A 50,192-nucleotide genomic window follows, 5' to 3' on the forward strand; every position below is an offset into this window, starting at 1 on the left:
CCGATCTGTCTGAAAAAGTGTGTCACTTCGGACGGAAACTGACACACTTTTCAGACCCACCCCCACCCCCCCCAGGCCGGGAGGCTTCTCTGGTTTCGGAACCGGCTCCCGGCTCCCGACCCCACCAGCCCACCAGCCCATCGGCCTCACCGGGCGGCCTACCTACGTACGAGTGCTAGGGGTCGTGTCCGCAAAGTCCCTCCCCCAGAGGGGGTGCCCCCCCCCAACTCCGCGATGCCCGGCACGCACTCGCCCAGCCTTCGGCCGGGGGGGGGGATCCCCAGAGCACGTACCGGAGGCCGTGGAGCCCGCTCTCCGGGCGGACGACGGGACTTTGCGGACACGACCTAGCCCCATCACCGTTCATGGGGTTGATCCCAGCGAGTCCTGGCGCCACCCACCCACCCACCGACCAAGCCAGCCTCTTCCGGGGCGGGGCCAATGCCCACTCCCGATCGGCCCCGTCCGGGCCGTCAGACGGGGTCAGAACTCGTGCGAAAGCCGAGCCAGTTCTCGTAGGTGAAATCAGCCCCCCGCGACCTTGTTCCTCGGGTCTGTCCAACTCAGGGTTGGCCGCTAAGCCGACGCGGCGTGCTGGCGAGGCGCGGACGCGCATCCTCTCCGCCGGGTACGTACGCAGCCCACGTGAAGGGCTGACATACCCGGGCCCCCCATTCCTCCGGGCCGCTCGCTCGCTTCTAAGACGGGCTGGAGCGGACCTAGTCAAGGGTGGAGCGCAGCGGAATCGGCGAAGCCGACGCGACCGTAGGGAGCGCCCTTTACTTGGTCCGTTCCGGCCCGACACTGACAAGAAGCGAGTGGCCAACCAGCACCATCAAAACTCCGCCGGCACGAACTCCGGTGTCAGTGCACATCCCCCATAAGCTCCCGCACCTTCTTCCGGTACATCCACACCGCCGCACCCGCGAGCACCGCGAGAACAGCCTGCAACGCGACAATGCCCGTCTTGTTCAGGTCCACTCCGGCGATCGACAGCAGACCCGTCGTCGCGTCGCCCGCCGTGACCGCGAGGAACCAGACGCCCATCATCTGGGAGGCGTACTTGGCCGGAGCCATCTTCGTGGTGACCGACAGGCCGACGGGGGAGAGGGTCAACTCGCCGACGGTCTGGACGAAGTAGATCGCGACGAGCCACATCGCCGCCGCCTTGTGACCGCCGTCGGCGATCGCGAGCGGGGCCAGGAAGAGGAAGAAGGACGCGCCGATCAGGATCAGGCCCATCGCGAACTTCGTCGCCGTGCTCGGCTCCTTGCCGCGGCGGGCCAGGGCCAGCCAGGCCCAGGCGAAGACGGGGGCGAGGGCCATGATGAGGACGGGGTTGACCGACTGGTACCAGGAGACCGGGAAGTCCCAGCCGAAGACGGTGTTCTTCGCGGAGGAGTCGGCGAACAGGGACACCGTCGAGCCGCCCTGGTCGTAGATCATCCAGAACACGGCCGCGGCGACGAAGAACCAGATGTACGCGGACATCTTCGACTGGTCGGCGCGGTCGAGGGTCTTGTCGCGCTTGATGCGGGCGATGACGAGCACCGGGATGACCAGGCCGGCGACGGTGATCGGGACCAGCAGCCAGTTCAGCGTGTAGTGGCCGGAGATGCCGACGACCGCGTAGAAGACGATCGCTACGGCGGCCCAGAGGCCCGACTTGCGGAGCGTGGCCGCCTTCTCCTCGGCGGACAGCGGCGTGGGGACGACGTCCGAGCGGGAGCTGAGGTGGCGGGTGCCGAGCAGGTACTGGGCGAGGCCCAGCGCCATGCCGACCGCGGCGAGCGCGAAGCCGAGGTGCCAGTTGACGTTCTCGCCGACGGTGCCGATGACCAGTGGTGCGGCGAACGCGCCGACGTTGATGCCGATGTAGAAGAGGGTGAAACCGCCGTCGCGGCGCGGGTCGTCGGGGCCCTCGTAGAGGTGGCCGACCATCGTGGAGATGTTGGCCTTGAGGAGACCCGAGCCGATCGCGACCAGGCCGAGGCCCGCGAAGAACGTGCCCGAGGAGGGGAGCGCGAGCGTGAGGTGGCCGAGCATGATGATCACGCCGGCGACCGCGACGGTCCTGCGGGGGCCGAGGACGCGGTCCGCGAACCAGCCGCCGGGCAGGGCGAGCAGGTACACGAGGGACAGGTACACCGAGTAGATCGCGGTAGCGGTGGCCGCACTCAGGTGGAGGCCGCCGGGGGCGACCAGGTACAGGGGGAGCAGGGCCCTCATGCCGTAGTAGGAGAAGCGTTCCCACATCTCGGTCATGAAGAGCGTGGCCAGTCCGCGGGGGTGGCCGAAGAAGGTCTTCTCGGAACCGGGGGTGCCCGGAGTCACCGAGTCCTTCGTCAGGCTGGACGCCATGGTCGATCCTTGCTGGTCGGGCCTTGTCGGCCGGGGGCCGCACACAAAAAAGACCTTCAGCAGTAAATGCTCGCCAAAGGTCCCCAGTGTCACTACGGGCGGTCAGGTCACCATACGGCAGGACACTGCCGGATATGGAAGGACTTGAGACGCGGATCACAGGGAGAAGTGGAACCGCGGGCGCCGATTCGAAGGCGGATATCAGGATGGCACCCCACAGGCACAGGTTCCGACCACATTCTTCACCGGAGCGCACCCGTCTTGCCCCAAGGTAAGAATCACTCGTGGCGATCACACCCCGACCGCTGTCCGAGGCGGACTACCATCACCTCATGACCCGTGTACTGCTCGCCGAGGACGACGCGTCCATCTCGGAGCCGCTGGCCCGCGCTTTGCGACGGGAAGGTTACGAGGTCGAGGTGCGCGAGGACGGACCTACAGCCCTCGATGCCGGCATCCAGGGCGGCATCGACCTGTGTGTCCTGGACCTGGGCCTGCCCGGCATGGACGGCCTGGAAGTGGCCCGCCGACTGCGCGCCGAGGGCCACACCGTCCCCATCCTCATCCTGACCGCGCGCGCCGACGAGGTGGACACCGTCGTAGGCCTCGACGCGGGCGCCGACGACTACGTGACCAAACCCTTCCGGCTCGCCGAACTGCTCGCCCGTGTCCGGGCCCTGCTGCGGCGCGGTGCCGCCGAGCCCGCGCAGCCGCCCGCCACGCACGGCGTCCGGATCGACGTCGAGTCGCACCGCGCGTGGATGGGCGACGAGGAACTCCAGCTCACCGCCAAGGAGTTCGACCTGCTGCGCGTTCTTGTGCGGGACGCCGGGCGGGTGGTGACCCGGGACCAGTTGATGCGCGAGGTCTGGGACACGACCTGGTGGTCGTCCACCAAGACCCTCGACATGCACATCTCCTGGCTGCGCAAGAAGCTCGGCGACGACGCGGCCAACCCCCGGTACATCGCCACGGTGCGGGGTGTCGGGTTCCGGTTCGAGAAGAGCTAGCACCCCGTGCGTCGTCGGCTCATCCAGTCCACGCTCGCCGTGGTGCTCGTGGTCATCGCCGTGTTCGGTGTGTCCCTTGTCATCGTCGAGACGCGCACGATCAGCAACAGCGCCCAGGAACGGGTGGATTCCGAGGCGCTGAGGCTCGCGAGCATCGTGGACAGCCGGATCCTCGGCGCGGAGATCGTCGACTCGGAGGTGCTGCGCACCCAGGTCACGGAGGATCGCTACGCCGTGATCCGCATCCCGGGCGACCCGGTGATCGAGGTCGGCACCAAGCCGACCGGCGACGTCATCCGCTCCACCGCCAAGGGCGAGGAGGGCGAGACGGTCACCGTGATGGAGCCGCGCTCGACCGTGACCCGCGAGGTCGGGCGGACATTGCTCATCATCGGTGCCGTGGCGCTGCTCGCCGTGGTGGCCGCCGTACTGCTCGCGGTACGGCAGGCCAACCGGCTCGCCTCGCCGCTCACCGACCTCGCGGAGACCGCCGAGCGGCTGGGATCAGGTGACCCGCGGCCTCGGCACAAGCGCTACAGCGTTCCCGAACTGGACCGGGTCGCCGATGTCCTGGACTCCTCCGCCGAGCGCATCGCCCGCATGCTCACCGCCGAGCGCAGGCTCGCCGCCGACGCCTCGCACCAGCTGCGTACGCCGTTGACCGCGCTGTCCATGCGGCTGGAGGAGATCACCCTCACGGACGACCCGGACACGGTGAAGGAGGAGGCGACGATCGCGCTCACGCAGGTCGAGCGGCTCACCGACGTCGTGGAGCGGCTGCTGACCAACGCGCGCGACCCCCGTACCGGCTCCGCCGTCTCCTTCGACCTCGACGAGGTCATCCAGCAGCAGCTCGCCGAGTGGCGGCCCGCCTACCGCAGCTCCGGCCGCGCGATCGTCAGCTCCGGCAAGCGGCATTTGCAGGCCGTCGGCACTCCGGGGGCCGTAGCCCAGGTGCTGGCCGCGTTGATCGAGAACTCGCTCATGCATGGTGGGGGCACGGTCGCCCTGCGCACCCGTGTCACCGGCAACCAGGCCGTCGTGGAGGTCACGGACGAGGGTCCGGGGGTTCCGACCGATCTCGGTGCGCGGATCTTCGAGCGGACGATCAGCGGCCGTAACTCCACGGGGATCGGTCTGGCCGTGGCCCGGGATCTCGCGGAGGCGGACGGCGGCCGGCTGGAGATGTTGCAGCTTCAGCCGCCGGTGTTCGGGCTGTTCCTCTCGCGTACGCCGCCGACGAAGCGGCTGCCCGTGGAGGACGAGGAGCCCACGGTCCGCTGAGAGCGGCGACGGGCGGGATGGTTGTTCAGCTCACGTGCTGCTTGGGGCGGGGCAGCGGCTGCGACGGCTTAGGGAAAGCGTCGGTCTCCACGACCGGTTCCTCGGCGGGCAGCGCCTTGAACACCCAGGTGCGGTACGACCAGAAGCGGAACAGCGTGGCGATGCCGATGCCGAGCACCTTGAAGACGTTGCGCTGTAGCGAGCTGTCCCAGCCGAAGCCGTAGATCGCCGCGAACAGGACGCCGTTCTCGATCACCAGGCCGACCAGGCTGAACGCCAGGAACAGGGTGAGTTCCTTGGTGCGGGCGCTCTTGTCGCGGTCACGGTAGGTGAAGTAGCGGAAGCCGATGTAGTTGCACCCGATGGCGACGACCGTCGCGATCACATTGGCGCGCACGGCCTGGAGGCTGGTCAGGTGCCACAGCAGGTTGGAGACCGCGAAGTTCACCACGGTGCCCACCACGCCCACCGCGCCGAACTTGGCGACCTCGCGCGCGAGCCGTTTGAAAGGCCCTTCGGAACCACGTTCCATGGGTGTGCAGGCCCCTGTCATCTCGGATGTCATCGCGGATTCGTCGACCCAGCCATGCTAACCATCGCATTCCTCCGCCGCCCGTGAAGCGGCTCACAGGTCGGGAAGAGACCCGGAAAAGAACGGTAAGAGGTACGGCAAGAGGTACGGAAATCGGGCGCCGCGGCGTGACCGATACCCTGGGGGAGTGACGTTCCCGGTAGTCGGCATGGTCGGCGGGGGGCAGCTCGCTCGTATGACACACGAGGCGGGCATCCCGCTCGGCATCAGATTCAAGCTCCTCAGTGACACCCCTCAGGATTCCGCGGCGCAGGTCGTCGGCGATGTCGTCATCGGCGACTACCGCGACCTCGACACGCTGCGTGACTTCGCGCGGGGCTGCGATGTGATCACCTTCGATCACGAACACGTACCCACCGAGCATCTGCGCGCCCTGGAGGCGGACGGCATCCCCGTGCGCCCGGGTCCGGACGCGCTCGTGCACGCCCAGGACAAGGGCGTGATGCGCGCGAAGCTCGTCGCGATCGGTGTGCCGTGCCCGCGGCACCGGATCGTCGCCGATCCGGCCGACGTGGTCGCCTTCGCGGCGGAGGGGGACGGTTTCCCGGTCGTCCTCAAGACCGTGCGCGGCGGCTACGACGGCAAGGGCGTGTGGGTCGTCGACGGCCCGGAGGAGGCCGCCGAGCCCTTCCGGGCCGGGGTCCCCGTGCTCGCGGAGGAGAAGGTCGACTTCGTGCGGGAGCTGGCGGCGAACGTCGTCCGCTCCCCGCACGGCCAGGCCGTCGCCTACCCGGTCGTGGAGTCCCAGCAGGTCAACGGCGTCTGCGACACCGTCATCGCACCCGCCCCCGACCTCGACGAGTCCCTCGCGCTGGAGGCCGAGGCGATGGCCCTGCGCATCGCCAAGGAACTCGGAGTCGTCGGCCACCTCGCCGTCGAGCTGTTCCAGACCGCCGACGGCCGCATCCTCGTCAACGAACTCGCCATGCGCCCGCACAACTCCGGTCACTGGACCCAGGACGGCGCGGTCACCAGCCAGTTCGCCAACCACGTCCGCGCGGTCCTCGACCTCCCGCTGGGCGATCCACGTGCCCGCGCCCCCTGGACCGTCATGTGCAACGTCCTGGGCGGCGACTACCCGGACATGTACTCCGCGTACCTGCACTGCATGGCCCGCGACCCCCAGCTGAAGATCCACATGTACGGCAAGGACGTGAAGCCCGGCCGCAAGGTGGGCCACGTCAACACCTACGGCACCGACCTGGCCGACGTCCTGGACCGCGCGCGCCACGCAGCCGGCTATCTGAGAGGCACGATCACCGAATGAGCTCCGTCACAGGACCCGTCGTAGGAATCGTCATGGGGTCGGACTCCGACTGGCCCGTCATGGAGGCCGCCGCGAAGGCCCTCGACGAGTTCGAGATCGGGTACGAGGTCGATGTCCTCTCCGCGCACCGCATGCCGCGCGAGATGATCACCTACGGCGAGCAGGCCGACGGCCGCGGGATCAAGGTGATCATCGCGGGCGCGGGCGGCGCCGCCCACCTCCCGGGCATGCTCGCCTCGGTGACCCCGCTGCCGGTGATCGGCGTCCCCGTGCCGCTGAAGTACCTGGACGGCATGGACTCGCTGCTGTCCATCGTGCAGATGCCGGCCGGTGTTCCCGTCGCCACCGTCTCGGTCGCCGGCGCGCGCAACGCGGGGCTGCTCGCGGCCCGCATCCTGGCCACCCACGACGAGGAACTCCTCGTCCGGATGCGGGAGTTCCAGCAGGACCTGAACGACCAGGCCACCGAGAAGGGCAAGCGGCTGCGCGCCAAGGTCGACAGCGGGAGCGGCGGCAGCGGCTTCGGCTTCGGGAAGTGACCGGGATGACGGGGACGACCGGGACGACCGGGATGACTGGGGCGACGTCACTGGACCAAGCCCGGGAGCTGCTGCGCGAGTTCCCTGTCGTCGACGGGCACAACGACCTGCCCTGGGCGCTGCGCAAGCAGGTCGGCTACGACCTCGACGCCCGCGACATCGCCGTACACCAGAACGCGCATCTGCACACCGACCTCCCGCGGCTGCGCGAGGGCGGGGTCGGGGCGCAGTACTGGTCGGTGTACGTGCAGTCGGATCTGCCCGATCCGGTGCCGATGACGCTGGAACAGATCGACTGCGTACGGCAGTTGCTGGCCCGGTATCCGCGGGACCTGGTGTCCGCGCTGACCGCCGCGGACATGGAAGCGGCACGCGCGGAGGGTCGTATCGCCTCGCTCATGGGCGCGGAGGGCGGGCACTCGATCGCCGACTCCCTCGGCACGCTGCGGGGGTTGTACGCCCTCGGGGTGCGCTACATGACGCTCACCCACAACGACAACGTGGCGTGGGCGGACTCGGCGACGGACGAGGTGGGGGTCGGCGGACTGTCGGCGTTCGGCCGGGAGGTCGTGCGGGAGATGAACCGCGAGGGGATGCTCGTCGACCTCTCGCACGTGGCCGCTACGACCATGCGCGACGCGCTGGACGCGACGAGCGCGCCGGTGATCTTCTCGCACTCGTCGGCGCGAGCCGTCTGTGATCATCCGCGCAACATCCCGGACGACGTGCTGGAGCGGCTGCCCGGCAACGGCGGTATGGCGATGGTGACGTTCGTGCCGAAGTTCGTGCTCCAGGCGGCTGTCGACTGGACGGCCGCCGCCGACGACAACATGCGGGCGCACGGGCTGCACCACCTGGAGACCACCGCCGAGGCGATGAAGGTGCACCGCGCGTTCGAGGAGCTCCACCCGCGTCCGGTCGCCACCGTCGCCACGGTCGCCGACCACCTCGACCACATGCGCGAGGTCGCGGGCGTCGACCACCTCGGCATCGGCGGCGACTACGACGGGACGGCCTTCACCCCCGACGGGCTGAACGACGTCTCCGGCTACCCGAACCTGATCGCCGAGCTGCTGGACCGCGGCTGGTCCAGGACCGACCTGGCCAAGCTGACCTGGCAGAACGCGGTACGGGTGCTGGGCGCGGCGGAGGACGTGGCGCGGGATCTTCAGGCGACGCGGGGGCCGTCGAACGCGACGATCGAGTCGCTGGACGGCTGAGGAACGGGCGGCCGGTACGGCGCGGGAGTGCCCACTTCCGCGCCGTACCCCGAACGCCCCGCCCACCAGGAAGCCCCCTCGTCGGCGTGCGACGGTGACCGTACTGCCGTAACGACGTACGGAGCCCGCCATGGCCGACCTCCAGGACCAACTGCACGCGACGACCGAGGTCGGCGAGTTCGACGACTTGGTCCACGAGCCCTTTCCCGCCGGGCCGTTCCCGCCGGACACCCCGGAGCCGTACGACCCCGTCTCCGACCCGGCCGCCGCCCCGCTGGAGCGCGCGCGGGCCATCCTCGCCGCGCACCCGGTCGCCGACGGCTACAGCGGGCTGCCGTGGGCGCTGCGGCATCTGCCGTGGTTCGACCTGGAGCTGGGGGAGAGTTCCGTGGACACCGATGTGCCGCGGCTGCGGGAGGGGCATGTCGGCGCGCTGTTCTGGTCGCTGCACCTGCCCGAGGGACTGGCCGGGGACCGGGCGGTCGGCGCGACCCTGGAGCAGCTCGATCTCGTGAACACCGTGGTCCGCGCCCACCCGGAGGGGCTCCGGCTGGCGTACACCGCGGGGCAGACCACCGACGTGCGCAACTGCGGCCGGGTCGCCGTGCTGCTGGGCCCCGCCGGAGCGCCCGCGCTCGGCGACTCGCTGGGCATCCTGCGGTCGCTGCACGCGCTGGGGCTGCGGGTGCTCACGCTGTCCGGGGTGTCCTGGGCGAGCGAGGCGGGGCTGACGCGGTTCGGCGAGGAGGTCGTCCGCGAGATGAACCGGCTCGGGGTGCTCGCCGACCTCTCCGGCGCCTCCGAGGAGACGATCCGGCGCGCGCTCGCGGCCTCGAAGGCGCCGGTGCTGTTCACCCGTTCCGCCGCCCGCACCCTGCGCCCCCACCCGGCCAACCTCCCCGACGAACTGCTCGCCGCGGTCGGCGCCGCCAAGGGGCTGTGCATGGTGCCGCTCACCGCCGAGCAGACCGGCCCGTCCGTCCGGGACGTCGCCGACCACCTCGACCACGTCCGCCGGGTCGCGGGCCCGGAGTCCGTCGCCCTGTCCGGCACCTACGACGCCGGCACCGCCCACCCGCAGGACCTCGCCGACGCCTCCTGCTACCCGCACCTCTTCGCCGAACTCCTGCACCGCGGCTGGTCCGAGCCCGACCTCGCGCTGCTCAGCTGGGGCAACGTCCAACGCGCCCTGCGCAGCGCCGACTTCACGGCCCGCGCCGCCCAGCAGCGCCGCGAGCCGTCGACGGCGAAGATCGCCGAGCTGGACGGGTAGCCCTACGGTCAGTGGTCGATCCGGCAGAGGCAGAAGGGGTGCCCCGCCGGATCGGCGTAGACCCGGAAGTCCTCCTCGTCCACCTTCCGCAACAGCCGCGCCCCGAGCGTCAGTACGGCGGTCTCCGCCGCGTCGACCGACTCCCACGTCGACCCGGCGTCGAAGTCGAGGTGGAACTGCTGCGGCCGGTCCGCGCGCGGCCACTCGGGTGCGACGTACTCCGTCACCCGCTGGAAGGCGATCCGCGGGCCGTCCGGGATGTCGAGGACGACCCACTCGTCGTCGGTGGCGCGGGGCGTGCCGCCGAGGACGCCGGCGTAGAAGCCCGCGAGCGCGAGCGGGTCCGGGCAGTCGATCACGGTGGAACGGAAACATACGGCAGTCACGATGACCTCCTGGGTCAGCAGGCGCAGAGGCAGAACGGGTGCCCCGCCGGGTCGGCGTACACCCGCCAGGCGCGCGAGCGGTCGTCGGTGTCCAGCGGTGTCGCGCCCAGTGCCAGGACGTCCTTCTCGGCCGCGTCCAGGTCCTCCACGGTCAGGTCCAGGTGGAACTGCTGGGAGTCGCCGGGCGCGGGCCACTTCGGCGGTACGTGGCCCGGTGCCTCCTGGAACGCCAGTGTCTGGCCGCCGGGCACGTTCAGGTCGACCCAGTCGCCGCCGTCCTCCGCTTCGACGGTGCCGCCCAGGACGTCGGCGTAGAACGTGGCGAGTGCGTGCGGGTCGGGACAGTCCAGGACGACGGTACCCAGCTTGGCGATGGCCATGACGGACTCCTTCGGTTACCTGTATGGGGCGTCAGCCAGTAACGGTTACCTCATGCTCCCGTATTGGAGGTAACGTCGCAAGCATGAGTGAGAGAGTTCCCGCGCCCGGCGACCTGGCCCTGATCGAGGCGCTGGTGAACACGCTGGACATCGAGGCGGGCACCGACGCACTCGACACGGAGGACGGCCGGGCCCCCTTCGGACTCACCGCGCGTGACACGGAGACGGCACGTGAACTCCGCGAGTCCCTGCGCGCCGCCCTGCTCGCCCACGCGGGCCACCCCGCGCACCAGGACGTGACCCCGCTCGGCGAACTCCTCGCGCGCGCACCGCTGTTGATCGCGCTCGACGACCGTGACGGCTCCGCCCGGCTCGCCCCCGCCGACCCGGAACCCCTGCTCTCGCGCGTCGCGGCGGCGATCGCCCGGTCCCTCGTCGCGGGCACCTGGTCCCGCCTCAAGGCCTGCGAGGCACCGACCTGCCACTGGGCGTACTACGACCGCAGCCCGGCGGGCCGGGGCCGCTGGTGTTCGATGGCGGTGTGCGGGGCGCGCGCGAAGATGCGGCGTTACCGGGCCAAGTAGCCCTCGCCGGGGGTGACTTGAGCGGTCCGGGCGCCGAGTACAGCCCAGTGGTGCAGAATGCAGCCAGACACCGGTCCGGCCGACTGAGCCTCGGCCGGACCGGTGTCGCCCGCGCTCTCGCCGTCCTACGCGGTGGGACGGCCCATCGCGCGGAACGTCCAGCCGGCCTTCCGCCACAGCTGCGGGTCGAGCGCGTTGCGCCCGTCCAGGACCACCCGGGCGCGTACGGCCTCGCCGAGCGCCGCCGGGTCCAGCTCCCGGAACTCCCGCCACTCCGTCAGGTGCAGGACGACATCGGCGCCCCGTACGGCCTCCACGGCGGTGTCGGCGTAGCCGAGCGTCGGGAACAGCCGTAGCGCGTTGTCCATGCCCTTGGGGTCGTAGACCGTGACCTGGCCGCCCTGGAGGTGGATCTGGCCGGCGACGTTCAGTGCGGGGGAGTCGCGGACGTCGTCCGAGTCGGGCTTGAAGGTCGCGCCGAGCACGGCGACCCGCTTGCCCAGGAAGGACCCGCCGCCGAGCGCCTCGCGGGTCATCTCCACCATCTGGCCGCGCCGCCGCATGTTGATGGAGTCGATCTCGCGCAGGAAGGTCAGGGCCTGGTCGGCCCCCAGTTCACCGGCGCGCGCCATGAACGCCCGGATGTCCTTGGGCAGACAGCCGCCGCCGAAGCCGATCCCGGCCCGCAGGAACTTCTTCCCGATCCGCTCGTCGTGCCCGATCGCCTCGGCCAGCTTCACGACATCGCCGTCGGCGGCCTCGCAGACCTCGGCCATCGCGTTGATGAAGGAGATCTTGGTGGCGAGGAAGGAGTTCGCGGCCGTCTTCACCAGCTCGGCGGTCGGGAAGTCGGTCACCACGAACGGCGCCCCGGCCCCGACGGGCACCGCGTACACCTCGCGCAGCAGCTTCTCGGCCCGTTCGCCGCGCACGCCGACCACGATCCGGTCCGGGCGCAGGGTGTCCTCGACGGCGAAGCCCTCCCGCAGGAACTCCGGGTTCCAGGCCAGCTCGGCGTCCGTGCCGGCGGGCGCGTGCTCGGCGAGGTAGGCGGCCAGCCGGTCCGCCGAGCCGACCGGCACGGTGGACTTGCCGACGACGAGCGCGGGGCCGGTGAGATGCGGCGCGAGCGAGGCGACGGCGGCATCGACGTAACTCATGTCGCAGGCGTACTCGCCGTGCTTCTGCGGGGTGTTCACACACACGAAGTGGACATCGCCGAACGCGGCGACCTCCGCCCAGTCCATGGTGAAACGCAGCCGCCCGCTCGATCCCTCGATCCCGGCGACGTGCTTGCGCAGCAGCTCCTCAAGCCCCGGTTCGTACATCGGGACCTCACCCCGCTGGAGCATCGCGATCTTCTCGGGCACGACGTCCAGACCCAGCACCTCGAAGCCCAGCTCGGCCATGGCCGCGGCGTGCGTGGCGCCGAGATAGCCGGTGCCGATCACGGTGATCTTGAGGGCCATGAATGCTCCAGAAGGTGTACGCGGGCGATGCGCGCCCGAGCATAGTCGGCGGTCCTGACGGGCAACTTTCCCCCTGTCGCCAAGCTCACGTATCCCTCCCGTGGGCGGGCCCCTAAAATTTGGGTTACTTAACGGTAATTAGCACTGTGATCACAGCGTCCTTGGAGCGTGAGAGACCTTGGCCGGATCGGCTGACTTCGACCTGTACCGCCCGTCAGAGGAGCACGACATGCTCCGCGACGCGATCCGCTCACTGGCCGAGGCGAAGATCGCGCCGTACGCCGCAGCGGTGGACGAGGAGTCCCGCTTCCCGCAGGAGGCGCTCGACGCCCTCGTCGCGAACGACCTGCACGCCGTCCACGTGCCCGAGGAGTACGGCGGCACCGGCGCGGACGCCCTGGCCACGGTCATCGTGATCGAGGAGGTGGCCCGCGTGTGCGCGTCCTCCTCCCTCATCCCGGCGGTGAACAAGCTGGGCTCGCTCCCGGTGATCCTCTCCGGCTCCGAGGACCTGAAGAAGCGGTACATGACCCCGCTCGCCAAGGGCGACGCGATGTTCTCGTACGCCCTCTCCGAGCCGGACGCGGGCTCGGACGCGGCCGGCATGAAGACGAAGGCGGTCCGCGACGGCGACCACTACATCCTGAACGGCGTGAAGCGCTGGATCACCAACGCGGGCGTCTCCGAGTACTACACGGTGATGGCGGTGACGGACCCCGAGAAGCGCTCCAAGGGCATCAGCGCGTTCGTGGTCGAGAAGTCCGACGAGGGCGTCTCCTTCGGCGCCCCGGAGAAGAAGCTCGGCATCAAGGGCTCCCCGACCCGCGAGGTCTACCTCGACAACGTCCGCATCCCCGCCGACCGCATGATCGGCCCCGAGGGCACCGGCTTCGCCACCGCGATGAAGACCCTGGACCACACCCGCATCACCATCGCGGCCCAGGCCCTCGGCATCGCCCAGGGCGCCCTCGACTACGCCAAGGGCTACGTCAAGGAGCGCAAGCAGTTCGGCAAGCCGATCGCCGACTTCCAGGGCATCCAGTTCATGCTCGCCGACATGGCCATGAAGATCGAGGCGGCCCGCGCCCTGACCTACCAGGCGGCTGCCGCCTCGGAGCGCGGCGACAAGAACCTCACGTTCCAGGGCGCGGCGGCCAAGTGCTTCGCCTCGGACGTGGCGATGGAGGTCACCGTCGACGCGGTCCAGCTCCTCGGCGGCTACGGCTACACCCGTGACTACCCGGTCGAGCGCATGATGCGTGACGCGAAGATCACGCAGATTTATGAAGGTACGAATCAGGTCCAGCGGATCGTGATGGCGCGCAACCTGCCGTAGCGGCGCATGAGAAAGGGGGCCCTTGTCCGATGTCCGGCAAGGGCCCCCTTCTTCGTCAGTTGCCGGAGACCGTGACCTTCTGGTCGTTGTTCAGCTCGTTCACCAGGGTCTTGACCTTCGCCTTGTCCCAGAGGAGGTTGCCGCCCGTCGAGCCGGAGATCGGCATGTTCATCGAGGTGCCGTCGCCGCCGCTGACGCCCTTCATCGCCCAGAACATGGACGCCAGGTCCCAGAGCGACATGTCCTTGTCGACGGAGAGGGAGTCGAGGCCTGCGCCGAGCGTCGGGTAGAGCTTGAAGGGGTTCAGGAGGGTGCCCGGGGTCGCCACCTGGTGGGCCAGGGCCGACAGGAACTTCTGCTGGTTCTTCGTGCGCTGGAGGTCGGAGGCGGCGAACGCGTGCCGGGTCCGGACGAAGGCCAGCGCCTCCTCGCCGTTCAGGGTCTGCTTGCCCGCCTTGAAGTCGGCGCCCGAGTACGAGTCCTTGAAGCCCTTGTCGATGTCGATGGTGACCCCGCCGACCGCGTCCACGATGTCCGCGAAGCCGTTGAAGCCGATCTCGACGTAGTGGTCGATGTGCAGGCCCATGTTGTACTCGATCGTGCGGACCAGCAGCGTCGGGCCGTCCTCCGCGTAGGCGGCGTTGAGCTTCTCCTGCCGTCCCGTGTTCTTGTACGTCTTGCCGGAAGAGGAGCCCACGTACGACGGGATCGTGACGTTCGAGTCGCGCGGCAGCGAGATCAGCGTGTCGCCGCTGTCGCCGACGTGCAGGATCATCATCGAGTCCGTGCGCTTGCCCGCGGCGGAGCCGGTGTGCAGCTTCTTCTTCTCGGCGGCGGTCAGGCCCTCGCGGCTGTCCGACCCGACGATCAGGTAGTTCGTGCCGTCGCCGCCCGCCGGCCGGTCGATCACCTTCGACAGGTCGACATCGCGGTTCAGCTTGGAGTCGGCCCAGAAGTAGGTGCCGACGGTGGTCGCGACCAGCACGGTGACCACGGTGATCGCGGTCCACTTGATACGGCGGCGCCAGTTCGGCGCCCGTCGCGGACCGCGCCCGTCGTCGGGGCCCTCGGGTCCGCCGGGGCCACCGCCGCCGTAGACCTGGCCGGTGTTGTAGCCGCTGTCGTACCCGTTGTCGTAGCCGCCCTGGCCGTAGCCCTGCTGGCCCTCGTCATAGCCCTGACCGCCCGTGTACGACGGCTGCGGCGGGACTCCGGCGCCGTACGGCGGGGCCTGCGGGCCGCGTCGTACCTGGCGCATCACGCGTGCGCTCTCCGGCTGTGCGTTCGCGCCACCGCGTCCGTACTCGTCGCCGCGGTTGCCGCCGGACCATCCCTCGGGCCAATCGTTCATGGGGCCCAGTGTGCAGGTAGCGACCATGCCCGATACAAGGGTCGTAGGAAAATCAGGGCACTGCTGTTGCGAAGCCAACACAAAGTCCGCAGATGTCCACTCGGCATAGGGTGATGACCATGACAGATCTGCCGGGGAAGCCGACGTCCGCCTCCCGCACCACCCTCAGCCACATCATGACCAACGCCGACACGAACCTGCTGGGGACCGTGCACGGCGGTGTGATCATGAAGCTGGTCGACGACGCGGCGGGCGCGGTCGCCGGGCGGCACAGCGGCGGACCGGCCGTCACCGCGTCGATGGACGAGATGGCGTTCCTGGAACCGGTCAGGGTCGGCGACCTCGTCCATGTGAAGGCGCAGGTCAACTGGACCGGCCGGACCTCGATGGAGGTCGGCGTGCGGGTCCTGGCCGAGCGGTGGAACGAGTCGACCCCGGCCACCCAGGTCGGCTCGGCGTATCTGGTGTTCGCCGCCGTCGACGCCGACGGCAGGCCCCGGGCCGTACCGCCGGTGATCCCGGAGACCGAGCGCGACGAGCGCCGCTGCCAGGAGGCCCAGATCCGCCGCACCCACCGGCTGTCCCGCCGCCGCGCGATCATGGAGCTGCGCGAGAAGCGGGCGGCGGAGGGCCTCGACGACTGACCTGGGTCCTGTCGTGCCGGGGAGGGGACCCTCTCCGAAAAAGTGTCACGGAAATCGTCGAAAGTGACACACTTTTTTCAGGAGCACCCCACCTCGTCCCCGGTCACCACCCCGAGCCCGCCCTGCGGCACATCCGCCGCCCGCACCCGCGTGACCTGCTTGAAGTCGCTCCCGGCGATCACCTTCAGCAGCGGCCCCTGCCCCTTCACCGCCCGCAGTTCGCTCCCGGGCAGCGCCGCCGCGAGGGACTTCGCGGAGCGGTCCCAGCGGGGGTCGTAGGCGACGACCGTCCGTCGTACGGCGTGGTCGGCGGCGCTCACCGGCAGATGCGTCGTACGGAAGCCGGTCGCCGCCAGGGCCGCGTCGACCCGCTTGCCGAGTCCGGCCGTCGCCGTCCCGTTCTCCACCTGGACCCGGATCTGCTGCGGGGCCACGTCCACCTTCACGGCGTTGGCCCGCGGTGCCCGGTGGACGGTCAGCGGCTTGTCGTCGCGCAGGGCCTCGAAGAGCTTCGCCGCCTTCGGCTCGTCCCACTTCAGGGTGGAGCCGATGCCCTTCACGACGTATCCCATCTGCCCGATGGGCACGGTGGTGAACTCGGAGGACGAGGGCGAGAAGGAGCGCATCGCGCGGCCGAGGTCGAGGAGTTCGTCGGTGCCGAAGCCCTTGTCCGCGCGGACCGAGCCGAGGACCGCGCGGGTCACGTCACGGAACTTCAGCGGGTTCAGCAGCACCCCGGAGGAGGTGGCCTGGTCGATCAGCGCGGCGAGGAAACGCTGCTGGCGTTTCATCCGGCCGAGGTCGGAGGCGCCGTCGACGTGCCGCGAGCGGACGTACTGGAGGGCCTGACCGCCCATCAGGGTGTGGGCGCCGGCGGGGAGGTCGAGGCCCGTGTACGAGTCCTTCAGGGGTTCGGCGGTGCAGATCTTCACTCCGCCCAGGACGTCGACCGTCTTCATGAAGCTGGTGAAGTCGACCTCCATGTAGTGGTCGATCTTCACGTGGGTCATGTTCTCGACGGTCTGGACGGTGAGGTTGGGGCCGCCCTCCGCGTACGCCGCGTTGAGCTTGATGGGGTGCGCGGGACGGCCCGCGACGCCCGGTACCTCGGCGTAGGAGTCGCGCGGCAGGCTGACCACGCTGGCCCGCTCCCGGTCCTCCGAGATGTGCACGATCATGATCGTGTCGGTGCAGTGACAGGGCGCGCCGCCCAGGTGGTACCTGTGCCGCTCCGCCTCGGTGATCTTGTCGCGGCCGTCGGTGCCGACCAGCAGGACGTTCATGCCGTGGCCCGCCCGCGGCCGGTTCTTCATGTCCTTGAAGGGGTCGACGCGGGCGATGTCCGCGTCGAGGCTGGTGACCACCGCGTGCCCGATCCCGGCGGACGCGAGCACCACCACGGACAGCGTCGTCGCCGCCCGCATGGCCCAGCGCGGCTTCTTGGGCCGTACGGGGGGCCGTGGGCGGCGCTGCGGGGGACGGGCGGCGGGGGAGCGGCGGGGCGGCGTGGGCATGGGGGACACCTCCGCGAGGGCCGAACGTGGGATCTTGAGCACCGTAGGCCCATACGATCTGATACCACCGCAGCCTCCCGGGCGGGGCGCGTCCGTGTCCCCCGTTCGCGGTAACGTGAGCCCCCTATGAACGCCAAGCCCGACGTGCGACTCCCCGCCGTTTCTGTGATCATGCCCGTCCTCGACGAGGAGCGGCATCTGCGCGGAGCCGTCCAAGCGATCCTCGCGCAGGAGTACGCCGGCGAGATGGAGGTCGTGCTCGCCCTCGGTCCCTCGAAGGACCGCACGGACGAGATCGCGGCCGAACTCGTACGTGAAGACCCTCGCGTCCACACCGTCCCGAACCCGGCCGGCCGCACACCCGCCGCCCTCAACGCGGCGATCAAGGCCTCCCGCCATCCGATCGTCGTCCGCGTCGACGGCCACGGCATGCTCTCGCCGAACTACATCGCCACCGCCGTACGGCTCCTGGAGGAGACCGGCGCGCAGAACGTCGGCGGCATCATGCACGCCGAGGGCGAGAACGCCTGGGAGGACGCGGTCGCCGCCGCGATGACCTCGAAGATCGGCGTGGGCAACGCGGCCTTCCACACGGGTGGCGCGGCCGGGTCCGCCGAGACGGTCTACCTCGGGGTGTTCCGGCGCGAGGCACTGGAGCAACAGGGCGGCTACAACGAGGAGTTCATCCGCGCCCAGGACTGGGAGCTGAACTTCCGCATCCGCGAGGCCGGCGGCCTGATCTGGTTCTCGCCGGAACTGAAGGTGTCGTACCGCCCGAGGCCGAGCGTGAAGGCGCTCGCCAAGCAGTACAAGGACTACGGCCGTTGGCGGCACGTCGTCGCCCGCTACCACGAGGGCTCCATCAACCTGCGCTACCTCGCCCCGCCGACCGCCGTGTGCGCGATCGCGGCCGGGATCGTGGTCGGCGCCGCCCTGACGCCCTGGGGTTTCCTGATCCCCGGCGGCTACCTCGCGGCGATCGCGCTCGGCTCCCTCCCGGCGGGCAAGGGCCTGTCCCTGAAGGCGCGGCTCCAGATCCCGCTCGCCCTCGCCACCATGCACATGTCCTGGGGCTACGGCTTCCTCACCAGCCCCAAGTCCCTTGCGCGCAGGGTCATCGCGTCCCGGCGGCCCGCGGTGCTCAGCCCGTCCAACAGCTGAGCACCGCCACGAAGAACGACGACCCGGACCGCTACCAGACGTAGTTCGGGTCGACGTGCATACAGGCCGTGGTGTCCGAGCCGTTGAGGGCGTCCGCCGACGTCGGGGTCGTGTCGTCCGCGGCCGGTGCCTTGTACTTCGTGCCCGTGCTCCAGTCCGCGCCGACCACCAGGGTGACCCCGGAGACACTCGTCGACTTCTTCACCGCGCTCGTCGGGATGCCGAGCGCCTTGGCGACCCGCTGGGCGTCGCCCTCCAGGTCGGCGCTCGGATAGCGGACGACCGTCGTGGCCTGGCTGGGGGCCGTCGACGAGTCGGCCACCGCCTCCTTGAAGCCCTTGCCGACGAGGAGTTCGGCCACCGCCGTCGCCCGCCCGCGGACCGCGCCCGTCGTGTCGGTGCGGGTGCCGTTCTCCACCTGTACGGCGATCTTGTCGTCGGCGGCGGCCGGATCGGTGGACGCCTTCACCGGGGTCGTCGTCGCCTTCTTCTTGTCCTTGCCGTCCAGCGCGATGTCCTCGCGGACCAGCCGGAACAGCTGCTCCGCGTCGGCCGACTTGGGCACCACCCGGCCGCTGCTGCCCGAGTACTCCCACGGCATCGTCGTCATGGTGATCCGGCCGGTCGGAACCTTCCGCAGCTCCTTGCTCAGGTCGTAGAGCTTGGCGACCGTCCCGAGACCGTTGTCGACCGTGATCGCCTTCGTCGCCGTCTCGGCGAGCCCGCGCAGCTCGGTCGGGTTGCTCAGCGTGGCGTTCTCGCGCAGCTGGCGGACCATCGAGTTCATGTACTGGTGCTGCGCCTTGGTGCGGGCGATGTCGGTGTCGTCCTCGAAGCCGTAGCGCGTGCGCAGCCACTGGAGGGCCTGCTGGCCCTTGATGGACGTGGTGCCCTTCTTCAGCTTCAGGCCCGAACCCTTGCCGGAGGAGGTGTGCGAGTAGATGTTGGCGTCCACGCAGACCGGCACCCCGCCGATCGCGTCCGCCATCGACACCACACCCGAGAAGTCGACCATCATGAAGTGGTCTATATGGATGTCGGTCAGCTTCTCCCAGGTCGCCACCGTGCAGCCGGGGCCGCCGCGGCCCAGCGAGTCGTTCGTGATGACGTCCGTCTCGGCCGCGTACGTCGTGCCGGTGTCCGGGTCCGTGCACTTGGGGATGTCCGTCAACGTGTCGCGCGGCATGCTCACGACCGACATGTTGGTGCGGTCCGCGGAGACGTGCAGCAGCATCTGGACGTCGGCGCGGGCCGGGGTCCCGAAGGTGTCCTTCGCGCCGCCGAGCTTCTGGTTCTCCGCGGAGTCCCGCGCGTCCGAACCGATCAGCAGGATGTTCAACGGCTTCTGCCCGGCCGCGTTGGCCTTGGACTCGGCCGCCCGCTCGTTCTCGTCCCCGATGAACAGGGGGTCCTTGTTTATGTTGCGGTTGAGGTGCTCGTAGTAGAGATATCCGGCGCCGGCCGTCCCGGTTATGACCACCGCGAGGACGATCGCCGACCAGCGCAGCACCCGGCGTCTACGGCCCTTGCGTCTGCCCCCGTCGTCGTCCGCCGATCCCTTCCCGTCCGCGGATCCCTTTCCGTCCGACGGTCTCTTCCCGTCCGCCGGCGCGAGCGACATCGTGTCCTCAACCGCCGGCCCCTCCCCACGCACGCTGCTCTGAGTCAAGTCCCCACCCCTCCCACGACGCGCCCTTGACGCACGGGTCCGCCCCGCGTCCCGTTAGACGCGGAACGGACCCGTGTGGTCACTTACTTGGCGCACTCAACCTTGTCCGCCGTGGACTTCTGGACCCCCTCCGGCGTCGACCCCGCGGTCGAGGTGAGCGGGACGCCGGCTCCCTTGAAGTCCTTGCCCAGGGTCAGCGTCATCGCCGGGAGTCCCTGGGAGTTCTGCACACTCTTGCCCGGCTTCATCGCGGACCCCGAGAGGCCCATGATGGCGGCGAGCCGTCGAGCCTGGTCCGCCTGGTCGGGTGCGTACTCAAGGGTCGTCTTCGCGAGCGCCGCCGGAGCGTTGCCCGCGTTCTCGGACTTGAGCACGCCCTCATCATTCTGTAGCCACGTAAGAGTTTCCTGTGCGCTGCCGGCGTCGGCCCCTCCGTTGAGGATCCGCACCCGCACCGCGGAGGCGGCGGACTTGGTGCCCTTGAGCCGGGCGGCCACGGCGGCCTTCTCCTTCGCGGCCTGCTGCTTGACCGCGGTGAAGGAGGTATCGCTCTTGATCAGGGAGAACACCTGCGGGGCGGTCGTGCTGTTGAGGACGACCGTCACCGGGGTCTTCTCCGCCGGGTTGTCGACGACCGGCACGGTCGTGAACGTCAGGTTCTTCGGGTTGAGCTTGCCCAGCTCCAGACCGAGGTCCTTCAGCTTGCTGATGGAGTCGAGGTTGTCGTCGACGGTCAGCGCCTTGGTGCCCGCCTCGGCCAGCTTCAGCATCTTCGACGGGCTGGTGAGCGTGGAGTTGGACTTCAGCTTCCGCATCAGCGCGCTGAGGAACTGCTGCTGGAGCGTGATCCGGCTCAGGTCACCGCCGAAGCCGACCGAGTGCCGGGTGCGCACGAAGGCCAGCGCCTGCTCGCCCGAGAGATTGTGCGTGCCCTTGGACAGCTTCAGATGCGAGTCGGAGTCGTCGATGTTCTTGGCCAGACAGACCTCGACCCCGCCGACCGCGTCCGTCAGCGTCTTCACGGCGTTGAAGTCGGCCACCATGAAGTCGTCGGGCTGGATCCCGGTCAGCTCGGTGACCGTCCGCACCGTGCAGCTCGCCGTACGGCCGTCCTGGCCGAGGCTGGTGTTGAAGCGGACGCCCGTCGTGCCCGGGATGACCTTGGTCGTGCCGTCCGACTGGGCCGTCTGGCAGTCCGGGACGTCGGTGATCAGGTCACGGGGGATGCTGAGCGCGGTCGCGTTCGAGCGGTCCTTGGACACGTGCAGCAGGATCGTGGTGTCCGCGTGACCGACGCTGCCGGCGTCGCCGTAGCCCTCGTTGCCCGCGCCGGTGCGCTTGTCGGTGCCGATCACCAGCAGGTTGATGGCCTTGCCCTTGCTGAAGCCACCGGTGCTGGCGCCGTCGTCGGAGACGGACGTGATGTTGTCGTTGAGGTGCTTGATGTAGAGGTATCCGGCCGCGGAGACGGCGACCAGGACGAAGGCCAGACCGCCGCCGGTCCACATCAGGATCTTCTTGCCCTTGGCCTTCTTCTTCACCGGCCGGCGACCGCGCCGGGCCGGTGGCTCCTCGGGCGCGCCCCGCCGTCTGCGCGGCGCGGGCACCTCACGCCCGGGGCTCTTCGGGACCGCCTCCCGCTCCGGAGCCACGGTGCTGTTCCGCGCAGTGGCTCTACGGGGCCCAGGCACCGCTGACTGCGGTGTGGAAGGAGTCAGTCGCAGTTCGTATTCGCCAGTGTTCGGATTGATTACCCACTGGTCTGCGGGGTCGATGTTGTCCGCCCGCCCACGGCCTTGCGCGTCCACGGTTTACCGAATCCTCCGTCGGGGCCACGCGGCGCCTTCCCCCTTCAGGCGCTCGGGTCTCGTTCATCCGGCGCCCAAACACACGGCACACCGGATCGCTCACACTATCCGTCCAGTTGAGCGTCAAGTGACGACGGTGACAAATTCCACGTCCCTACAACCGGTCAATCCGCCCTATTTTTCGGAACAGAAGTTCGTCGACTTGGCGCGCGCTTTACCCGCAGCCGTCCTCGGCGGCGGTGTTCCCGCGAAACGTCGGCGCGGGCGTGGCCCCCGAACCACCCGCCGGAATAAGGGCGTTTGCACCGGAATCCCGCGGAACCTCTGGAACTTCCCCGGCCACCGCGACCGTCGCGTCCATACGAATCCGGGCGAACAGCTTTTCGGCCTCGGGCTCCACGAGTTGGTCGCGATTCGCGTTGTAGATGTACGACTCCCGTGGAACGGTCAGGAATTGCACATGTTCGGTGGGGATGTCCCGTACGCCGCGCACCAGTTCGTACAGACCGCGCAGACTCGCGAGATCCGGATCGGTCGTCAGGGACGAGGTGGCCGCGTCCAGCACCGGATACAACTTCGCCGGATTGAACAGCACATCGTCGCTCCGCACCTTGTTGACGAGCGCGCCCAGGAACCGCTGCTGACGGTCCATCCGGTCGGTGTCACTGCCGTTGCCGAGCGACTTCCGCGCCCGCACATACCCGAGCGCCTGCTCCCCGTCGAGCGTGACCTCGCCCGCCGGCAGCCTCAACTTGGCGGCCTTGTCCCGGATGGGAGCCGTGAGACACACCTCCACCCCGTCCACGGCGTCGACCATGTCCTTGAACCCGTGGAAGTCCACCACCATGTGATGGTCGATCCGCACGTTCGTCAGCTTCTCCACGGTCCGGATCGTGCACCCCGAACCCCCCACCTGGAACGCGTAGTTGAACATCGCGAACATCGGCTCGGTCCGCGTCCCGTCCGGCCGCAGACACCCCGGCACATCCACCATCAGATCCCTGGGCAACGACACCGCGGTGGCACTGCGCCGGTCGGCCGCCAGATGCAACAGGATCGTCGTGTCCGACCGCTCGGTCCCCGAGTCCCGCCCGTACTCGGCGTTCCCGTCCCCGGACCGCGAGTCGGACCCGATGAGCAGGATGTTCTGCGCCCCCTTGACCAGCGCGGTTGGCCGCTCCTTCTCGTACCGGGCCAGCTCGGCCGCGGCGGCGTCGTCCGGCGTGATGTTCCCGTCGAGCTTCGCGTAGACGGCCCACCCGGCCCCGAAGGCCCCGAGCACGACCACCCCGACCCCCAGGGCCACCCCACGAACCCACCGCCGCCGACGCCGCCGTACGAGCCCCGCCCCGGAAGCGGAAGCACCCGCACCCGGCCCGAGAACCCGCCCTACGGTGTCGTCGAACACGTGCGGTTCCACCCCTCATGGCCGTCGGTTCTCCTTCTACGACCATGGCGTGGATGAGGGTGCGGAGGCGGGCGGTAGGGGTCCAATCGGGTGACTGGAGGTTTTTTTAGGGGCGCGGGGAACTGCGCGATCAGCCCCCACCGTCCCGCACCCGCCAATCAACCCCCCCACCACCCCCTTCAGAGGCGAGAAACAGTCACCCGCTCACTCTCGACCCGCTTGGCCAAGGACTCCTCACTCAGCTGATCGAGATTCCTGCACAACACCACAGACCCCCCAGAGGCAAGCGGCGCATACAACCCCGCGCTGAGCCCCTCCCAGGTGTCGTACGACAACCCGGACAGCACCCGAGCCCCCACCTCCCCATCGGCCCGAGCCCGCTCGACAGCCCCCGCCCCCGTCAACTCCACCCCACCCACGACCAACGCGGGCTCCTCAGGATCAACCGGCGAGAACGCGACGAACCGATCCCCCTGACTCGGCACCTCGACGGCATAGTCGGCGAACCCGGCCGGAGTCTGCGGAAACCGCCCCCCGAGAGGCCGCAGGGCCAGAGCGACCCGCTCCCCACCGCACGCCCGAGCCGCGTCCAAGGAGTCGGGCCCACTCACGACCACATCGGCCGCCGCGGGATCCCCGCCGACGTCCGCGACGACCCCCACGGACGAACACGCGAGCAACCACACCGCCGTCTGCCAGTGCGCGGGCAGCAGCAACACGACCCGATCGCCGGGCCCGGCGCCAAGATCCCCCTGAAGGAGATTCGCGGTCTTGGCCACCCAATTGGCGAAGGTGGCCACGGACAATTCGACACGTTCCCCCGTGGCGTCGTCGTAGAAGGTCACCAGGGGGCGGCCGGGATCCGCGGCGAGCGCGGAACGCAGCAGGTCGGCAGGGGTGCGATCGGTGGCGTTCACCCGCGAAAGCGTACGCGGGCGCAGGGCCGTACCCGCAGTGCGGGACCACCGGTTCGGACGAACCGCAGCCGACGGTCCGTCAGATCCCAAATGGACAGATATATATGACTATGTTCAGGATCAGGGGCATGCGTGGATTCCTTGCTTCCTCGATCGGCGTCACCTGCGCCGCCGCCCTGGCCCTCCCGCTCACCCTGCCCGCAGCCGCCACCCCGGCCTCGGCCCCGGCTACGGCTCTGGCTACGGCTCCGGCTCAGGCGGCGCAGCCGACCGGCGGCGCGAGATCCGCGCCGTCGGCCGCCGCACCGGACCTCCCCGGCAGCACCGAGTCGCTGCCCCTCGCCACCACCACCCGCGACCGCACCCTGGGCGCGGCCCCCGAACAGGGCCTGACCCGCGCCGACGTCCACCGTTTCTCCCTCGTCGGCGTCACCTGGACCGACCCCGACACCGAACTCCGCGGCCGGGTCCAGGTCCGCACCCGGGCCACCGGCACCGGCGAGTGGTCCGGCTGGCAGGACGTCGACACCCACAACGAGGACCACGGCGCCGACCCCGGCACCGCCGAACGCGACTCCGGCCACGTCCACGGCTCCACGGCCCCGCTGTGGGTGGGCGACTCGGACGGCGTCGACGTACGCGTACGAGCGGACCCGGCCGCGGCCAGGGCCGTAGGGAACCAGCGCTCCCCGCTCCCCACCGGCCTGCACCTGGAACTCGTGGACCCGGGCGCGGAACCCCCGGCCGCGGGCGCCCGCCCGACCGCCCGCCGCGCCGCCCTGCCCCTCGCCGCCACCGAACTCCCGGCGCTGAGCCGGGCGGCCACCGAGCGGGAGGTGGTCGCGATGTACGGCCGGGCCCAGCCGTACATCGGCCCGCGCCCGCGCATCGTCACCCGGAGCGGCTGGGGCGCCGACGAGAAGCTGCGCGAGAAGGGGTTCGTCTACACGAAGAAGGTCAAGGCCGCCTTCGTGCACCACACCGCCTCAGGCAACAACTACAGCTGCTCGCAAGCGCCTTCAGTCATTCGTGGTATCTACCGCTACCACGTCAGGAGCAGCGGCTGGCGCGACATCGGCTACAACTTCCTCGTGGACAAGTGCGGAACCATCTACGAGGGGCGTGCCGGGGGAGTGGCGAAACCGGTCATGGGTGCCCACACCCTCGGTTTCAACACCGACAGCATGGGGATCGCCGTCCTCGGAACCTTCGGCACCGCCAAACCGTCCTCGGCGGCAGTGAACGCCATCGCCCGCCTCGCCGCCTGGAAGCTCGGGCTCTACGGGGTCAATCCGCGCGGCAAGACATACCTGAAGTCCGGGGGTGGCAATCTCTACCGAAAGGGAAAGAACGTACGACTCAATGTGATCTCCGGCCATCGGGACGGGTTCGCCACGGAGTGCCCAGGACGGCAGCTCTACGGCAAGCTCGGCTCGGCCCGCTCCACGTCGGCCCGGTTCCAGGGCCGCTGAGGGAGCGGACCGACAGGGGTGCCGGGGGGCTGCACACACTGGCCGGCCGAAGAAACAGCTCGGCCGGTCCCGGCAGGAAGCAGAGACGACAGGTGACAGAAGCGATCCTCCTGGTCGGCGGCAAGGGCACCCGGTTGCGCCCCCTCACGGTGCACACCCCGAAGCCGATGGTCAGGGCGGCGGGGGTGCCGTTCCTCACGCATCAGCTGGCGCGGGCGAGAGCGGCGGGCGTGGAACACATCGTCCTGGCCACTTCCTATCTGGCGGAGGTGTTCGAACCGCACTTCGGTGACGGTTCGGCCCTCGGCCTCCACATCGAGTACGTCACGGAGGACGAGCCCCTCGGCACGGGCGGCGCGATCCGCAACGTGGCCTCGCGCCTGCACTCGGCCCCCGACGACCCGGTCCTGATCTTCAACGGCGACATCCTCACCGGCCTGAACATCCGGGCCCTGGTGGACACCCACGAGGCGACCGGCGCGGACGTCTCCCTCCACCTCACGAAGGTCACGGACCCGCGCGCCTACGGCCTGGTCCCCACGGACGGGACCGGCAGGGTCCTGGCCTTCCTGGAGAAGCCCCAGACACCCGAGGAGATCGTCACCGACCAGATCAACGCGGGGGCGTACGTCTTCCGCCGCTCGGTCATCGACACGATCCCGGCGGGCCGCCCGGTGTCGGTGGAACGCGAGACGTTCCCGGACCTCCTCGCCGCCGGCGCCCACCTCCAGGGCCTGGTGGACTCGACGTACTGGCTGGACCTGGGAACCCCGGCCGCGTTCGTCCGCGGCTCGGCGGACCTGGTCCTGGGCCGCGCCCCGTCCCCCGCGATCCCCGGCCGCTGCGGCGACCGCCTGGTCCTCCCCACGGCCCGTGTCGCCCCCGACGCCAAGCTCACGGGCGGCACGGTGGTGGGCGAGGGCGCGTTCGTGGCCCAGGGCGCCCGCGTCTTCGGCTCTACGATCCTCCCCGGCGCCGTCATCGAACCCGGCGCCGTCATCACCGACTCCCTCATCGGCACCCGGGCCCGAGTCGGCGAACGCTCCGTCCTCACCGGCACGGTCATCGGCGACGGCGCGATCATCGGCGCCGACAACGAACTCTGCGACGGCATGCGGGTGTGGTGCGACGCGCGGATCCCGGCGGGGGCGGTGCGGTTCTCTTCCGACCAGTAGTGCGTGCGGGTGGGGAGGTCTGACCAGCGGTTCGTGCGGGTGGGCGGGGGCTGACCAGTAGTTCGTGCGGGTGGGCAGGGGCGCCGTCCCAGGGGCTGCGCCCCGGACCCCCCACCCACCCGGCGCGCTCACAACCTCCCGATGTCCCCGCGAGGCATCTTCGGCGCCCGCCGGGCCGGAGTCCGCCCGCTCAGCAGAATCAACCGGGCCGCCCGATGCCGTTGCCCCGCATAAGGCTCAAGCAACGACAACATCACCGAGTCATCGGCATCCCGATCCCCGGCCAGCGCCCACCCCACGATCCCCGGCAGATGCAGATCCCCCACGGTCACCGCGTCCGCCGCCCCATGACTCCGCTGAACGGTCTCCGCGGACGTCCACGGCCCCACCCCCGGCACGACCTCCAACCGGGCCCGCGCCTCCTCCGCCGGCATCGACACCGCCTGCTCCAGCCGCGCGGCGACCCGTACGGCACGCAGAATCGTCGACGCCCGCTTGTCGTCGACCCCGGCCCGGTGCCACTCCCAGGACGGGATCAACGCCCACGCGCGGGGCGCCGGCATCACCCACATCCGCCCGCCGACGGGCCCCGGCGCGGGTGACCCGAACTTCCGCACCAGCGACCGCCAGGCCCGGTACGCCTCGTCGGTCGTCACCTTCTGCTCCAGCACCGACGGAATCAACGACTCCAGCACCAGCCCAGTCCGCGTCAGCCGCAACCCCGGCCGCCGATGCTGAGCGACAGCCACCAGCCGATGCCGGGGCACGAACGCGCCAGGATCATCGGCAGCACCGAGCATCTCCGGCAACCGCTCCAACAACCACGCACCGCCGGGCCCCCAGGCCTCCCCGCGCACCTCACCCCCAGGAGCGGACACCCGCAAGGTCCCCGGCCCGACGGGCGTGAGACTGGCCCGCCACACGGATCCGTCCGCGTCCACCCGAAACGTCGGATCCCCGGGCCCCCGCCGCAACGGCCCGAGCACCAGCCCGAGATCAAGCACCCCACCCGGCACCCAACTCCGCACCAGCCCGGGAACACCAAGATCCCCACCCCGCACAGTCGTACGAGTGGGCCGAGAGGCAAATCGTCCGGCCACGGAGATGTCCTACGAACCTAGGTGGTAGCGCCCCTTCAGGGGCGCGGGGAACTGCGCGCTCAGCCACAAGCGACCCGCACCCGCAAACGAGACGAGCCCCAACGGCGTTTCACCGCACCGAGATAAACGCCCCCGCATCCCGCTCAGCCCGAGCCGCAGGCTCACCCGCCGCATGCCCCACACCCACCGCCCCCATCGGATCCCACCCCTCCGGCAACCCCAACACCTCCCGCACGACATCCCGACAGAACATCGTCGAAGACACCCACGCCGACCCCAACCGCTCCCCGGCCAACGCCACCAGGAAGTTCTGGACCCCCGCCCCCACGGCCACCACGAACATCTCCCGCTCGGCCCCGTCCCGCCACGCGTCCCCGTACGTGTGGGACCCGTCCATGACGAGACACGGCACCACGAGATACGGCGCCGCGCGCAACACGTCCCCACGCCGCACCCGCTTGGCGATGGACTCCTCGGACTTCCCGTCCCGCCGCAGATCCGCGATCCACGCGTCCCGCATCGCGTCCAGCAACGCACTCCGCGACTCGGCGGACTCCAGCAGCACGAACCGCCACGGCGTCGTGTGATGCGGCGCCGGCGCGGTCACCGCCGCGGCCACGGCCCGCCGTACCGCACCCGGGTCGACCGGCTCGTCGGTGAAGGCCCGCACGGTACGGCGCTGGGTCACCGCCTCCCGTACGGCCTCCGACGTCCCCAGCCGGAACATGTCGTCGCGCCCGCCCCGCACCATGGCCCGCGCGCCCGGCCCGTCGTCCCCGGAGGTCACGACGTGCGGCAGCCCGCGCACCACGGCGACCGGCAGCCCCGCTGCCTTGCCCTTGACGAGGTCACCGGCTGCGGCCAGCTCGTCCGCCGTCGCCACGACGGTCGCGCTGAGCGGATTGCCGTAGGCATCCGTGCCCCCGCGCAGATCGTCCAGTACGTGTACGCCCGCGGCGCCGATCGCGACATCCGTGAGCCCCGTGCGCCACGGCCGCCCGAAGGTGTCGGTGACGACGACGCCGACGTTGACGCCGAGCGCGTCCCGCAGCCCGTCGCGGATCGCGCGCGCGGACGCGTCCGGGTCCTCGGGCAGCAACAGCACTGTCCCCGAAGGGGTGTTGGAGGCGTCGACCCCGGCGGCGGCCATGATCAGCCCCTGCCGGTTCTCCACGATCCGCAGGGCACCGCGCCGCGCCACGACCCGTACGGTCTCGGCGTCGATCGCGGCCTCCCGGTCGGCCGCCTCGACGATCCGCCCCTCCGCCTTGGACACGATCTTCGAGGTGACGAGGAGCACGTCCCCGTCGAGGAGCCCGGGCTCGGCGGCGGCGATCAGCTTGGCGAGGTCGTCGCCCGCCGCGACCTCCGGCATTCCGGGCACGGCCCAGACCCGGTAACCCTCCACCGGCGGCACCTCGCTCATGCGGCCCGCACCTCCTCCGCCAACGCCAGCGCCTCCCGCGCCATCCGCGCGGTCGCCTCGGTGTCGGTCATCATCAGCGGTACGGCCCGGCAGCGGATCCCGGCCGCCTCGACGTCCGGTACGGAGGCGGCGTCCACGGTGTCGACGAGCCAGCCGTCGAGCAGTCCGGAGCCGTAGTGCTCGGCGACCGCGGTGGCCGTGGACTCCACGCCCACCGCCGCGAGCACCTTGTCGGCCATCCCGCGCACGGGCGCGTCCCCGACGATGGGGGAGAGGCCGACCACGGGCACCCCGGCCTCGGCGATCGCCTCCCGGATGCCGGGCACGGCGAGGATGGTCCCGACGGAGACGATCGGGTTGGACGGCGGGAAGAGGATGACGTCCGCCTCCGCGATCGCCTCCAGGACGCCGGGCGCGGGCTTGGCCTGCTCGGCCCCGACCGGTACGACGGCCTCGGCGGCGACCGACGCGCGCAGCCGTACCCAGTACTCCTGGAAGTGGATCACCTTGCGTTCGCCGTCCAGCTCGACGGCGACATGCGTCTCGACACGGTCGTCCGTCATGGGGATCAGCCGCACCCCCGGCTGCCAGCGGTCGCACAGCGCCTCGGTGACCGCGCTCAGCGGATAGCCGGCGCCGATCATCTGCGTCCGCACGATGTGCGTGGCGAAGTCCCGGTCGCCGAGCCCGAACCACTCCGGCCCGACCCCGTACGCCCCGAGCTCCTCCTTGAGGTGGAAGGTCTCGTCGGCACGGCCCCAGCCCTGCTCCTCGTTGATGCCGCCGCCGAGCGTGTACATCACCGTGTCGAGGTCCGGGCAGACCTTCAGCCCGAAGAGGTGGATGTCGTCCCCCGTGTTGCCGATCACCGTGATGTCGGCGTCCGGCACGGCCTGCTGAAGACCGCGCAGGAACCGGGCACCACCGATACCTCCTGCAAGAACCACAATGCGCATGGGGACAAGTCTTGCAGGCGGGTCTGACAATGCGGCAGGCAGTCACCGCATCGCGGGCCGGCCGGCGACCAGGTCGACCGGTTCCGATCAGGCGGTCACGGCGTCGACGGGCTCGGCCCCGGTACGCCTCGCGCACGCGGTGTGCATCGGCATCTCGGTCAGGCCGGGGAAGTAGACGTGCAGGCTTATGGCCGGTTCGAGGGTGTCGTTGACGACCTCGTGGACGTACCCCGGCGCGAACACCCGCTGCGCGCCCGCCCCCAACGCGCGCGTGCCCCGCTCGGTGCGCTCGGTCAGCGTGCCGTCCAGGACGGTCAGCACACCGGAGGAGGGGCCGTGGTCGTGCGGCCCGCTGCCCTGTCCCGGCACCCAGGACAGCAGCCACACCTCGTAGCCGGGGCCGGTGCTCAGCCGGTGGTACCAGCGGGTCGTCGCGTCGTACTCGACGAGGTGTTCCCACTGGGCGCGGTCGGCGGCGATCGAGCGCGCCAGGCCGACGAACTCGGCCACGGTGGCCGGGTGTTCGCGCGGTGCCCGGAGGAGGTGCGGGACTTCGAGGATGTCGCCGGCGATCTGGAGGTCGCTGTCGCTGTTCATGGGGGTGCGGTGGTTCCTCGGCGTAAGAAGTAACGGCGGGGGATGGGTGTCACCAAAAGAAGAGAAGGCAAGTGGGGCCGGAGCGCGGAGGGCTCAACAGCCGGAACAGCAACAACAGCTGCGGCGAGCGCGGACAGCACCGAGGGACCCGGCGGAGCGGGTCGAGGTGAGTGCCGAGTTCGCGAGCATGCCCACAAGAACATCGGTTCACACCCGCACTGTCAACTCGACGCCCGGGATGTGGGACATGTTTCACCTCATCCGGTTCATCTGAGAGGTGAAAGGTTTGTTCAGGAGGCTATCGGGACACATGGCGCACAACCGGGCGCACAAACCCCGTGGGAACGAGATCGAACTCCTGAGCGTCCTCCCCCGTACAGGCCCTGCCTCGGGGTAGGAGGCGCACGAGGGTCTCCACTGCTTGTCAAGGTTTATGCCGATTTGAACACTTTCCGCTAGGCCTTGGTTCCGCAGAGTGAATAAGGGGCCCAATAGCAGATCTCGGCTTGACTCGCCCGGAGCAGCACACTTGTAATTTCACTCGTGTCGTTCAGCCGACATCGGTAACGGCTACATCACGGGGACGCGAAAGACAGACGAGGGGCGCACATGACCGAGCTGGTGCAGCAACTGCTGGTCGACGACGCGGACGAGGAACTCGGCTGGCAGGAGCGCGCGCTGTGCGCCCAGACCGACCCCGAGTCCTTTTTCCCCGAGAAGGGCGGCTCCACCCGCGAGGCCAAGAAGGTCTGCCTCGCCTGCGAGGTCCGCTCCGAATGCCTCGAATACGCCCTCGCCAACGACGAACGCTTCGGCATCTGGGGCGGCCTCTCCGAGCGCGAACGCCGCCGGCTCAAGAAGGCCGCCGTCTGAACCGCACGGCACACCTGGGGACATACCCCGGGTTACGCCTCAAGACATACCTCAAGACATACCTCGGGACTTACCTCGGGACTTACTGAACGGCCCGTCGCGACTGGGTTATCCACAGGCGGCGGGCCGTCGCTGTGCCCAGCCGATAGTGTGGGCGCTCGTCCGAGACGTACCGCAGTCCCCTCGGGACACGGGCGTCCACCGCAGTCCATCGAACCGGGGCCCGTACCTCGATGTCCGTGCACAGCCACACGGCAGCCCAACACGACGCTGCCACTGCTCTGTTTGACCCGGCCCACCCGCCCGAGTTTCCGCGTCACGTAGTCACCGCGGTGCTCGTCTCCCACGACGGCGCCCGCTGGCTGCCCGACGCGCTCGCCGGGCTGCTCGGCCAGGAACGCCCCGTGCAGAGCGTCATGGCCGCCGACACCGGCAGCGCGGACGACTCCGCCCAGTTGGTCACCGACACCCTCGGCGCCGACCGCGTGCTGCACCTCGCCCGGCGCACCGGCTTCGGCCAGGCCGTCGAGGAGGCCAACCGGACCGCCCCCGTGCTGACCCCGGACGACCTGCCGTACCTGAAGCGCCCCAGCGGCTGGGACCCCGTCACGCGCACGTGGCGGGACGACGCCTACGACATGCCGGAACTCCCGCACGGCGAGCCCGTCCAGTGGCTGTGGCTGCTGCACGACGACTCCGCCCCGGAGCCCGACGCCCTGGCCCAACTCCTGCGCGTGGTGGACCAGGAGTACGAACTCGGCCGCGAGGACGTGGCCGTCGTAGGGCCCAAGCTGCGCGGCTGGTACGACCGGCGGCAGCTCCTGGAGGTCGGCGTCACCATCGCCCACTCCGGGCGCCGCTGGACCGGCCTGGACCGCCGCGAACAGGACCAGGGCCAGCACGACCACGTGCGGCCCGTGCTGTCCGTCTCCACCGCCGGCATGCTCGTCCGGCGCGACGTCTTCGACGAACTCGGCGGCTTCGACCGCCGGCTGCCCCTGATGCGTGACGACGTCGACCTGTGCTGGCGCGCCACCGCCGCGGGCCACCGCGTCCTGGTCGCCCCCGAGGCGGTCGTACGGCACGCCGAGGCGGCCTCCCGCGAGCGCCGCGCGGTCGACTGCGCGGGCCGCACCGTCGCCTCCCCGCACAAGGTCGACAAGGCCGGCGCCGTCTACACCCTGCTCGTCAACAGCCGTACGGCCGTGCTGCCCTGGGTCCTCGTCAGGATCGTCGTCGGCACCGTGCTGCGCACCCTCGGCTACCTCGTCGGCAAGGTCCCCGGACAGGCCCTCGACGAGATCCGCGGTCTCCTGGGGACCCTGCTGCGCCCCGAGCGGATCATCGCCGGACGGCGCAGGCGCGGCACCCCGCAGATCGACAAGGCGGAGCTGCGGCCGCTCTTCCCGCCGCCCGGCGCGACCCTGCGGGCCACCTTCGAACAGGCCGCCGCCAGCTTCGTCGACACCTCCGACCCCGAGATCACCTCGGGGGCCGGCCGGCACGGCGGCGCGGTCGAGTCAGGACCCGGCGGCGACGACGCGGACTTCCTGGAGATCGAGCAGTTCGCGCGCGTGAAGCGCATCGCCCGCAAGCCCGGCCCGGTGCTGTTCCTGGTGCTGCTGCTCGTCTCCCTCGTCGCCTGTCGCGGCCTGCTCGGCAGCGGCGCGCTCACGGGCGGCGCGCTGCTGCCCGCACCCGGCGACTCCGGCGAACTGTGGTCCCGCTTCCTGGACTCCTGGCACCCCGTCGGCGCCGGCGGCACCCCGACCGCGCCGCCGTACCTCGCGTTCATCGCGATGCTCTCCTCGCTGCTGTTCGGCTCGACCGGCCTCGCGGTCACCGTCCTGCTGGTCGCCTCGGTGCCGCTGGCCGGGTTCACCGCCTACTTCGCCTCCCGCCCGCTCGTCGAGTCCCGCCTGCTGCGCGCCTGGGCGGCCGTCGTCTACGCCTTCCTGCCCGCCGCCACCGGCGCCCTCGCGGGCGGCCGCATCGGCACCGCCGTACTTGCCGTGCTGCTCCCGCTGACGGCCCGCGCGGGCATCGCCGCCAGCGGCCTCACGCACTCGTCCGGCACGCGCGGCAGTTGGCGCGCCACCTGGGCCTACGCCCTGCTCCTGACCGTCACCACCGCCTTCACGCCGATCATCTGGCCCATCGCCCTGATCCTCGGCATCGCCCTGCTGGCCGTGCGCAGAAGCGAGATCACCGCCTACGGCCTGCGTTTCCTGGCCCAGCTCGGCACCCCGCTGCTGATCCTGGCGCCCTGGTCGCTGACGCTGCTCCCGTTCGGCTTCTTCCAGCAGGCCGGCCTGGAGTACGGCTCCGGGTCCGCGACCCCCATCGACCTGCTCGGCGCCAGCCCCGGCGGCCCCGGCACGGTCAACGGCCTGATGCTCATCGGCATCGTGCTGGCCGCCCTGGCCGCCCTGCTGCGCAGTGAGCGCGCCTTCGGCATCCGGGCCGCCTGGGGCGTCGCCCTGGTGGGCCTCGTCTTCGCCGTCCTGTCCAACAGCTCCACCTGGGCCGGCCCCGCGACCCTCGTCTACGGCCTGGCTCTCCTCGCCGCCGCCGCGCTCGGCGCCGACGGGGCACGCGCGCGTGTCGCCGAGCAGAGCTTCGGCTGGCGTCAGCCGGTGGCCGTCCTGATCGCCTTCGCCTCGGCCGCCGGACCGCTGCTCGTCGCCGCCGGCTGGATGCTCGGCGGCGCCGACGGCCCCCTGGAGCGTCGCGACCCGACCCAGGTGCCCGCGTTCGTCGCCGAGGAGAGCGACACCCAGGACCAGGCCCGCACGCTCGTCCTGGACAGCGACTCCGCCGCACACGTCGGCTACATGCTGGTGCGCGGCTCCGGCGCCCGCATGGGAGACGGCGAGTTCGCCGCGGCGGACGGCGAGAACAGCAGGCTCGACAAGGTCGTCGCCAACCTCGTCGCCGGCTCCGGCGCCGACCAGGCCGACGAACTCGGCGGCTTCGCCGTGCGCTACGTCCTCGTCCACAAGGGCGCGCCCCGCGAGGTCAGCCGCGTCCTGGACGCCACCCCTGGTCTCAGCAGGCTCAGCCAGGCCGACGGCAGCGCCCTGTGGCGGGTCAACGCGCAGGTCTCCCGCGCGGCCATCGTCGCCGGCACCGCCGCCCCGAAGCCGGTCGCCGCCGGACCCGTCGACATCCACACCACGATCCCCTCCGGCGCCACCGGCCGCGTCCTGCGCCTCGCCGACTCGGCCGCCGCGGGCTGGACGGCCACCCTGGACGGCGAGCCGCTCACCCGCACCACGGTCGACGGCTGGGCCCAGGGCTTCCAACTCCCCGCCACCGGCGGAAGGTTGGACGTCACCTACGACGACCCGATCGGACACACCGCCTGGCTGTGGACCCAGGGCGCGCTCGCCCTCGTCCTCGTCGTGCTCGCCCTCCCGGGCCGCCGCCGCGACGTCGACGACGACCTCCCCGAGGAGGAGCTGATCCCGGCCCAGGCGGTCGCGGGCGAGGGCCGCAGGGCCCGCCGCCTGCGCGCCCAGGCCGAGACCGAGGCCGCCGACGAGGCGGACGAGACGGCGGACATCGCGAGCACCGGCGAGTTCGACGCGTTCGGCTCGGGCACCACACCTCCTCCTGCGGAGGAGGAGGTCGCCGCCGCGATCCCGCAACAGCAGTCCTACGCAGAGTGGGACGCCGCGAGCTACGCGGGCGCCGAGTACGGCACCTACGGCGGCGAGCAGTACCAGGCCGACCAGCAGTACCCGGCGGGCACCTACGACCAGTCGTACCAGGCGGACCCCTACCAGGGCGGCCAGTACGACCCGTACGCCTACGGCGGCCAGCCCCCGGCACCCGGGTACGACCCGGCGTACGAACCGGGCTACGACCAGAACCAGGCGCAGGGCCAGGGACAGAGCCAGGGCTACGACCCGAACTACGACCCCGCCTACGACCCGCCGTACGACCCTGCCCAGCAGCATCCGCACGGCAGTGAGCGCCCCGACGGGAGCCAGCAGTGAACCGCACCACCCTGTCCTTCCTCGCCGGCGTGGCCGCGCTCGCCGCCGTCACCGGGTTCGCCGAGATGAAGACACCGGCCGCGTCCGGCACCCACACCGCCGAGGCGGCCGCCCAGCTGCCCGTGGAGCGCACCAGCCTGCTCTGCCCGGCACCGAGCACCTCCGACCTCGCCGACACGTCGTACACGTCCTTCACGCCCGTCACGGCGGGCACGGACGACAGCGGCAAGGCCGAACTCCAGGCCGCGGGCGAGGAGTCGGGCGACGGCACGAGCAGCAAGAGCAAGAAGAAGCCCGCCAAGCCCGTCCTGACGCCCAAGACCCCCGGCACCCCGGCCACCGGCGACAGTTCGGGCGCCGACTCGCCCGCGCTGCTCGGCACGGCCGAGGGCAAGTACGCGCCCGGGTGGACCGTCCAGGAGACCACCGAGGTCGCCGCGGGCAACGGACGCGGCCTCCAGGGCGTCAACTGCACCGCCCCGGACACCGAGTTCTGGTTCCCGGGCGCCAGCACCTCCGCCGACCGCACCGACTACGTCAACCTCACCAACCCGGACGACTCCGCCGCCGTCGTCGACATCGACCTCTACGGCAAGGACGGCGACCTCAAGTCGACGGTGGGGGAGGGCATCACGGTCGAGCCGCACGCCGACGAGCCGATCCTGCTGTCCACGCTCACCGACGACCAGGAGGCCGACCTGACCGTGCACGTGACCGTGCGCAGCGGCCGGGTCGGCGCGTCCGTGCAGGCCCTCGACGCCAAGCTCGGCGGCGACTGGCTGGCCGCGTCCACCGACCCGGCGGGCAGCCTGGTCATGCCGGGCATCCCGAAGGACGCCACCTCCGTGCGGCTGATCGTCTTCACACCGGGCGACTCGGACGCCGACCTGAAGGTACGGCTCTCCTCGCCCACCGGGATGATCACGCCGGCCGGACACGAGACCGTGCACGTCAAAGCGGGCATGACGGTCGGCGTCGACCTCGGTGACGTCACCCGCGGCGACCCGGGCTCCCTGGTCCTGACACCGACCGACCAGTCCGTGCCGGTCGTCGCCGCCCTGAAGGTCGTACGGGGCAAGGGGGGCAAGCAGGAGACGGCGTTCATCCCGGCGACCGCCCCGGTCGGCACGCGCGCGACGTCCGCCGACAACAGCACCAAGGGCTCCACGCTGTCCCTGGTCGCGCCCACCCGCACCGCGACCGTCAAGGTCACCGCGTCCGCCGGCAGCGGCGGCGGTACGCCGGTCTCCAAGACGTACACGATCAAGGCCGGCACCACACAGGACGTCGAACTCCCGGTCCCCGGCGGCCTGAAGGGCACCTACGCGCTGACCGTCGAGCCCCAGTCGGGCGGCCCGGTGTACGCGGCCCGGACGCTGTCGGCGACCGAGGAGGGCGTACCGGGCTTCACGATCCAGACCCTGCCCGACGACCGGGGGACGGTGTCCGTGCCGCAGACGGACGAGGACCTGTCGGTCCTTCAGAAGTAGCGGTCCGCGATCACCCGCGCGCGGGGAGGGGTCAGTCCTCCCCGTAGCGCGGATCGACGGTCTCCGGGGTGAGGCCCAGCAGTTCGGCGACCTGCTCCACGACGATCTCGTGGACCAGGGCCGCGCGCTCGTCGCGCCCCTTCGTGCGGATCTCGACCGGCCGCCGATAGATCACCACGCGCGCGGGATGCCCCTCACGGGCGGCGATCGTGCCCCCCAGGGGCACCGACTCGTCGTTCCAGCCCTCGCCCGCACCACCCAGTCGAGGGACTTCGAGGACGAGGAAATCGATTTCGGCCAGCTGCGGCCAGCGTCGCTCCAGGCGCTCCACGGAGTCCTGCACCAGATCCGCGAACGCCTCGGCCCGGCTCGCGGCCAGCGGAACCTGCGGCGGTGCGATCGGGCCGCGCATGCCCCGGCCGTGACGATCGCGGCGGCGGGGCCCGGGGCCGGCGGCGGGGGGCGGTACGGGGGTGTCCATCACTGGTGAAGCGTAGTCCCCGTCAGGTCCGGCCGCCGGACTCCACTCGCCGTCCACGCGCTCGGGCGCCATGTCGCCGGATGACCATTCCGGCCAAGGTTGGGCTCGATTCCGTATGTCTCCAAGACCGTCCCTCTCAAGGCAATTGACGGTGTTTGTGCCGAGTGTTGACCGGGTCCGGCCCTGTTCGAGATCTCGGGAAGGAGTGTTCGCGCAGGTCAGTGGCGTGTTGCCGGTGAGGTGTGTGGGGCGTCTCACAGCCCGACACGGTGGGGTGACCTGGGGGAGAGTCGTCGCGGCCCGCTCAAGAGTGCGGTACCGTCCAACGTCGTGAGCCCTGTACGTCGCTGTTCGCGCACCGCTTGCGGCCGGCCCGCCGTCGCGACGCTGACGTACGTCTACGCCGACTCGACCGCGGTCCTCGGCCCGCTCGCCACCTACGCCGAACCCCACTGCTACGACCTGTGCGCCGAGCACTCCGAGCGCCTCACCGCACCCCGCGGCTGGGAGGTCGTCCGCCTCCTCGACAGCTCCGCTCCGGCCCGCCCGAGCGGCGACGACCTGGAAGCGCTTGCCAACGCGGTCCGCGAGGCGGCCCGCCCGCAGGAGCGGGCGGCGGGAGCCGGTGGCGGAGGCGGCGCCGGGGGTGGGGCTCGTACGGCCGACCCGATGGAGGTCGCCCGCCGGGGTCATTTGCGAGTGCTGCGCTCGCCCGACAACTGACGGCACCTGTCCGGCAGTTCGTTCAACGATCCCCAACTGTGATCGCGTCCCCTGAGAGGGACTCACCGCGCGAGGCGTTGCCCCGACCCAGGTAAGAGTCTGTGGACGGCTCGGTTGCCGATCGTCGCGCTGTCGGTCCCTGCGGGTAGTTTGGGGCGACCGATAGGACTTTCTGGAGGGTTGGCCGTGTCTGCTGATTTGTCGCAGCTCGTGAAGGCGTACGACGTACGGGGCGTCGTCCCGGACCAGTGGGACGAGTCCTTGGCCGAGTTGTTCGGGGCGGCCTTCGTCCAGGTGACCGGCGCCAGTGCGATCGTGACCGGGCACGACATGCGGCCCTCGTCCCCCGGACTCTCCGCGGCCTTCGCGCGCGGGGCGGCCGCACGCGGCGTCGACGTGACCGAGATCGGCCTGTGCTCCACGGACCAGCTGTACTACGCCTCGGGCGCGTTCGACCTCCCCGGTGCCATGTTCACGGCCTCGCACAACCCGGCGAAGTACAACGGCATCAAGATGTGCCGGGCGGGCGCGGCCCCCGTCGGCCAGGACACCGGCCTCGCCGAGATCCGCCAACTCGTCGAATCCTGGCTGGACTCCGGCGCCCCGGAGGTCTCCGGCCCGACGGGAACGATCACAAAGCGGGACACGTTGGAGGATTACGCGGCGCACCTCCGCGGCCTCGTCGACCTGACCTCCATCCGCCCCCTGAAGGTCGTCGTCGACGCGGGCAACGGCATGGGCGGCCACACGGTCCCGACCGTGTTCGCCGGCCTGCCGCTCACCCTGGTCCCGATGTACTTCGAGCTGGACGGCACCTTCCCGAACCACGAGGCCAACCCGCTCGACCCGGCCAACATCGTCGACCTCCAGGCGCGCGTCCGCGAGGAGGGCGCCGACCTCGGCATCGCCTTCGACGGCGACGCCGACCGCTGCTTCGTGGTCGACGAGAACGGCGACCCGGTCCCGCCGTCCGCGATCACCGCCCTGGTGGCCGCCCGCGAGCTGGCGAGGAACGGCGGCAAGGGCGTGATCATCCACAACCTGATCACCTCCTGGTCGGTCCCCGAGGTCGTCAAGGAGAACGGCGGCACACCGGTACGCACACGCGTGGGCCACTCCTTCATCAAGGCCGAGATGGCGAAGTCCGGCGCGATCTTCGGCGGCGAGCACTCCGCGCACTACTACTTCAAGGACTTCTGGAACGCCGACACAGGCATGCTGGCCGCCCTCCACGTCCTCGCCGCGCTGGGCGGCCAGGACGGCCCGCTCTCCGCCCTCGTGGCCCAGTACGACCGCTACGTGGGCTCCGGCGAGATCAACTCCACGGTCGACGACCAGGGAGCCCGCCTCGCCGCGATCCGCGCCGCCTACGAGGGCCAGGACGACCTGACCCTCGACGAACTCGACGGCCTCACCGTCACCTCCGCCGACTGGTGGTTCAACGTCCGCCCCTCCAACACGGAACCGCTGCTGCGGCTCAACACGGAGGCGCGGGACGAGGCGACGATGGGGAAGGTGCGGGACGAGGTGCTGGGGATCATCAGGGGCTGAGGGTTTCCGCTCGACGCCGGTCGGGAGGTTTCGGCCCGTCCGGCGCTTGAGGACGAGGCCGTTCAGACCGAAGGGGGGTCTGGGGGCGCAGCCCCCAGGGACGTCCGCCCCAACCCCGGCGCACACCCCTCACCGGCGGTACCCTGACCAGGCACATCCGCCGAAGCGTCGCAGACAGTCGTAGACACCCCCTGGAGGGACACCCCATGCCGCTCGAAGCCGGCCTCCTGGAGATCCTGGCCTGCCCGGCCTGCCACGCCCCTCTCAAGGAGCAGGACACCGAGCTGATCTGCACCGGCGAGGACTGCGGCCTGGCCTACCCCGTACGGGACGGCATCCCCGTCCTCCTCGTCGACGAGGCCCGCCACCCCGCGTAACCGACGACGACGCGATCGGAGGCCGCCGCCCATGCTCGACGAATCGCTGCTCGACTCCCCGGACGCGCTGACCGAGGCCGACCGCAGGGCCCTGCTCCGCGGTGCCGCCGAGGCCGGCGCCCGGGTGCGTACCGCCGCCCGGCACGCGGCCGAGGCGGGCGTCAACGACCTGAAACCGGACGGCCGCCCCCGCGCCATCCTGATCGCGGGCCCCGGCGCCGCCGCCACCTGCGTCGCCGACCTGCTCGGCAGGCTCGCGGGCGCCAGCAGCCCCGTCACCCGCCTGGCACCCACCGGCGTAGCCCCCGCGGCAGGCGCCCTGCGCTGGGAACTCCCGGGCTGGGCAGGCTCCGTGGACCTGCTGCTGATCACCACCCCGGACGGCAGCGAACCCGGCCTGGCCCTGCTCGCCGAACAGGCCTACCGCCGCGGCTGCACCGTCGTAGCCGTGGCCCCGTCCCGCAGCCCCCTCACGGAGGCCGTGGACGGCGCCCACGGCCTCTTCGTACCGATGGCGACCGCACCGTACGAGCACGACGAGCCGCTGGCCGCCTCCGCCCCCGGAGTCCTCTGGGCGCTGCTCACCCCGCTGCTCGCCCTTCTGGACCGCACAGGGCTGCTCAGCGCGCCGCCCGAGGCCCTGGAGAAGGTCGCCGACCGTCTCGACCAGGTTGCCGAGCGCTGCGGGCCCGCCGTCGCGACGTACAGCAACCCCGCGAAGACCCTCGCCTCCGAACTCGCCGACTCGCTCCCGGTGATCTGGACGGAGGGAGCGTCGGCCGGTCCGGCGGGCCGCCGGTTCGCCGCCGCGCTGGCCGAGTTGGCAGGCCGACCCGCGCTCGTCTCCGAACTGCCCGAGGCGCTCGCCGAGCACAACGCCCTGCTGGCCGGCCCGCTCGCCGCGAGTGCCGACCCGGACGACTTCTTCAGGGACCGCGTCGACGAGGCGCCCGCGCTGCACGCACGCGTGGTGCTGCTCCGGGACCGTCCGATCGGCGGCCTCACCGCCGCGCCCACCGCCCGTGACCTGGCCCTCAGCCACGACACGCCGATCAGCGAGTTGGAGCCCGAGGAGGGCGGCGAGTTGGAGACCCTCGCGGAGCTGATCGCCATGACGGATTTCGCCGCCGTTTACCTGGCGCTCGCCTCGGGCGCCTGATCTTGTCGTCGAAGCCCTGAGCCGCCGTACACCGTCGTACGGGGCGCGAAGCCACGTCGTACCCAGGTCGTCCTCGGGTCGTACGCAGAGAGAACCGGTAGAGAGCCACATGGACCGCCTCGACAACACCGTCCGCCCCTATGCCTGGGGTTCGACCACCGCCATCCCCAAGCTGCTCGGCGTCGAGCCGAGCGGTGAGCCGCAGGCGGAGATGTGGATGGGCGCGCACCCGGGAGCCCCCTCGCGCACCGCGCGCGGGACCCTCGTCGAGGTCGTCGAGGCGTCCCCGGAGCGGGAGTTGGGCGAGAAGGCGGTCGCGAAGTTCGGCCCCCGGCTGCCCTTCCTGCTGAAGATCCTCGCCGCCGGCGCCCCGCTCTCCCTCCAGGTTCACCCCAACCTGGAGCAGGCGAAGGAGGGTTACGCCGACGAGGAGCGCCGGGGCATCCCCGTGGACGCCCCGCACCGCAACTACAAGGACGCCAACCACAAGCCCGAACTGATCTGCGCGCTCACGGAGTTCGACGGCCTCTGCGGCTTCAACGACCCGCTGCGCGCCGCCGACCTGCTCGCCGGCCTGGGCGTCGACTCCCTGAAGCCCTACGTCGACCTCCTGCACGCGCACCCCGAGGAAGCCGCCCTGCGCGAGGTCCTCACGGCGATCCTCACCGCCGACCCCGAGGAGATGCGCCACACGGTCACCGCGGCGGCGACCGCCTGCACCCGCCTCGGCGGCGACTACGCGCCCTACGCCGACATCGCCCACCACTTCCCGGGCGACCCCGGCGTCATCGCCGCCATGCTCCTCAACTACGTCCGACTCCAGCCCGGCGAGGCCCTGTTCCTCGGCGCCGGCATCCCGCACGCGTACCTCAACGGCCTCGGCGTCGAGATCATGGCCAACTCCGACAACGTCCTGCGCTGCGGCCTGACCCCCAAGCACGTCGACGTCCCCGAACTCCTGCGCGTCGTCCGCTTCGAGGCGAGCGACCCCGGAGTGCTGCGCCCCGAGGCGTCCCCCGACGGCGAGGAGGTCTACGAGACCCCCATCGACGAGTTCCGGCTGTCCCGGTACGTCCTCCCGGCGGGCACAGGCGTCCACGACCTCACCCTCGACACTCCGCAGATCCTGCTCTGCACGGCCGGTGCGGTGGCGGCGGGCGAGTTCGAACTGGCCCCCGGCCAGTCGGTCTTCGTCCCGGCCGGAGACAAGGCCGAGGTGTCCGGAGTCGGCACGGTCTTCCGGGCCACTGTGATCGTATGACCGGGCCTGTGGATACCTGACGCGCCGTCGCCAGGCGGGGCTGCAAGAATGGCCCACCGGCAAAGGACGGGCAAAGACGGCCGGACGACCCATCCGGGCAGACGTCCGGGGCAGACGTCCGACGTGGATGTCCGACGTGGACGTCCGGCACAGACGAGACGTACGAAGGCGAAGGGACACCGCGAACACATGAGCGCGTCAGGCGGCACCAGGGCGATCGTGGCGGCACTCGGCGCCAACCTCGCGATCGCGGTATCGAAGTTCGTGGCGTTCGCCTTCAGCGGCTCGTCCTCGATGCTCGCCGAGGGCGTCCACTCCCTCGCCGACTCCGGCAACCAGGCCCTCCTGCTGATCGGCGGCAAGAAGGCCCAGCGCGAGGCCACCCCGCAGCACCCCTTCGGCTATGGCCGCGAGCGGTACATCTACGCCTTCCTCGTCTCGATCGTCCTCTTCTCCGTCGGCGGCATGTTCGCCGTCTACGAGGGCTACGAGAAGATCAAGCACCCGCACGACATCGAGCACTGGTACTGGCCGGTGGGCGTCCTGGTCTTCGCGATCATCGCCGAGGGCTTCTCGTTCCGTACGGCCATCAAGGAGTCGAACGAACTGCGCGGCACGCACTCCTGGTCGCAGTTCATCCGCCGCGCCAAGGCCCCCGAACTGCCGGTCGTCCTCCTGGAGGACTTCGGCGCGCTCATCGGCCTGGTCCTCGCCCTCGGCGGCGTCGGCCTGGCCCTGCTCACCGGCGACGGCATCTGGGACGGCATCGGCACCCTCTGCATCGGCATCCTGCTCATCCTGATCGCGCTGGTCCTGGCCGCCGAGACGAAGTCGCTGCTGCTCGGCGAGTCCGCCGGCATCGAGGACGTCCAGAAGATCGAGGCCGCCATCGTCGACGGCCACACCGTCACCGGCATCATCCACATGCGCACACTCCACCTCGGCCCCGAGGAACTGCTCGTCGCCGCCAAGATCGCCGTCCAGCACGACGACACGGCCACCGAGGTCGCCACCGCGATCAACGCCGCCGAGTCCCGCATCCGCGAGGCCGTCCCGATCGCCCGCGTCATCTACCTCGAACCCGACATCTACAGTGAGTCCGAAGCCACCAAGGGCCCCGACCGCGAAGCCACCCCCGGCGGCCCGGCCCAACACCCCGCGGCCGGGCACTGACCTCCTCGACTCCCACGACAACAGGGCCCGCCGGAACATTCGACGGGCCCTCCCCGTCCCGCTACCCCTGCTGCACGGGCCACGGCGCCACCGGGGCCGCCCTCCGCCGCCGTACGACGAACGCGGCGATGCCCAGGCCGATACCGATCAGGACGAGCACGACCCCGACGATGACGGCCGACCCGATGACGAAGGCGACCGTACGGTCGTCGGTCACCCGGTCCCGGACGGCGGACTCGGCCACCGTCCCGTCGTGATCGCTCGCGAAGAAACGCGAGTCCCTCGCGTTCGCGCGGTTGTCGCCGAGCAGGAACAGCCGCCCCTTCGGGACCGTCACGTCGTACGTCTTGTGCAGACCGTCGACATCACCCTGCTTCACATAGGGCTCCGCCAGCGGCTTGCCGTTCACGGTGATCCGGGCGTCCGTGCCCGATCCCGTGCAGCACACCACTCGGTCACCGCCTACCCCGACGACCCGCTGCATCACGCTCCCGCTGAACCCGTAGCGGTCCGGCGCCGAGAACAGGACGACGTCACCGCGGTGCACCTCGCCGCCGTCCACCTTCTCGAAGATGATCCGATCACCCGGCTCGTACGTCGGCGACATGCTCTGACTGCTGATGGTGGAACTCCCGTAAGAGTTCCGCGCGTACGCGAGGGAGCCGAGCGCCAACACCACCCCCAGCACCCCCACCACCACAGCCGTGACCCCAAGTCCCCGCCCCTTGCCCGACATCGTTTCCCTCCCCATGCGGCACCTCCGCGGCGCAGAGGGTAGCGGGCGTCTGTGAACGGACTGTGCGGACCCACGACCCGCCCCGGCCGCGAGCCCACCACCACGGACCGACTGCGCTCAGCACGCCGGGCACGGTTGCCGCTGTGGTCGTACCCGCCCTGCCGTGTACACGGGCGCGGATAGCACCCGCTCGATCAGCCGCTCTGGACGGCGGATGCCCTCAGAGGCCCCAGGCCCCCGATCTCCCGGCATCCCACACCATCCACCGCCCGACTCAAAGACGCGAACACTCCTGGTCGCCTACGTCCGTACCCTTCCGCCCGACATGCGTACGCACCCCGTTTTGCCGCGGCCGGAAGCCCGCTCCGACGCCGGGCGCACGCTCGGTTCGGCTGGAACTGTCCGGAGCGGACTGGGGACCGCCGGCCCTACCGGTGTAACTTGGGACGGAGCCAGACGTCGCTGCTGATGGCGGTCGGGCGGTCCCACCGCGGACCGACCGAGGGAGAGAGGGCCTCCGACGGACTGCGCTGCGCGTACGCGGGCATGCCTGTGTCCTCCTTGGGGCACCCCTGTGTCCGCCGCCGCGCAGACCAGCCGTACCCACCTCGCCCCAACCCCGAGGAGTACCTCGCAATGACGACTGTCGACAACCGACAGGACTTCAAGGTCGCCGATCTCTCCCTGGCCGAGTTCGGCCGCAAGGAGATCACCCTTGCCGAGCACGAGATGCCGGGCCTGATGTCGATCCGCCGTGAGTTCGCCGCTGCTCAGCCGTTGGCCGGCGCCCGGATCATGGGTTCGCTGCACATGACTGTGCAGACCGCTGTTCTGATCGAGACCCTGGTCGCGCTGGGCGCCGAGGTCCGCTGGGTGTCCTGCAACATCTTCTCCACCCAGGACCACGCGGCTGCCGCGATCGCTGTCGGTCCGGACGGTACGCCCGAGAACCCGCGGGGTATTCCGGTCTTCGCCTGGAAGGGGGAGACGCTGGAGGAGTACTGGTGGTGCACGGAGCAGGCGCTGACCTGGCCGAACACCCCCACGGGCGGTCCGAACATGATCCTGGACGACGGCGGCGACGCCACCATGCTCGTCCACAAGGGTGTCGAGTACGAGAAGGACGGCAAGGTCCCCTCCCTCGACACCGCCGAGTCCGACGAGCACCGCGTCGTCCTCCAGGTCCTCCAGCGCACCATCAGCGAGGGCTCGCGGAAGTGGACCCAACTCGCCTCGGAGATCCGCGGCGTGACCGAGGAGACGACGACCGGTGTGCACCGTCTCTACGAGATGCACCGCGACGGCACCCTCCTGTTCCCGGCGATCAACGTCAACGATGCCGTCACCAAGTCGAAGTTCGACAACAAGTACGGCTGCCGCCACTCCCTGATCGACGGCATCAACCGTGCCACCGACGTTCTCATCGGCGGGAAGACCGCGGTCGTCTGCGGCTACGGCGACGTGGGCAAGGGCTGCGCGGAGTCCCTGCGCGGGCAGGGCGCCCGCGTGATCATCACCGAGATCGACCCGATCTGCGCGTTGCAGGCGGCGATGGACGGCTACCAGGTCACGACGCTGGACGAGGTCGTCGACAAGGCCGACATCTTCGTCACCACGACCGGCAACAAGGACATCATCATGGCCGCGGACATGGCCAGGATGAAGCACCAGGCGATCGTCGGCAACATCGGCCACTTCGACAACGAGATCGACATGGCCGGCCTCGCGCGGATCCCGGGCATCGTCAAGGACGAGGTGAAGCCGCAGGTCCACACCTGGACGTTCCCCGACGGCAAGGTGCTGATCGTGCTGTCCGAGGGCCGTCTGCTGAACCTGGGCAACGCCACCGGTCACCCCTCGTTCGTGATGTCCAACTCGTTCGCGGACCAGACGCTGGCCCAGATCGAGCTGTTCACCAAGCCCGAGGATTACCCGACCGACGTCTACGTGCTGCCCAAGCACCTGGACGAGAAGGTCGCCCGTCTCCACCTGGACGCGCTCGGCGTGAAGCTGACCACGCTGCGCCCCGAGCAGGCCTCGTACATCGGCGTAGAGGTCGACGGCCCGTACAAGTCGGACCACTACCGCTACTGAGCCGACGACCCCGCCCGCTGTGACCGCGTCCGTGCACTGACACGGTCACAGCGACAGGTCCTCAGCAGCAGATCCTCCGAGGCAGGCCCCCGCACCCCCGTGGCGGGGGCCTGCCCCTTTGGTTCCGTCGGCCGGACCGGCCCGTCAAGACCCAGGACTCCGATGCCCCGCGGCCGCTATTCGCTCCACGATCCGCACGATCACACCCCCTTCGCAGACGAGCACTTCCAGTGCGCCCCCGGCCCGTCCGGCTGGCGCTACGTCTCCCAACTCACCGCCCCCTCCGGCGATCACCACGGCTCCGTCGACCTCACCCTCGACGAACTCGGCCGCCCCATCCGCCTCGAACTCCACGCGGCGAACTGGCAGGTGCGCGGCGCCGCCCTCGACGGCGTCACCTGGGTCCGCACCGACCCCACCGGCACCGATGCCGCCGAAGGCAATGTCCGCGCCCACGCCTTCACCGGCACCTCCCCCGCGTTCCTCATCGCCACCACCCGTCTCCTGCGCCTCACCCCTTCCTCAGCCGCGACCCGCGTCCGCCTGGTCGCCTTCACGGATCCGGTCCTCGCCCCGCGCACCGTGGACCAGTCCTGGGCTCTGCTGAAAAGAGAAACACACGGCACTGACAACGGCCCTCTGACCGTGGACGAATACCAGGTCACAGCCCTGGACACGGGCGAGCAGCACGCCGTACACATCGCCGGCGACGTCGTGCTCGCGGCACCCGGCATCGAGCTGGAGGAGCTGGAGTCGCCGCCGTCCGTCTTCGGCTGAGCGGCGCCTCTCCCCGCCGGCCGGTGAGGGGGCGCGGCCGACAGATTCAGGCGGGCGGAGCGAATCCGGTAGAGGGCCGAGAATCGGCGGACGATGTCTTCTGCGGCGCCGGAGGCTGCGGGCCGGGCGCGGGCGGGACCGGAACAGCACCAGCACCAGTGCCGCCCTCGGTGGACCAAGCGGGAGCGGCTGGGGCCGACCAGGAAACGGGAGCAGGCGCGGGAGCCGAGCCGTAAGCCTGAGGGGGAGCCGAAGGCTGCTGAGGAGCCGACGACGGCTGAAGCGCCGTGTTGCCGAACGCGCCTGGCACACCGGTCCCAGGCCTGAACCTCCCGGCCGATGCGCCCCCGAGCGCCTGAGACGGCGAATAGGCGCCCGCGCTGCCGTTCCCAAAGGCCCGCCGCGCGTCCCGCGCCTGGCGCTCCTGCACCACCGCCGCCAGATACGCGGCCGGCGGAACACCCTGCGGCGCCGGGGCTCCCGTACGGGCCACGAGATCCGTGGCGAGCCGTTCGGCCATCGCCCAACCCACCTGCGGATCCAGCTGCTGCATCCGCGTCAGGTACTGCCGGATGGCCAGCCACAACCCATCGGGAACGGCGGACAGATCAAGCTCGGCGAAACGTCCCGTCAGCCAGACCGGCGGAGGCGGCACGAAGGACGTCTGCCCGGCGGGCACCCTTTCCCGTACGACCAAAGTCCCCGCGAACACATCCCCGAGTCGCCGACCACGCGCCGAAACGAGCGAAGCGATACAGGCAACGGTCCCGAACGTCGTCAGGATCTCGATCACACCGATCGCACCCCGCACCAGCGCGTGCCGGAACCGGATCGGCCCGCCGTCGTCCCGCACCACTCGCAGCCCGAACGCCAGCTTCCCGAGCGAACGCCCATGACTCAACGTCTCCACGGCTATGGGCGCGCCCACCAGCACCAGCACGAAGGCGGCGATCGACAGCGCGATCTGCGCCGCGTCGTCCAAAGAGGCCGTGGAGAACATCAAAGCCACGCTCACACCGATGTAGGCGGCCATGGCCACGATCAGATCGAGCAACACCGCCAGCGCCCTGCTGGGCAGCCTCGCGGGGCGCAACTCCAGCGCCACCGCCTCGCCCGTCACCAGCTCACTCACGCCTGCCGCCCTTCCCCTGCCCTGCCCCTGGAACAGCCAGTCTGCCAAGCTGAGGGCACATCGCGCCCCAGTACGACAAGCTGATCCCCAACGAGCAGTCGACGAGCAGCCGAGGAGCAGGCAACCAGATGGACCTCGACGTCTTCGTCTCGGCCCACCGAGCAGAGTGGGACCGCCTCGACGCGCTGCTCCGCCGCCAGCGTCGCCTCACCGGCGCCGAGGCCGACGAACTCGTCGCCCTCTACCAGCGGACGGCGACCCATCTCTCCCTGGTCCAGTCCAGTGCCCCGGACCCTCAACTCACGGGCCGGCTCAGCCAACTCGTGGCACGCGCGCGTAGTGCGGTGACAGGAACCCGGCGTGCCTCCTGGCGTGACGTCACTCACTTCCTGGGGCACAGTTTTCCGGCCGCGGTCTACAGGGCACGCCATTGGTGGGTCCCCACCGCGCTGCTGTCGACGGTGGTCGCGATCCTCCTGGGATGGTGGATAGGCACCCACCCCGCAGTACAGGCATCCATCGCGGCTCCGAGCCAACTGCGTCAGCTCACCCGTCCCGGCGGCGAGTACGAGACCTACTACTCCAGCCACCCGGCAGCCGCCTTCTCGGCGCAGGTCTGGACGAACAACGCCCAAGCCGCCGCGATGTGCCTGGTCCTGGGAATCTTCCTGGGCCTACCGGTCCTCTGGATCCTCTTCGAGAACATGCTCAACCTCGGCGTCGGCATCGGCCTGATGTCATCGGCCGGCCGACTCGACACATTCCTCGGTCTGATCCTCCCGCATGGTCTGCTCGAACTGACGGCAGTCTTCGTAGCGGCGGGTACGGGCATGCGCCTCGGCTGGACCCTCATCGACCCCGGCCCACGCTCGCGTCGTACGGCCCTCGCCGAAGAGGGCCGAGCAGCCGTGGGCATGGCCATCGGCCTGGCCCTGGTCCTGTTCGTCTCCGGCGCCATCGAAGGCTTCGTCACCCCGTCGGGCCTCCCCACCTGGGCCCGCGTCGGCATCGGCATCATCGCCGAAGGCACCTTCCTGTCGTACGTCTACGTCCTGGGCGGTCGTGCCGTACGCGCCGGTGAGACAGGCGACGTCGAGGCATCCGAACGCAGCTCAGCCGTCCCCACGGCTGCCTGATGTGCGAGCACCCCCGCTGAGCTGCTAGTCTCCTCTTCGCCCCAAAGGAGCCGTTGACACGGACCGGTCGGGGAGGTAGATTCGAACAGTTGCCTAGAACTGGATCTGGTCCGGTCGGCAACAGTGAGTGTCTGTCTGCTTCTGGGAACTTCGATTCCAAAGAAGCCACACTCCCGATGAATCGGAAAAGAGCGGCCTGTAAGTCCGGCCGGAAACTTCTGATAAAGTCGGAACCGCCGGAAAGGGAAACGCGGAAGCGGGAACCTGGAAAGCACCGAGGAAATCGGAACCGGAAACGGTCTGATAGAGTCGGAAACGCAAGACCGAAG

Annotated in this window: 42 protein-coding genes; 24 read left to right on the forward strand and 18 right to left on the reverse strand. The window is 70.4% G+C overall.

The window, feature by feature from the left end; translation table 11 throughout:
* Nucleotides 1-864 precede the first annotated feature (864 nt).
* Nucleotides 865-2,361, reverse strand: coding sequence for an oligopeptide:H+ symporter (locus ACWIHT_RS45205; RefSeq protein WP_456174503.1), 1,497 nt, complete (start codon nucleotides 2,359-2,361; stop codon nucleotides 865-867).
* 332 nt (nucleotides 2,362-2,693) lie between these two features.
* On the opposite strand from ACWIHT_RS45205, the gene ACWIHT_RS45210 reads away from it, so the two are divergent.
* Nucleotides 2,694-3,371: a response regulator transcription factor gene (locus ACWIHT_RS45210; RefSeq protein ID WP_174447603.1), complete on the forward strand. Its 678-nt coding sequence runs from the start codon at nucleotides 2,694-2,696 to the stop codon at nucleotides 3,369-3,371.
* Nucleotides 3,372-3,377: 6 nt separating this feature from the next.
* On the forward strand, nucleotides 3,378-4,655 hold the full coding sequence (locus tag ACWIHT_RS45215) for an ATP-binding protein (RefSeq protein WP_456174504.1): 1,278 nt from the start codon (nucleotides 3,378-3,380) through the stop codon (nucleotides 4,653-4,655).
* Between the two features lie 25 nt (nucleotides 4,656-4,680).
* Here ACWIHT_RS45215 and ACWIHT_RS45220 read toward each other — a convergent pair whose 3' ends face one another.
* The gene (locus ACWIHT_RS45220; protein WP_456174505.1) at nucleotides 4,681-5,187 is read right to left on the reverse strand and encodes a GtrA family protein; all 507 of its coding nucleotides are present in this window, start codon (nucleotides 5,185-5,187) and stop codon (nucleotides 4,681-4,683) included.
* Nucleotides 5,188-5,374: 187 nt separating this feature from the next.
* Between ACWIHT_RS45220 and ACWIHT_RS45225 the strand changes: the two genes are divergently transcribed.
* From ACWIHT_RS45225 to ACWIHT_RS45240, 4 genes are all read left to right on the forward strand, one after another.
* A complete protein-coding gene (locus tag ACWIHT_RS45225) occupies nucleotides 5,375-6,514 on the forward strand; it encodes a 5-(carboxyamino)imidazole ribonucleotide synthase (protein WP_456174506.1) in 1,140 nt (379 codons plus the stop codon).
* The gene (gene purE / locus ACWIHT_RS45230) at nucleotides 6,511-7,053 is read left to right on the forward strand and encodes a 5-(carboxyamino)imidazole ribonucleotide mutase (protein WP_456174507.1); all 543 of its coding nucleotides are present in this window, start codon (nucleotides 6,511-6,513) and stop codon (nucleotides 7,051-7,053) included. Before ACWIHT_RS45225 ends, purE begins: the two co-directional genes overlap by 4 nt.
* Nucleotides 7,054-7,085: 32 nt before the next feature.
* On the forward strand, nucleotides 7,086-8,273 hold the full coding sequence (locus tag ACWIHT_RS45235) for a dipeptidase (protein ID WP_456174508.1): 1,188 nt from the start codon (nucleotides 7,086-7,088) through the stop codon (nucleotides 8,271-8,273).
* Nucleotides 8,274-8,403: 130 nt separating this feature from the next.
* On the forward strand, nucleotides 8,404-9,546 hold the full coding sequence (locus ACWIHT_RS45240) for a dipeptidase (protein ID WP_456174509.1): 1,143 nt from the start codon (nucleotides 8,404-8,406) through the stop codon (nucleotides 9,544-9,546).
* Nucleotides 9,547-9,554: 8 nt separating this feature from the next.
* Here the strand turns inward: ACWIHT_RS45240 and ACWIHT_RS45245 are convergent, their stop codons facing one another.
* Nucleotides 9,555-9,932: a VOC family protein gene (locus ACWIHT_RS45245; RefSeq protein WP_456174510.1), complete on the reverse strand. Its 378-nt coding sequence runs from the start codon at nucleotides 9,930-9,932 to the stop codon at nucleotides 9,555-9,557.
* Between the two features lie 14 nt (nucleotides 9,933-9,946).
* Nucleotides 9,947-10,312: a VOC family protein gene (locus ACWIHT_RS45250; protein ID WP_456174511.1), complete on the reverse strand. Its 366-nt coding sequence runs from the start codon at nucleotides 10,310-10,312 to the stop codon at nucleotides 9,947-9,949.
* Nucleotides 10,313-10,395: 83 nt separating this feature from the next.
* Between ACWIHT_RS45250 and ACWIHT_RS45255 the strand changes: the two genes are divergently transcribed.
* Nucleotides 10,396-10,896: a CGNR zinc finger domain-containing protein gene (locus ACWIHT_RS45255; protein ID WP_456174512.1), complete on the forward strand. Its 501-nt coding sequence runs from the start codon at nucleotides 10,396-10,398 to the stop codon at nucleotides 10,894-10,896.
* A 125-nt stretch (nucleotides 10,897-11,021) separates the two neighbouring features.
* Here ACWIHT_RS45255 and ACWIHT_RS45260 read toward each other — a convergent pair whose 3' ends face one another.
* Nucleotides 11,022-12,365 (reverse strand): UDP-glucose dehydrogenase family protein, encoded by a 1,344-nt coding sequence (locus ACWIHT_RS45260; protein ID WP_456174513.1) that lies wholly within the window; start codon nucleotides 12,363-12,365, stop codon nucleotides 11,022-11,024.
* Nucleotides 12,366-12,543: 178 nt separating this feature from the next.
* On the opposite strand from ACWIHT_RS45260, the gene ACWIHT_RS45265 reads away from it, so the two are divergent.
* Nucleotides 12,544-13,701, forward strand: coding sequence for an acyl-CoA dehydrogenase (locus ACWIHT_RS45265; RefSeq protein ID WP_399118920.1), 1,158 nt, complete (start codon nucleotides 12,544-12,546; stop codon nucleotides 13,699-13,701).
* Nucleotides 13,702-13,756: 55 nt separating this feature from the next.
* Here the strand turns inward: ACWIHT_RS45265 and ACWIHT_RS45270 are convergent, their stop codons facing one another.
* Nucleotides 13,757-15,052, reverse strand: a complete 1,296-nt coding sequence (locus ACWIHT_RS45270) for an LCP family protein (protein WP_456174514.1) — start codon at nucleotides 15,050-15,052, stop codon at nucleotides 13,757-13,759.
* A 92-nt stretch (nucleotides 15,053-15,144) separates the two neighbouring features.
* Between ACWIHT_RS45270 and ACWIHT_RS45275 the strand changes: the two genes are divergently transcribed.
* Entirely contained in the window at nucleotides 15,145-15,696 is a 552-nt protein-coding gene (locus ACWIHT_RS45275; protein ID WP_200716180.1) for an acyl-CoA thioesterase, read from the forward strand.
* 77 nt (nucleotides 15,697-15,773) lie between these two features.
* On the opposite strand, the gene ACWIHT_RS45280 is transcribed toward ACWIHT_RS45275, so the two are convergent.
* Nucleotides 15,774-17,210, reverse strand: a complete 1,437-nt coding sequence (locus ACWIHT_RS45280; RefSeq protein ID WP_456174515.1) for an LCP family protein — start codon at nucleotides 17,208-17,210, stop codon at nucleotides 15,774-15,776.
* 126 nt (nucleotides 17,211-17,336) lie between these two features.
* Between ACWIHT_RS45280 and ACWIHT_RS45285 the strand changes: the two genes are divergently transcribed.
* Nucleotides 17,337-18,371, forward strand: coding sequence for a glycosyltransferase family 2 protein (locus ACWIHT_RS45285; RefSeq protein WP_456174516.1), 1,035 nt, complete (start codon nucleotides 17,337-17,339; stop codon nucleotides 18,369-18,371).
* A 31-nt stretch (nucleotides 18,372-18,402) separates the two neighbouring features.
* On the opposite strand, the gene ACWIHT_RS45290 is transcribed toward ACWIHT_RS45285, so the two are convergent.
* The 4 genes from ACWIHT_RS45290 to ACWIHT_RS45305 form a co-directional block, all read right to left on the reverse strand.
* Nucleotides 18,403-19,992 (reverse strand): LCP family protein, encoded by a 1,590-nt coding sequence (locus ACWIHT_RS45290; protein ID WP_456174517.1) that lies wholly within the window; start codon nucleotides 19,990-19,992, stop codon nucleotides 18,403-18,405.
* Nucleotides 19,993-20,123: 131 nt separating this feature from the next.
* Entirely contained in the window at nucleotides 20,124-21,848 is a 1,725-nt protein-coding gene (locus tag ACWIHT_RS45295) for an LCP family glycopolymer transferase (protein WP_456174518.1), read from the reverse strand.
* Nucleotides 21,849-22,062: 214 nt separating this feature from the next.
* Nucleotides 22,063-23,256 carry an LCP family protein gene (locus ACWIHT_RS45300; RefSeq protein WP_456174519.1) on the reverse strand — a complete coding sequence of 398 codons (1,194 nt, stop codon included), beginning with the start codon at nucleotides 23,254-23,256 and terminating at the stop codon, nucleotides 22,063-22,065.
* A gap of 179 nt (nucleotides 23,257-23,435) precedes the next feature.
* Nucleotides 23,436-24,173, reverse strand: coding sequence for a TIGR03089 family protein (locus tag ACWIHT_RS45305; RefSeq protein ID WP_456174520.1), 738 nt, complete (start codon nucleotides 24,171-24,173; stop codon nucleotides 23,436-23,438).
* A 128-nt stretch (nucleotides 24,174-24,301) separates the two neighbouring features.
* Here ACWIHT_RS45305 and ACWIHT_RS45310 point away from each other — a divergent pair, with 128 nt between their 5' ends.
* Both ACWIHT_RS45310 and manB read left to right on the forward strand, forming a co-directional pair.
* Nucleotides 24,302-25,645 (forward strand): peptidoglycan recognition protein family protein, encoded by a 1,344-nt coding sequence (locus ACWIHT_RS45310; protein ID WP_456174521.1) that lies wholly within the window; start codon nucleotides 24,302-24,304, stop codon nucleotides 25,643-25,645.
* A 92-nt stretch (nucleotides 25,646-25,737) separates the two neighbouring features.
* Nucleotides 25,738-26,820, forward strand: a complete 1,083-nt coding sequence (gene manB / locus ACWIHT_RS45315; protein ID WP_456174522.1) for a mannose-1-phosphate guanylyltransferase — start codon at nucleotides 25,738-25,740, stop codon at nucleotides 26,818-26,820.
* 128 nt (nucleotides 26,821-26,948) lie between these two features.
* On the opposite strand, the gene ACWIHT_RS45320 is transcribed toward manB, so the two are convergent.
* From ACWIHT_RS45320 to ACWIHT_RS45335, 4 genes are all read right to left on the reverse strand, one after another.
* Nucleotides 26,949-27,920: a DNA-3-methyladenine glycosylase family protein gene (locus ACWIHT_RS45320; protein ID WP_456174523.1), complete on the reverse strand. Its 972-nt coding sequence runs from the start codon at nucleotides 27,918-27,920 to the stop codon at nucleotides 26,949-26,951.
* Between the two features lie 109 nt (nucleotides 27,921-28,029).
* Entirely contained in the window at nucleotides 28,030-29,346 is a 1,317-nt protein-coding gene (locus tag ACWIHT_RS45325; RefSeq protein ID WP_456174524.1) for a coenzyme F420-0:L-glutamate ligase, read from the reverse strand.
* Nucleotides 29,343-30,302 (reverse strand): 2-phospho-L-lactate transferase, encoded by a 960-nt coding sequence (gene cofD, locus ACWIHT_RS45330; RefSeq protein WP_026179079.1) that lies wholly within the window; start codon nucleotides 30,300-30,302, stop codon nucleotides 29,343-29,345. Before cofD ends, ACWIHT_RS45325 begins: the two co-directional genes overlap by 4 nt.
* 87 nt (nucleotides 30,303-30,389) lie before the next feature.
* Nucleotides 30,390-30,899: a cysteine dioxygenase gene (locus ACWIHT_RS45335; protein WP_456174525.1), complete on the reverse strand. Its 510-nt coding sequence runs from the start codon at nucleotides 30,897-30,899 to the stop codon at nucleotides 30,390-30,392.
* 609 nt (nucleotides 30,900-31,508) lie between these two features.
* Between ACWIHT_RS45335 and ACWIHT_RS45340 the strand changes: the two genes are divergently transcribed.
* The 3 genes from ACWIHT_RS45340 to ACWIHT_RS45350 all read left to right on the forward strand — a co-directional run bounded on the left by ACWIHT_RS45340 (nucleotide 31,509) and on the right by ACWIHT_RS45350 (nucleotide 37,263).
* On the forward strand, nucleotides 31,509-31,772 hold the full coding sequence (locus ACWIHT_RS45340) for a WhiB family transcriptional regulator (RefSeq protein WP_003975777.1): 264 nt from the start codon (nucleotides 31,509-31,511) through the stop codon (nucleotides 31,770-31,772).
* A gap of 233 nt (nucleotides 31,773-32,005) precedes the next feature.
* On the forward strand, nucleotides 32,006-35,773 hold the full coding sequence (locus ACWIHT_RS45345) for a glycosyltransferase (RefSeq protein WP_456174526.1): 3,768 nt from the start codon (nucleotides 32,006-32,008) through the stop codon (nucleotides 35,771-35,773).
* The gene (locus ACWIHT_RS45350; protein ID WP_456174527.1) at nucleotides 35,770-37,263 is read left to right on the forward strand and encodes a DUF5719 family protein; all 1,494 of its coding nucleotides are present in this window, start codon (nucleotides 35,770-35,772) and stop codon (nucleotides 37,261-37,263) included. The genes ACWIHT_RS45345 and ACWIHT_RS45350 overlap by 4 nt, the downstream gene beginning before the upstream one ends.
* 31 nt (nucleotides 37,264-37,294) lie before the next feature.
* Here the strand turns inward: ACWIHT_RS45350 and ACWIHT_RS45355 are convergent, their stop codons facing one another.
* Complete coding sequence (locus ACWIHT_RS45355) at nucleotides 37,295-37,744, reverse strand: metallopeptidase family protein (RefSeq protein WP_403657354.1); 450 nt, start codon at nucleotides 37,742-37,744, stop codon at nucleotides 37,295-37,297.
* A gap of 279 nt (nucleotides 37,745-38,023) precedes the next feature.
* Here ACWIHT_RS45355 and ACWIHT_RS45360 point away from each other — a divergent pair, with 279 nt between their 5' ends.
* The 6 genes from ACWIHT_RS45360 (at nucleotide 38,024) to ACWIHT_RS45385 (ending at nucleotide 43,988) form a co-directional block, all read left to right on the forward strand.
* Nucleotides 38,024-38,467 carry a DUF3499 domain-containing protein gene (locus ACWIHT_RS45360; RefSeq protein WP_399118964.1) on the forward strand — a complete coding sequence of 148 codons (444 nt, stop codon included), beginning with the start codon at nucleotides 38,024-38,026 and terminating at the stop codon, nucleotides 38,465-38,467.
* A gap of 186 nt (nucleotides 38,468-38,653) precedes the next feature.
* Entirely contained in the window at nucleotides 38,654-40,018 is a 1,365-nt protein-coding gene (locus ACWIHT_RS45365) for a phosphomannomutase/phosphoglucomutase (RefSeq protein WP_456174528.1), read from the forward strand.
* 206 nt (nucleotides 40,019-40,224) lie between these two features.
* Complete coding sequence (locus ACWIHT_RS45370; protein WP_019072213.1) at nucleotides 40,225-40,395, forward strand: Trm112 family protein; 171 nt, start codon at nucleotides 40,225-40,227, stop codon at nucleotides 40,393-40,395.
* A gap of 31 nt (nucleotides 40,396-40,426) precedes the next feature.
* Nucleotides 40,427-41,554, forward strand: a complete 1,128-nt coding sequence (locus ACWIHT_RS45375) for an SIS domain-containing protein (protein WP_456174529.1) — start codon at nucleotides 40,427-40,429, stop codon at nucleotides 41,552-41,554.
* A 109-nt stretch (nucleotides 41,555-41,663) separates the two neighbouring features.
* Nucleotides 41,664-42,815: a mannose-6-phosphate isomerase, class I gene (gene manA, locus ACWIHT_RS45380; protein ID WP_456174530.1), complete on the forward strand. Its 1,152-nt coding sequence runs from the start codon at nucleotides 41,664-41,666 to the stop codon at nucleotides 42,813-42,815.
* A gap of 189 nt (nucleotides 42,816-43,004) precedes the next feature.
* Nucleotides 43,005-43,988 (forward strand): cation diffusion facilitator family transporter, encoded by a 984-nt coding sequence (locus tag ACWIHT_RS45385; RefSeq protein ID WP_456174531.1) that lies wholly within the window; start codon nucleotides 43,005-43,007, stop codon nucleotides 43,986-43,988.
* 61 nt (nucleotides 43,989-44,049) lie between these two features.
* Here the strand turns inward: ACWIHT_RS45385 and lepB are convergent, their stop codons facing one another.
* Nucleotides 44,050-44,739, reverse strand: coding sequence for a signal peptidase I (gene lepB / locus ACWIHT_RS45390; RefSeq protein ID WP_456174532.1), 690 nt, complete (start codon nucleotides 44,737-44,739; stop codon nucleotides 44,050-44,052).
* A 621-nt stretch (nucleotides 44,740-45,360) separates the two neighbouring features.
* On the opposite strand from lepB, the gene ahcY reads away from it, so the two are divergent.
* The gene (gene ahcY, locus ACWIHT_RS45395) at nucleotides 45,361-46,818 is read left to right on the forward strand and encodes an adenosylhomocysteinase (protein ID WP_456174533.1); all 1,458 of its coding nucleotides are present in this window, start codon (nucleotides 45,361-45,363) and stop codon (nucleotides 46,816-46,818) included.
* A gap of 162 nt (nucleotides 46,819-46,980) precedes the next feature.
* A complete protein-coding gene (locus ACWIHT_RS45400) occupies nucleotides 46,981-47,595 on the forward strand; it encodes a hypothetical protein (RefSeq protein ID WP_456174534.1) in 615 nt (204 codons plus the stop codon).
* A gap of 46 nt (nucleotides 47,596-47,641) precedes the next feature.
* Here ACWIHT_RS45400 and ACWIHT_RS45405 read toward each other — a convergent pair whose 3' ends face one another.
* Nucleotides 47,642-48,727, reverse strand: a complete 1,086-nt coding sequence (locus ACWIHT_RS45405; RefSeq protein WP_456174535.1) for an RDD family protein — start codon at nucleotides 48,725-48,727, stop codon at nucleotides 47,642-47,644.
* 128 nt (nucleotides 48,728-48,855) lie between these two features.
* Here ACWIHT_RS45405 and ACWIHT_RS45410 point away from each other — a divergent pair, with 128 nt between their 5' ends.
* A complete protein-coding gene (locus ACWIHT_RS45410) occupies nucleotides 48,856-49,863 on the forward strand; it encodes a stage II sporulation protein M (protein ID WP_456174536.1) in 1,008 nt (335 codons plus the stop codon).
* The last annotated feature ends 329 nt before the right edge of the window (nucleotides 49,864-50,192 follow it).

It is taken from the genome of Streptomyces sp. NPDC002276 (assembly GCF_053891435.1).

Bases quoted from the DNA above. Each gene is read 5' to 3' on its own strand.
- ACWIHT_RS45275 (WP_200716180.1), top strand. From the start codon at position 15,145: ATGTCCACTCGGCATAGGGTGATGACCATGACAGATCTGCCGGGGAAG.
- ACWIHT_RS45335 (WP_456174525.1), bottom strand. From the start codon at position 30,899: ATGAACAGCGACAGCGACCTCCAGATCGCCGGCGACATCCTCGAAGTC.
- ACWIHT_RS45235 (WP_456174508.1), top strand. From the start codon at position 7,086: ATGACTGGGGCGACGTCACTGGACCAAGCCCGGGAGCTGCTGCGCGAG.
- lepB (WP_456174532.1), bottom strand. From the start codon at position 44,739: ATGGGGAGGGAAACGATGTCGGGCAAGGGGCGGGGACTTGGGGTCACG.
- cofD (WP_026179079.1), bottom strand. From the start codon at position 30,302: ATGCGCATTGTGGTTCTTGCAGGAGGTATCGGTGGTGCCCGGTTCCTG.
- manA (WP_456174530.1), top strand. From the start codon at position 41,664: ATGGACCGCCTCGACAACACCGTCCGCCCCTATGCCTGGGGTTCGACC.
- purE (WP_456174507.1), top strand. From the start codon at position 6,511: ATGAGCTCCGTCACAGGACCCGTCGTAGGAATCGTCATGGGGTCGGAC.
- ACWIHT_RS45260 (WP_456174513.1), bottom strand. From the start codon at position 12,365: ATGGCCCTCAAGATCACCGTGATCGGCACCGGCTATCTCGGCGCCACG.
- ACWIHT_RS45310 (WP_456174521.1), top strand. From the start codon at position 24,302: ATGCGTGGATTCCTTGCTTCCTCGATCGGCGTCACCTGCGCCGCCGCC.
- ACWIHT_RS45325 (WP_456174524.1), bottom strand. From the start codon at position 29,346: ATGAGCGAGGTGCCGCCGGTGGAGGGTTACCGGGTCTGGGCCGTGCCC.
- ACWIHT_RS45355 (WP_403657354.1), bottom strand. From the start codon at position 37,744: ATGGACACCCCCGTACCGCCCCCCGCCGCCGGCCCCGGGCCCCGCCGC.
- ACWIHT_RS45345 (WP_456174526.1), top strand. From the start codon at position 32,006: ATGTCCGTGCACAGCCACACGGCAGCCCAACACGACGCTGCCACTGCT.
- ACWIHT_RS45210 (WP_174447603.1), top strand. From the start codon at position 2,694: ATGACCCGTGTACTGCTCGCCGAGGACGACGCGTCCATCTCGGAGCCG.
- ACWIHT_RS45370 (WP_019072213.1), top strand. From the start codon at position 40,225: ATGCCGCTCGAAGCCGGCCTCCTGGAGATCCTGGCCTGCCCGGCCTGC.
- ACWIHT_RS45385 (WP_456174531.1), top strand. From the start codon at position 43,005: ATGAGCGCGTCAGGCGGCACCAGGGCGATCGTGGCGGCACTCGGCGCC.
- ACWIHT_RS45280 (WP_456174515.1), bottom strand. From the start codon at position 17,210: ATGCCCACGCCGCCCCGCCGCTCCCCCGCCGCCCGTCCCCCGCAGCGC.
- ACWIHT_RS45340 (WP_003975777.1), top strand. From the start codon at position 31,509: ATGACCGAGCTGGTGCAGCAACTGCTGGTCGACGACGCGGACGAGGAA.
- ACWIHT_RS45255 (WP_456174512.1), top strand. From the start codon at position 10,396: ATGAGTGAGAGAGTTCCCGCGCCCGGCGACCTGGCCCTGATCGAGGCG.
- ACWIHT_RS45250 (WP_456174511.1), bottom strand. From the start codon at position 10,312: ATGGCCATCGCCAAGCTGGGTACCGTCGTCCTGGACTGTCCCGACCCG.
- ACWIHT_RS45290 (WP_456174517.1), bottom strand. From the start codon at position 19,992: ATGTCGCTCGCGCCGGCGGACGGGAAGAGACCGTCGGACGGAAAGGGA.
- ahcY (WP_456174533.1), top strand. From the start codon at position 45,361: ATGACGACTGTCGACAACCGACAGGACTTCAAGGTCGCCGATCTCTCC.
- ACWIHT_RS45240 (WP_456174509.1), top strand. From the start codon at position 8,404: ATGGCCGACCTCCAGGACCAACTGCACGCGACGACCGAGGTCGGCGAG.
- ACWIHT_RS45400 (WP_456174534.1), top strand. From the start codon at position 46,981: ATGCCCCGCGGCCGCTATTCGCTCCACGATCCGCACGATCACACCCCC.
- ACWIHT_RS45410 (WP_456174536.1), top strand. From the start codon at position 48,856: ATGGACCTCGACGTCTTCGTCTCGGCCCACCGAGCAGAGTGGGACCGC.
- ACWIHT_RS45205 (WP_456174503.1), bottom strand. From the start codon at position 2,361: ATGGCGTCCAGCCTGACGAAGGACTCGGTGACTCCGGGCACCCCCGGT.
- ACWIHT_RS45285 (WP_456174516.1), top strand. From the start codon at position 17,337: ATGAACGCCAAGCCCGACGTGCGACTCCCCGCCGTTTCTGTGATCATG.
- ACWIHT_RS45270 (WP_456174514.1), bottom strand. From the start codon at position 15,052: ATGAACGATTGGCCCGAGGGATGGTCCGGCGGCAACCGCGGCGACGAG.
- ACWIHT_RS45220 (WP_456174505.1), bottom strand. From the start codon at position 5,187: ATGGAACGTGGTTCCGAAGGGCCTTTCAAACGGCTCGCGCGCGAGGTC.
- ACWIHT_RS45375 (WP_456174529.1), top strand. From the start codon at position 40,427: ATGCTCGACGAATCGCTGCTCGACTCCCCGGACGCGCTGACCGAGGCC.